45 protein-coding genes and 1 pseudogene (1 of these 46 only partly in view) are annotated in these 57,129 nt (G+C 73.3%); 29 read left to right on the top strand and 17 right to left on the bottom strand.

What is annotated here, in order from left to right:
• Both ABTY04_RS33805 and ABTY04_RS33800 read right to left on the bottom strand, forming a co-directional pair.
• Positions 1-478 carry the 5' portion of a class I SAM-dependent methyltransferase gene (locus tag ABTY04_RS33805; RefSeq protein ID WP_352217264.1) on the bottom strand. It extends 407 nt beyond the left edge of the window, so 478 of the gene's 885 nt are visible here — the first part of the coding sequence; it begins with the start codon at positions 476-478; the stop codon falls past the left edge of the window.
• A 106-nt stretch (positions 479-584) separates the two neighbouring features.
• Complete coding sequence (locus ABTY04_RS33800) at positions 585-1,517, bottom strand: LysR family transcriptional regulator (RefSeq protein WP_352217263.1); 933 nt, start codon at positions 1,515-1,517, stop codon at positions 585-587.
• Positions 1,518-1,728: 211 nt separating this feature from the next.
• On the opposite strand from ABTY04_RS33800, the gene ABTY04_RS33795 reads away from it, so the two are divergent.
• The 3 genes from ABTY04_RS33795 (at position 1,729) to ABTY04_RS33785 (ending at position 7,130) form a co-directional block, all read left to right on the top strand.
• Positions 1,729-3,156, top strand: a complete 1,428-nt coding sequence (locus ABTY04_RS33795) for an MFS transporter (protein WP_502996772.1) — start codon at positions 1,729-1,731, stop codon at positions 3,154-3,156.
• A 91-nt stretch (positions 3,157-3,247) separates the two neighbouring features.
• Entirely contained in the window at positions 3,248-5,395 is a 2,148-nt protein-coding gene (locus tag ABTY04_RS33790) for a SpoIIE family protein phosphatase (protein WP_502996771.1), read from the top strand.
• Positions 5,396-5,723: 328 nt separating this feature from the next.
• Positions 5,724-7,130: an APC family permease gene (locus tag ABTY04_RS33785; protein WP_352217261.1), complete on the top strand. Its 1,407-nt coding sequence runs from the start codon at positions 5,724-5,726 to the stop codon at positions 7,128-7,130.
• Between the two features lie 36 nt (positions 7,131-7,166).
• Here the strand turns inward: ABTY04_RS33785 and ABTY04_RS33780 are convergent, their stop codons facing one another.
• A complete protein-coding gene (locus tag ABTY04_RS33780; protein WP_352217260.1) occupies positions 7,167-8,207 on the bottom strand; it encodes a zinc-dependent alcohol dehydrogenase family protein in 1,041 nt (346 codons plus the stop codon).
• Positions 8,208-8,343: 136 nt separating this feature from the next.
• Between ABTY04_RS33780 and ABTY04_RS33775 the strand changes: the two genes are divergently transcribed.
• On the top strand, positions 8,344-9,147 hold the full coding sequence (locus ABTY04_RS33775; protein ID WP_352217259.1) for a helix-turn-helix domain-containing protein: 804 nt from the start codon (positions 8,344-8,346) through the stop codon (positions 9,145-9,147).
• 50 nt (positions 9,148-9,197) lie between these two features.
• On the opposite strand, the gene ABTY04_RS33770 is transcribed toward ABTY04_RS33775, so the two are convergent.
• Together ABTY04_RS33770 and ABTY04_RS33765 are read right to left on the bottom strand one after the other, a co-directional pair.
• Positions 9,198-11,006, bottom strand: coding sequence for a glycoside hydrolase family 15 protein (locus ABTY04_RS33770; protein ID WP_352217258.1), 1,809 nt, complete (start codon positions 11,004-11,006; stop codon positions 9,198-9,200).
• Positions 11,007-11,076: 70 nt separating this feature from the next.
• Complete coding sequence (locus ABTY04_RS33765; protein ID WP_352217257.1) at positions 11,077-11,634, bottom strand: DoxX family protein; 558 nt, start codon at positions 11,632-11,634, stop codon at positions 11,077-11,079.
• Between the two features lie 117 nt (positions 11,635-11,751).
• Here ABTY04_RS33765 and ABTY04_RS33760 point away from each other — a divergent pair, with 117 nt between their 5' ends.
• The 3 genes from ABTY04_RS33760 to ABTY04_RS33750 all read left to right on the top strand — a co-directional run bounded on the left by ABTY04_RS33760 (position 11,752) and on the right by ABTY04_RS33750 (position 14,026).
• Positions 11,752-12,216: a MarR family winged helix-turn-helix transcriptional regulator gene (locus ABTY04_RS33760; protein WP_352217256.1), complete on the top strand. Its 465-nt coding sequence runs from the start codon at positions 11,752-11,754 to the stop codon at positions 12,214-12,216.
• 26 nt (positions 12,217-12,242) lie between these two features.
• On the top strand, positions 12,243-12,548 hold the full coding sequence (locus ABTY04_RS33755) for a YkvA family protein (RefSeq protein WP_352217255.1): 306 nt from the start codon (positions 12,243-12,245) through the stop codon (positions 12,546-12,548).
• A 209-nt stretch (positions 12,549-12,757) separates the two neighbouring features.
• On the top strand, positions 12,758-14,026 hold the full coding sequence (locus ABTY04_RS33750; protein WP_352217254.1) for an SUKH-4 family immunity protein: 1,269 nt from the start codon (positions 12,758-12,760) through the stop codon (positions 14,024-14,026).
• Positions 14,027-14,103: 77 nt separating this feature from the next.
• Here the strand turns inward: ABTY04_RS33750 and ABTY04_RS33745 are convergent, their stop codons facing one another.
• Positions 14,104-14,739 carry an alpha-ketoglutarate-dependent dioxygenase AlkB gene (locus ABTY04_RS33745; RefSeq protein WP_352217253.1) on the bottom strand — a complete coding sequence of 212 codons (636 nt, stop codon included), beginning with the start codon at positions 14,737-14,739 and terminating at the stop codon, positions 14,104-14,106.
• A gap of 359 nt (positions 14,740-15,098) precedes the next feature.
• Here ABTY04_RS33745 and ABTY04_RS33740 point away from each other — a divergent pair, with 359 nt between their 5' ends.
• The gene (locus ABTY04_RS33740) at positions 15,099-17,063 is read left to right on the top strand and encodes an APC family permease (protein ID WP_352217252.1); all 1,965 of its coding nucleotides are present in this window, start codon (positions 15,099-15,101) and stop codon (positions 17,061-17,063) included.
• 34 nt (positions 17,064-17,097) lie between these two features.
• On the opposite strand, the gene ABTY04_RS33735 is transcribed toward ABTY04_RS33740, so the two are convergent.
• Positions 17,098-18,012, bottom strand: a complete 915-nt coding sequence (locus tag ABTY04_RS33735; protein WP_352217251.1) for an aldose 1-epimerase family protein — start codon at positions 18,010-18,012, stop codon at positions 17,098-17,100.
• A 239-nt stretch (positions 18,013-18,251) separates the two neighbouring features.
• On the opposite strand from ABTY04_RS33735, the gene ABTY04_RS33730 reads away from it, so the two are divergent.
• The 4 genes from ABTY04_RS33730 to ABTY04_RS33715 are packed head-to-tail and all read left to right on the top strand — an operon-like array spanning position 18,252 to position 22,258.
• Positions 18,252-19,091: an SDR family oxidoreductase gene (locus ABTY04_RS33730; RefSeq protein WP_352217250.1), complete on the top strand. Its 840-nt coding sequence runs from the start codon at positions 18,252-18,254 to the stop codon at positions 19,089-19,091.
• 45 nt (positions 19,092-19,136) lie between these two features.
• Positions 19,137-20,606 carry a cytochrome ubiquinol oxidase subunit I gene (locus tag ABTY04_RS33725; RefSeq protein ID WP_352217249.1) on the top strand — a complete coding sequence of 490 codons (1,470 nt, stop codon included), beginning with the start codon at positions 19,137-19,139 and terminating at the stop codon, positions 20,604-20,606.
• Entirely contained in the window at positions 20,603-21,661 is a 1,059-nt protein-coding gene (locus ABTY04_RS33720; RefSeq protein WP_352217248.1) for a cytochrome d ubiquinol oxidase subunit II, read from the top strand. The genes ABTY04_RS33725 and ABTY04_RS33720 overlap by 4 nt, the downstream gene beginning before the upstream one ends.
• A 57-nt stretch (positions 21,662-21,718) precedes the next feature.
• Complete coding sequence (locus ABTY04_RS33715; RefSeq protein WP_352217247.1) at positions 21,719-22,258, top strand: gluconokinase; 540 nt, start codon at positions 21,719-21,721, stop codon at positions 22,256-22,258.
• Positions 22,259-22,262: 4 nt separating this feature from the next.
• Here ABTY04_RS33715 and ABTY04_RS33710 read toward each other — a convergent pair whose 3' ends face one another.
• Entirely contained in the window at positions 22,263-24,008 is a 1,746-nt protein-coding gene (locus ABTY04_RS33710; RefSeq protein WP_352217269.1) for a cation:proton antiporter, read from the bottom strand.
• A gap of 14 nt (positions 24,009-24,022) precedes the next feature.
• Positions 24,023-24,976, bottom strand: a complete 954-nt coding sequence (locus ABTY04_RS33705; protein WP_352217246.1) for a DUF389 domain-containing protein — start codon at positions 24,974-24,976, stop codon at positions 24,023-24,025.
• Positions 24,977-25,131: 155 nt separating this feature from the next.
• Here ABTY04_RS33705 and ABTY04_RS33700 point away from each other — a divergent pair, with 155 nt between their 5' ends.
• The 6 genes from ABTY04_RS33700 to ABTY04_RS33675 all read left to right on the top strand — a co-directional run bounded on the left by ABTY04_RS33700 (position 25,132) and on the right by ABTY04_RS33675 (position 31,856).
• On the top strand, positions 25,132-26,070 hold the full coding sequence (locus ABTY04_RS33700; protein WP_352217245.1) for a cyclase family protein: 939 nt from the start codon (positions 25,132-25,134) through the stop codon (positions 26,068-26,070).
• 156 nt (positions 26,071-26,226) lie between these two features.
• The gene (locus ABTY04_RS33695; protein ID WP_352217244.1) at positions 26,227-27,807 is read left to right on the top strand and encodes a GMC oxidoreductase; all 1,581 of its coding nucleotides are present in this window, start codon (positions 26,227-26,229) and stop codon (positions 27,805-27,807) included.
• A 47-nt stretch (positions 27,808-27,854) separates the two neighbouring features.
• The gene (locus ABTY04_RS33690) at positions 27,855-29,675 is read left to right on the top strand and encodes a glycoside hydrolase family 15 protein (RefSeq protein ID WP_352217243.1); all 1,821 of its coding nucleotides are present in this window, start codon (positions 27,855-27,857) and stop codon (positions 29,673-29,675) included.
• 127 nt (positions 29,676-29,802) lie between these two features.
• Positions 29,803-30,807, top strand: coding sequence for a dihydroxyacetone kinase subunit DhaK (dhaK, locus tag ABTY04_RS33685; protein WP_352217242.1), 1,005 nt, complete (start codon positions 29,803-29,805; stop codon positions 30,805-30,807).
• Between the two features lie 36 nt (positions 30,808-30,843).
• Positions 30,844-31,455, top strand: coding sequence for a dihydroxyacetone kinase subunit DhaL (gene dhaL / locus ABTY04_RS33680; protein ID WP_352217241.1), 612 nt, complete (start codon positions 30,844-30,846; stop codon positions 31,453-31,455).
• Positions 31,452-31,856, top strand: coding sequence for a PTS-dependent dihydroxyacetone kinase phosphotransferase subunit DhaM (locus ABTY04_RS33675; protein ID WP_352217240.1), 405 nt, complete (start codon positions 31,452-31,454; stop codon positions 31,854-31,856). Before dhaL ends, ABTY04_RS33675 begins: the two co-directional genes overlap by 4 nt.
• Positions 31,857-31,913: 57 nt before the next feature.
• On the opposite strand, the gene ABTY04_RS33670 is transcribed toward ABTY04_RS33675, so the two are convergent.
• On the bottom strand, positions 31,914-32,309 hold the full coding sequence (locus ABTY04_RS33670) for an RNA-binding S4 domain-containing protein (protein ID WP_352217239.1): 396 nt from the start codon (positions 32,307-32,309) through the stop codon (positions 31,914-31,916).
• A 134-nt stretch (positions 32,310-32,443) separates the two neighbouring features.
• Here ABTY04_RS33670 and ABTY04_RS33665 point away from each other — a divergent pair, with 134 nt between their 5' ends.
• From ABTY04_RS33665 to ABTY04_RS33655, 3 genes are all read left to right on the top strand, one after another.
• Complete coding sequence (locus ABTY04_RS33665) at positions 32,444-32,839, top strand: TOBE domain-containing protein (RefSeq protein WP_053788555.1); 396 nt, start codon at positions 32,444-32,446, stop codon at positions 32,837-32,839.
• A gap of 109 nt (positions 32,840-32,948) precedes the next feature.
• The gene (gene modA, locus ABTY04_RS33660) at positions 32,949-33,764 is read left to right on the top strand and encodes a molybdate ABC transporter substrate-binding protein (RefSeq protein WP_352217238.1); all 816 of its coding nucleotides are present in this window, start codon (positions 32,949-32,951) and stop codon (positions 33,762-33,764) included.
• Between the two features lie 119 nt (positions 33,765-33,883).
• Complete coding sequence (locus ABTY04_RS33655; RefSeq protein ID WP_352217237.1) at positions 33,884-35,842, top strand: ABC transporter permease; 1,959 nt, start codon at positions 33,884-33,886, stop codon at positions 35,840-35,842.
• Here the strand turns inward: ABTY04_RS33655 and ABTY04_RS33650 are convergent.
• Entirely contained in the window at positions 35,839-38,883 is a 3,045-nt protein-coding gene (locus tag ABTY04_RS33650; protein WP_352217236.1) for a phosphodiester glycosidase family protein, read from the bottom strand. The two genes, ABTY04_RS33655 and ABTY04_RS33650, sit on opposite strands and share 4 nt — an antisense overlap.
• A gap of 213 nt (positions 38,884-39,096) precedes the next feature.
• Here ABTY04_RS33650 and ABTY04_RS33645 point away from each other — a divergent pair, with 213 nt between their 5' ends.
• Positions 39,097-39,924, top strand: a complete 828-nt coding sequence (locus ABTY04_RS33645) for a DUF4328 domain-containing protein (protein ID WP_352217235.1) — start codon at positions 39,097-39,099, stop codon at positions 39,922-39,924.
• A 15-nt stretch (positions 39,925-39,939) separates the two neighbouring features.
• On the opposite strand, the gene ABTY04_RS33640 is transcribed toward ABTY04_RS33645, so the two are convergent.
• Together ABTY04_RS33640 and ABTY04_RS33635 are read right to left on the bottom strand one after the other, a co-directional pair.
• The gene (locus ABTY04_RS33640) at positions 39,940-42,009 is read right to left on the bottom strand and encodes a SpoIIE family protein phosphatase (RefSeq protein WP_352217234.1); all 2,070 of its coding nucleotides are present in this window, start codon (positions 42,007-42,009) and stop codon (positions 39,940-39,942) included.
• A 98-nt stretch (positions 42,010-42,107) separates the two neighbouring features.
• Positions 42,108-43,415 carry a DUF6777 domain-containing protein gene (locus ABTY04_RS33635; protein ID WP_352217233.1) on the bottom strand — a complete coding sequence of 436 codons (1,308 nt, stop codon included), beginning with the start codon at positions 43,413-43,415 and terminating at the stop codon, positions 42,108-42,110.
• Between the two features lie 188 nt (positions 43,416-43,603).
• Between ABTY04_RS33635 and ABTY04_RS33630 the strand changes: the two genes are divergently transcribed.
• Entirely contained in the window at positions 43,604-44,893 is a 1,290-nt protein-coding gene (locus ABTY04_RS33630) for a streptophobe family protein (protein WP_352217232.1), read from the top strand.
• A gap of 255 nt (positions 44,894-45,148) precedes the next feature.
• On the opposite strand, the pseudogene ABTY04_RS33625 reads toward ABTY04_RS33630, so the two are convergent.
• The 3 genes and pseudogenes from ABTY04_RS33625 to ABTY04_RS33615 all read right to left on the bottom strand — a co-directional run.
• Positions 45,149-45,586, bottom strand: a pseudogene (locus ABTY04_RS33625) (protein kinase domain-containing protein); the annotation flags it as partial.
• Positions 45,586-46,299, bottom strand: coding sequence for a hypothetical protein (locus ABTY04_RS33620; protein ID WP_352217231.1), 714 nt, complete (start codon positions 46,297-46,299; stop codon positions 45,586-45,588). The pseudogene ABTY04_RS33625 and the gene ABTY04_RS33620, both read right to left, overlap by 1 nt.
• Positions 46,300-46,305: 6 nt before the next feature.
• Positions 46,306-48,666, bottom strand: a complete 2,361-nt coding sequence (locus ABTY04_RS33615) for an ABC transporter ATP-binding protein/permease (protein WP_352217230.1) — start codon at positions 48,664-48,666, stop codon at positions 46,306-46,308.
• 161 nt (positions 48,667-48,827) lie between these two features.
• Between ABTY04_RS33615 and ABTY04_RS33610 the strand changes: the two genes are divergently transcribed.
• From ABTY04_RS33610 to ABTY04_RS33590, 5 genes are all read left to right on the top strand, one after another.
• Positions 48,828-49,847 (top strand): cation diffusion facilitator family transporter, encoded by a 1,020-nt coding sequence (locus ABTY04_RS33610; protein ID WP_352217229.1) that lies wholly within the window; start codon positions 48,828-48,830, stop codon positions 49,845-49,847.
• A 56-nt stretch (positions 49,848-49,903) separates the two neighbouring features.
• A complete protein-coding gene (locus ABTY04_RS33605; protein WP_352217228.1) occupies positions 49,904-50,392 on the top strand; it encodes an NUDIX hydrolase in 489 nt (162 codons plus the stop codon).
• Positions 50,393-50,440: 48 nt separating this feature from the next.
• Positions 50,441-51,697: a Tm-1-like ATP-binding domain-containing protein gene (locus tag ABTY04_RS33600; protein WP_352217227.1), complete on the top strand. Its 1,257-nt coding sequence runs from the start codon at positions 50,441-50,443 to the stop codon at positions 51,695-51,697.
• A 119-nt stretch (positions 51,698-51,816) separates the two neighbouring features.
• Positions 51,817-53,424 carry a serine/threonine-protein kinase gene (locus ABTY04_RS33595; RefSeq protein WP_352217226.1) on the top strand — a complete coding sequence of 536 codons (1,608 nt, stop codon included), beginning with the start codon at positions 51,817-51,819 and terminating at the stop codon, positions 53,422-53,424.
• Positions 53,421-53,996: a hypothetical protein gene (locus ABTY04_RS33590; RefSeq protein WP_352217225.1), complete on the top strand. Its 576-nt coding sequence runs from the start codon at positions 53,421-53,423 to the stop codon at positions 53,994-53,996. The genes ABTY04_RS33595 and ABTY04_RS33590 overlap by 4 nt, the downstream gene beginning before the upstream one ends.
• Before the next feature lie 109 nt (positions 53,997-54,105).
• Here the strand turns inward: ABTY04_RS33590 and ABTY04_RS33585 are convergent, their stop codons facing one another.
• Positions 54,106-55,395 (bottom strand): ATP-binding protein, encoded by a 1,290-nt coding sequence (locus ABTY04_RS33585; RefSeq protein ID WP_352217224.1) that lies wholly within the window; start codon positions 55,393-55,395, stop codon positions 54,106-54,108.
• A gap of 159 nt (positions 55,396-55,554) precedes the next feature.
• Between ABTY04_RS33585 and ABTY04_RS33580 the strand changes: the two genes are divergently transcribed.
• Positions 55,555-57,018, top strand: coding sequence for a glycosyltransferase family protein (locus ABTY04_RS33580; RefSeq protein ID WP_352217223.1), 1,464 nt, complete (start codon positions 55,555-55,557; stop codon positions 57,016-57,018).
• Positions 57,019-57,129 lie beyond the last annotated feature (111 nt).

Below are 57,129 nucleotides of genomic sequence, written 5' to 3'. Positions count from 1 at the left end.
TGGCCAGGTCGAAGGGGCCCATCTGCGGCAGCCTGGCCGCGTCGGCGACCACGTACTCGATGGACGCGGCATCGGCGGACGGGGCTTTGCCGGTGTCCGCCTCGTCGGCGGCCGCCCCGGTGGTCCCGGTGGCTGACCCCGCGCCGGAGCCTGCCGTGCCCGCCCCACGTGCCGCGCCCGCCGAGCGGTCCGCGCCGTCCGCGCCGTCCGCGCCGTCCGCGCCGGTCACCCCGTGCGCGCGGGCCAGCCGGATCACCTCCTCGGAGCTGTCCACCCCGACGGCCCGCCGGGCCCCGCCACGGGCCAGCAGTCGTGTGTTGTAGCCGTATCCGCAGGCCAGGTCGAGGGTGTCGAGTCCGTGCACCCCGCCGAGCGCGTCGAGCGCCCCGAGCAGGGTGTGGGTGTCGGCCGCCGAGAAGGCCGGCGTGGTCTTCGACTCCACGAAGCGCTCGCCGATGCTGTCGTACTGGAACCGCATGCTCAGCCTTCCGTGGCGGGGTGGGACGCGTCCGTATGGTGCCCCGGAGCGTGGCTCGGCAGGACGCGTGCGGCATCCGGTCCCCCGGACGGGGGAGGCGTTCGGGTCAGTCCGTACGGCGTACGGGGCGACTGGCGCCCGCGGGGAGCAGTTCGCGGGCGCAGCCGCGCAGCCAGGCGTGGGCCGGGTCGGCGTCGTGGCGCGGGTGCCAGGCGATGCCGAAGGGCAGGGTCGGCAGGTCGAGCGGCACCTCGAAGGCCTCCAGACCCAGCTCGGCGGCGAGCGGCCCGGCCGACGAGGCGATCAGGCCGACGAGGTCGCTCTCGCGCAGGACGAACAGGGAGGCGGGGTAGGAGCCGACGCTGCCCACCACCCGCCGGGACAGGCCCTGTTCGGCGAGGGCCGCGTCCACCGGCCCCTCCAGCCGGCCGCGCCGGGAGACGATGAGGTGCTCGGCGGCGGCGAACCGGCGCGGGGTGATCCGGCCGCGCAGCAGCGGGTGGCCGGCCCGTGCGACGCCCAGCATGTGCTCGTCGAAGAGGTGCTCGACGCGCACTTCGGGGGAAGGGCTGTCCACGACGCCGAGTTCGAGGTCGGCGACACCTTCGCGCAGTGCCGGGACGTCGACGTGGCTCTCCGACAGGAAGCGCAGCCGTACGCCGGGGGCTTCCCTGGCCACCCGGGAGAACAGGGTGGCCCCGCTGGTGGCGACGAAGGCGTCGTGCGCCAGCACGGTGAAGGTGCGGGTGAGGGTGGGCAGGTCGACCTGTCCTCCGGTCAGGAAGAGTGCCCGGGCCCGTTCCACGACGGCCCGGACCTCGCCGTGGACGGCGAGGGCGTGCGGGGTCGGCACCATGGTCCGTCCGGCGCGTACCAGCAAGGGATCGCCGAGGGCCTTGCGGATCCGGCCGAGGGTCCGGCTCATGGCGGGCTCGGACAGGTGCAGTCGGGCGGCCGCGCGGGACACGCTCGACTCCTCCAGGAGCACGTCCAGGGCGACGAGGAGGTTGAGGTCCAGTCCGGATTGCGTCACACGCATTCATCCCTTGCAAAGCTTGCACTGGAAAGCAGGTCATGCCGACTCTACGGTGAGGGACGGGGGATGACCGGCCGGCCTCCTCTCCCCCACACCCCTTCACCGTCACCGACTCCGAGGAGGAGCCGTGCTCCGCCATGCCCACGAGCAGAACGCCGCGGAACCCGCCGCCGCACCGGGCGCCGCAGATCCGGCCGCACCGGCGCCCGCCGGCCTGACCCGGCCCGTGCTGCTCGTCCTGTGTGCCTGCGTGCTCGTCGCGCAGGCCATGGTCGCCGCCGTCAACCTGCTGATCCCGCAGCTCGCCGCGTCCGAACTGCACCCGACCCAGGGCGGGCTGGTGTGGGCGGTCGACGCCTACGTCATCGTCTTCGCCGCACTGCTGATCCCGGCCGGCGCGCTCGGCGACCGGTACGGGCGCAAGGGCGCCCTGCTGGCCGGGCTCGGGCTCTTCGCCGCGGGCGCGGCGGTCAGCGCGCTGGCCGCGACCCCGGCGGTGCTCATCGCCGGCCGCGGCCTGTGCGGGGCCGGTGCGGCCCTGATCATGCCCGCCACCATGTCCGTCCTGGTCCACCTGAGCCCGCCCGAGCGCCGCGGCCAGGCGCTGGCGACCTGGACGCTGGCCGCCGGCCTCGGGGGCCTGGCGGGCAACGTCGGGGGCGGCCTGGCCGGGGAGTACCTGACCTGGCGGGCCCTGTTCTGGGCGGTCGTCCCGCTCGGCGCGCTGCTCGCGCTCACCATCGCCCGTACGGTCCCCCGCACCCCGGCCCGGTCCGACGCCTCCGTCGACCCCTTGGGCGCGCTACTGCTCGCCGGGACGCTCCTCGCGGTCGTCTACGGGATCATCGAGGGGCCCTCGTACGGCTGGACCTCGTCGGCGGTGCTGACCGCCTTCGGCGCCGGCATCGCCCTGCTCGCCGTCTTCACCGGCCATGCGCTGCGTGCGGCCCGCCCGCTGCTGGACCCGCGGATCTTCGCCTCGCGCAGGCTGCGCGCCGGGGCGCTCGGCATCGGCGCCGCCTTCTTCGCGCTCTTCTCCCTCTTCTTCGTCAACGCCCAGTACCTCCAGTACGCGAAGGGCTTCTCGCCCGCCCGGACGGGGCTGGCGATCATCCCGCTCACCGTCGGCATGGCCCTCGTGCCGAAGCTGGGCGCCCGGCTGGCGGAGCGGACCGGTCCGCGCCTCCCGGTCGGCGCCGGGCTGGGCCTGATCGGGGCCGGGCTGCTGCTGGTCTCCACCGCCGACGCGCACACCCCGTACGCCGTGTACGCCTGCTACCTGCTGGTGCTGTCGGTCGGGACGGGCCTGTGCGCGCCTTCGCTGACCCTGACCGTGGTCGCGGAGCTGCCCGCGCACCAGGCGGGGCTGGGGTCCGGGCTGAACACCGCGGCCCGGGAGATCGGCGCCGCGCTGGGGGTGGCGGTGACGGGCACGGTGCTGGCCTCCCGGTTCCAGGGCGATCCGCGGGATCCGGCGCAGGTCGGTGCCTTCACGGACGCGATGGGTGCCGCGCTCGCCACGGTGGCCGCGGTGCTGGTGCTGGCGGCGGTCGCGGTGGTGGTCGGCTACCGGGGCGCCGGGGGCGCGGCCGGGACGCGGGCCACGGCGGCCGGAAAGCGGCGCGCTGACGCCGCGCGCTGACGCCGGAACGCCGGAACGCCGGAACCACCGGACTCCGAAAGCGCCGGACGCTGGGATGCAGCGTCCGGCGTTTTGGGCGCATGCTGACTGTGTGACGGCGAGAGCGGACAGCGGCCCCGCCGGCGACGCCACGGCCCGGGTACTCGCACGGGCCTCCGTCGATGCGGTGCAGGCCGTCGGCGGGTTTGCGGGTGGGGTGTACCTGCGCTCCGGCGCCGAAGGACCGCTGCTGCTGGCCGTGGTCACGGGGCTGCCCGGACGGCTGTTCCGCCCGTGGTGGCGGATGCACGTGAACCGCCCGTACCCGGTCGCCGAGGCCTACCGCTCCGGACAGTCGGTGCACCTGCCCGACGCGGAGGCGGCCATGCAGCGCTTCCCGCAGATGATGGCCGGGCTGCCGTTCCCGTTCGGCTCGCTGTACGAACCCGTCATCACCGGTACGGAGCGGTTCGGGGTGCTGTTCGTCCTGCGCCCCGCGACCCCGGGGGCCGCGGTCGGCGCCGCCGACCGGGAGCGGCTGCGCGTCGCCGCGGACGGGCTGGCCGAGGCACTCGCCGCGCTCACGACGGCCGGGGATCCGGTGCTCTGGAAGGGCGATCCGGTGTGCGTACCGCCGCCGGCCACGGCGCAGGGCGCGCGCGAGGCCGTGGAGCGGCTCACGCTGGCGCTGCTCTCCGTGGACCGGGAGGGCAGGATCCGGTACGTCAACCATGCCGCCGCGGGCCTGCTGGGGCTGGGCGCGGCGGAGCTGCGCGGTCGGGTGGTGTGGGAGGCGGTGCCCTGGCTCGGGCAGCCCGCGTACGAGGAGCACTTCCGCGGTGTGTTCATGTCCGGGGAGCCGATGCGCTTCCAGGCCCGGCGCGGCCGGCAGCCGCACCGGGACTGGGTGACGGTGGACCTGTACCCGGGCCCGGACGGGGTGACCGTGACGATCGGCGCGGCCGAGCCGCCCGCCTACGCGCCCGGGGCGGTGGTCCGGCCGGGCACGGGCCCGGGGTCGCCGGCCGACCGGGCCTCGGCGCTGTACCGGCCGGTGGCCCTCGCGATCGCGCTGACGGAGGCGGTCACGGCCCGCCAGGTGTCGGCGGTGGTCACCCAGGAGCTGCTGCCCGCATTCGGCGGCCGCCAGCTGGCGATCTACCTGCTCAACGAGCGGCATCTGCATCTGGCGTGGGAGACGGGGTTCCCGCAGGGCTTCCTGGACCGGTTCGACGGGGTGGCGCTCGATGTCCGGCTGCCGGGCGTGGAGACGCTGACCACGGGCCGGCCGATGTTCTTCGAGTCGATGGAGCGCCTGGCCGCCGCCTATCCGGGAATCCCGCTGGACGCCCACATAGGGGCCCGCGCGTTCCTGCCGCTGATCGCGTCGGGCCGGCCGGTGGGCTCGTGCATCCTCGGCTTCGACGTGGCGCGCGGGTTCAGCCCGGAGGAGCGCACGGTGCTGACCGCGCTGGCCGGGCTGATCGCGCAGGCCCTGGAGCGGGCGCAGCGCTACGACTCCGAGGCGGCGATGGCCCGCGGGCTGCAGGCGGCGCTGTTGCCGCACCGGCTGCCAGTGCGGCAGCACGTGGACACGGTGGGCCGCTATCTGCCCGGCACGCAGGGCATGGACGTGGGCGGCGACTGGTACGACGTCGTCGAGACGACCGACTGCCTGCTGGCCCTGGTGATCGGGGACGTCCAGGGGCACGGGGTGGCGGCGGCCGCGACGATGGGCCAACTGCGCAGCGCGGTCCGCGCCTTCGCCATCGCCGGCAGTTCGCCGGACGAGGTGGTGGCGGGCACCAACCGGCTGCTGATCGACCTCGACCCCGGCCAGTTCGCCAGCTGCTGCTACGTGCTGCTCGATCCGGTGTCGGGCCGGGCGCGGGCCGTCCGGGCCGGGCACCCGCAGCCGCTGCTGCGCCACGCTGACGGGCGGGCCGAGGTGCTCGACCTGCCGGGCGGGGTGGTCCTCGGCATCGACGCCGGCGCGACGTATCCGGTGACGCAGCTGAGGCTGGCGGAGGGCTCGGTGCTCGCCCTGTACACGGACGGGCTGGTCGAGGAGGCGGGCGCGGACATCGACGTCGGGGTGGAGCGGCTGCGGGCGGCGCTGGCTGCGGCCCCGCCGTCGCCGCTGACGGAGATGGCCGACCGGCTGGTCGGCGAGGCGGGTGATTCCGCGGACCGGCCGGACGACATCGCCCTGCTGCTGGCCGCGCGGACGAAGGGCCCGGCGGCCGTTTCGAGCGCATAGCTCCGAGGGGCCTTGGGCGTCCACTCCTTGGGCAGGTGGTGTCGTCCCGGGCACATGTCGGCAAAGCGGAAGAAAATTTGCCCGCGCTGCGCTGCGGTTCCCGCACCCCGACTCTGTGCAGCGTTTACGCGGTCTTAACACTTCCGCGAGGCTGCCGCAGCGTGTCGGAACGATGGAATCCGCAGGAGAACTGCTATTGACCTGCGGATCTCGCAGGGATTCGATGTCGGCCCGGGAGCCACTGAACCACCCTGCTCACCACCGCCTCGGAGGCGATACCGCTCCCGCACCTCAGTTCACCGCACCAGCCGATCGGAATCCCGCACCGATGTCTGAAACGATCAGTGCCCCTCAGGCCCTCGCCCCCGCCACCGGGCCCGTCCCCCAGAAGCTCAAGCGTTCCATCGGCGTCGTCGGCGGCACACTGCTGACGCTCTCGTGCGTGACGCCCGCTTCGACCCTGTTCGTGGTCGTGCCCGACCTGTTCGCCAGCCTCGGCACGTGGACCGCCCTCACGATCGCCATCGGCTCGCTGCTCTGCATCGGCGTCGCGTTCTGCTATTCGGAGCTCGGCACCCTGATCCCCAGCGCCGGCGGCGAGTACGCGATGGTGTCGACCCTGTCGGGCCGGCTGGCCGGCTGGCTGGTGTTCGTGCTCTCACTGCTGGTCGTGATGATCGTGCCGCCCGTGATCGCCATGGGCACGGCCGACTACCTCGCGCCGATCGTGCACATACCGGCCCCTGTGGCAGGCGGCGGCGTGATGCTCCTCGCCACCCTCGCCGGCCTCCTCGACCTGCGGGCCAACGCCTGGATCACCGGCATCTTCCTGGTGCTGGAGGTCGTGGCCGCCGCTCTGGTCGCCGTACTCGGCTTCGCGCACAGCGAGCGGGGCACCGATGCGCTGGTGCACGGCACGGTCGCGGCCGAGGGCGGCGGCACGTCCACGGTGACCGCGATGATGGTCGTCTCCGGGCTCGCCATCGCCCTGTTCATCACCCAGGGCTTCTCGACCGCCGTCTACCTGTCGGAGGAGCTGGAGAACCCGCGGCGCAACGTCGCCCGCACGGTGCTCGCCACCCTCGCGATCTCCACGGCCGTCATCCTGATCCCGGTCATCGCGATCACCGTCGGCGCTCCCGACCTCTCCGCGCTGACCGAGGGCGACCTCGGCGGCATGGTCACCGCCTGGTCGAACTCGGCGGTCGGCACCTTCGTCAGCCTCTGCGTCGCCCTCGCCATCATCAACGCCGGCATCGTCATGGTGATCCAGAACTCCCGCGTGCTCTTCGCCTCCGCCCGTGACAAGGCGTGGCCCGATCCGGTCAACCACGCGCTGTCCAAGCTCGGCCGCTTCGGTTCCCCGTGGGTGGCCACGCTCCTCGTCGGCGTCCCGGGTGCGGCGCTGTGCTTCGTCAACCTCGACACCCTGTACGGGGTCACCGGCGTCTCGGTGACCGGCATGTACCTGCTGGTCGCGGTGGCCGCGCTGTTCGCCCGGCGCGGGGCGCACCGCGACGTGGCCGCCTGGCGGATGCCGCTGTGGCCGGCGGTGCCGATCGCGCTGATCGCCGTCCTCGCGTACATCCTGACCCAGCAGGAGACCCAGTACCTGCTGTGGACCGGCGGGATCACCGCCGTGGCCACGCTCTACTGGGTGCTGTACCTGCGGCCGCGGCAGGACTCCCGCTGGCTGGTCAGCATCCCGGAGGACGCCGAGTCCGCCACTGTCTGACCCCGTCACGCGACGGGACCGGCGGGGCCGGCGGGTTCACTTCCCGCCGGCCCCGCCGATGCTGATGACGACCTTGCCGAAGGGCCCGGCCGTCGCGTACTCGCGGTAGGCGGTCCTGGCCTCCTCGAAGGGGTGGACGCGGTCGATGACCGGGCGCAGCCCGTGGGCGGCCACCGCCCGGTTCATGTCCTCGAACTGCGTGCGGCTGCCCACGAACACCCGGCGGATCGTGGCGAGACTCGATGCGTACGCCGCGTGCGAGATCTCGATGCCGGCCTTGGCGGCGCTGCCGGTGATCAGCAGGGCGATCTGCCCGTACAGGGCGCTCGCCCGCACCGACTGCTCGATGGTCTCGGGGCCGCCCGTCTCCACCACCAGGTCGGCGCCGAGGCCGCCGGTGTGCTCCCGGACCTCCCGGCTCCAGTCGGGGTTCTGCCGGTAGTCGACGACCTCGTCGGCGCCGAGTGCCTTGAGCCGGTCCGCCTTGGCGGCGCTGGAGGTGGTCGACACGACGCGGCATCCCAGCAGCTTCGCGAACTGCACGGCGAAGAGGGAGACCGGGCCGGTGCCGAGGGTCAGTACGGTCTGGCCGGGCCGCAGTGGCTCGCCGCCGGTCAGCGCGTGCCAGGCGGTGACCCCGGCGCAGGGCAGAGCGGCCGCCTCCTCCCAGGTCAGGTGGTCCGGGACACGGACCGCCCACTGCTCGTCGAGGGCGGCGTACTCGGTGAGCATCCCGTCGAGGGTGCAGCCGGGCTGGTCGAAGGCGTCCGGGGTGATCCGGCCGGAGCGCCAGCGCGGGAAGTACGCGCAGGACACGCGGTCACCGACCGCGAACCGGGTCACCGCCTCCCCGACGGCGACCACCTCGCCGGCGCCGTCGCTGAGCGGGACCACGCCGGGTGCGGCGGGCAGCGGGTAGCGCTGGTCGAGGATGAGCAGGTCCCGCTTGTTGAGGGAGGCGGCCCGGACGGCGACGACGATGCCGGTGGGGCCGGCCGGCTCCGGCCGGGGTCCGGCCACGTCGCGCAGCGCGATTCCCTCGATGCCGCCGAATGCCTCCAGGTGGTACGAGCGCATCCCGTCCTCCGGGTCTGTCGTGTCGGTGCCGTGGCGTGCCGCCGCGGTCGGTGCCCAGACTCCGGGGCCGGGGACACGCCCGGCAATTCCCTCCAGGGAATCGCCGGGTCCGGCCGGCGGCGGCTAGAAAGGGCACATGGCCACTGCACCCACCCCGTTCGCCCGTGAGGTCCGCCGGCGGCGGGCGCTGCGCCGGATGAGCCAGCTCGAACTGGCCACCTTGGCCGGGACCACCCAGCGCCACCTCAGCTTCATCGAGAGCGGCCGCTCGTCGCCGGGGCGGGCGATGGTGGTCCGGCTGTCCGAGTCTCTCGGGCTGACGCTGCGAGAGCGCAACTCGATGCTGCTCAGCGCCGGTTACGCGCCGGCGTACGCCGAGTCGCCGCGTGAGGGCGCCTCGATCGAGCCGGCCATGGAGGCCCTGCGGTCCATCCTGACCGGTCATCTGCCGTACCCGGCGGTGGTCGCCGGTCCGCGGGGCGAACTCGTCCTGGCGAACGCCGCGTTCGGCGTGCTGGCCGAAGGCGCGGCCGCGCATCTGCTCGCGCCGCCGGTGAACGTGCTGCGGCTGGCGCTGCACCCCGAGGGTATGGCGCCGCGCGTGGTGAACCTCGCGGCATGGGGTCGGCACATCACGGAGGGCCTGCGGGCCCGTGCCACGGCCCATCCGGACGCCGAACTCGAAGCACTCATCGCCGAGTTGACGGGATACCTGCCTCCGAGCCCGCCTCCGGGACCGGACCACCTGGGCTTCGCGGTCCCGCTGAGGCTGCGTACGGCCGGCGGCGAGCTGCGGCTGCTGACGACGCTGACGTCGTTCGCCACGGCCGTGGACGTCACCCTGGCCGAGCTGCACCTGGAGGCCTTCCTCCCGGCCGATGCCGCCACCGCCGACCTGCTGCGCCGCCGCGCGGAGGCGGCCCCGGCGGCCCCCGCCTGACCCTCCGCGCCGAGCCCGGGCGGCGGGGGCTCCGCCCGGACCCGCACGGGTCAGTTCGCCGGCGGGGACGGGGTGGGGGTGCAGCCCAGGGTGACGGCGGTGTTCACCAGGCCGACGTGGCTGAACGCCTGCGGGAAGTTGCCGAGCTGACGGCGCGCCACCGGGTCGTACTCCTCCGCGAGCAGTCCCACGTCGTTGCGTACGGCCAGCAGCCGCTCGAACAGCTCCCGCGCCTCCTTCTCCCGGCCGGTCATGTGCAAGGCGTCGGCCAGCCAGAACGAGCAGGCCAGGAAGGCCCCCTCGGCACCCGGCAGGCCGTCCACCGACGGGCCCTCGGTGCTGTAGCGGCGGACCAGGCCGCTGCTGCCGAGCTCCGCCCGCACTGCGTCCACGGTGCCGATCACGCGCGGGTCGTCGGGCGGCAGGAACCCCACCCGGGGGATGAGCAGGGTGGCCGCGTCCAGCTCGCGGGAGCCGTAGTACTGGGTGAAGGTGCCCCGCTCGGGGTCGTAGCCGTTCTCGCACACGTCCCGGTGGACCTCGTCCCGCATGGTCCGCCACCGCTCCAGGCCGACGTGCTGCGAGGGGTCGCGTTCCAGGGTGCGCACGGCCCGGTCGGCGGCGACCCACGCCATCACCTTGGAGTGCACGAAGTGGCGGCGCGGCCCGCGCACCTCCCACAGTCCCTCGTCGGGGCGCTGCCAGTTGCGCTCCAGGAAGTCGAGGAGCGCCAGCTGGATCTGCCAGGCGTGCTTCTCCGCGGGCAGTCCGGCCGACCTGGCCAGGTGCAGGGAGTCGAGGACCTCCCCGTACACGTCGAGCTGGAGCTGGTCCACGGCCGCGTTGCCGACCCGGACCGGTGCGGAGGAGGCGTAGCCGCGCAGCCACGGCAGGTCGAATTCGGGGATCCGCCGCTCGCCGCCGATCCCGTACATGATCTGCAGGTCGGCGGGGTCGCCGGCGATCGCGCGCAGCAGCCACTCGCGCCAGGCGCGGGCCTCGTCGAGGAAGCCGGTCGAGAGGAGGGAGCCGAGGGTGAGGGTGGAGTCGCGCAGCCAGCAGTAGCGGTAGTCCCAGTTGCGGACACCGCCCAGCTCCTCGGGGAGGGAGGTCGTGGCGGCGGCCGCGATGCCGCCGGTCGGGGCGTACGTGAGGGCTTTGAGGGTGATCAGGGAGCGGGTGACCGCCTCCCGGTAGGGGCCCTCGTAGCAGCATTGCGCGGTCCAGTCGCTCCAGTCGGCGAGGCTCTGCTCCAGGGCCGCGTACGGGTCGACCAGATCGGGGCGCGGTTCGTGCGAGGCGTGCCAGGTCAGGACGAAGGCGACGCGCTCGCCCGCGGTGACGGTGAACTCGGAGCGGGTGCTGTTGGCCTCGCCCCAGGTGTGCACGTGGGGTTCGCTGCGGAACCAGGCCGAGTCGGGTCCGGCGACGGCGACCCGGTGGCCGTCGGAGCGCCGGACCCAGGGGACGACGTGTCCGTAGTCGAACCGCAGTCGCAGGGTGCTGCGTACGGTGACCTCTCCTGCGAGTCCTTCGACGATGCGCATCACATCGGGTGCGACGTCGCGCTGCGGCATGAAGTCGGTGACCTTGACCGAGCCGCCGTCGGGAGTGTCCCAGTACGACTCAAGGATCAGCGAGCCGTCGACGTAGGCGCGGCGGGTGCACTGCTCTCCCCCTTCGGCCCCGGCCGGGGCGATGCGCCAGTGGCCGTTCTCCTCGTCGCCCAGGAGCGCCGCGAAGCAGGCGGGCGAGTCGAAGCGCGGCAGGCACAGCCAGTCGATGGACCCGTCGCGGCCGACGAGCCCGCTGGTCATGAGGTCGCCGATGAGTGCGTAGTCTTCGATGGGTTGTGTCATTTGTGCGCTGTTCCCCCGAATGCCCGGGTCCAATCAGCGTAGGCCCCGGGCACCTGCTTGCGCGCGCCGGTCAGCCGCGCACGAGGAGCACCGCGCCTGCGGTTGCCACGCCGAGGGCGACGGCGAGGGCGCCGTGGGCCAGGCGGTGACCGCGCAGGACGGGCAGGAAGCGGTCGACGGCGTACCGGCCGGGGCCGGTGAGGGCCAGGGCGGCGGCGGCCACGGTCAGGAGCAGCTCGTACTCGATGCCCTTCGGGGCGAAGAACGACCCGGCACCGTGGACGGCGATCGCGTTGATCATGGTGCCGACGACGGCGGCCCCGGCGAGCGGGGTGAGCAGTCCGAGGGCGAGGCCGAGGCCGCCGAGGATCTCGGTCAGGCCGGCGACGACGGCCATGGCGTCGCCCGCAGGGTAGCCGCTGGCGGTGAAGAACTGGCCGGTGCCGCTGATGCCGCCGCCGCCGAACCAGCCGAGGAGCTTCTGGGCGCCGTGGCCGGCCATGGTGAGCCCGAGGACGATGCGCAGGAGCAGCAGGCCGGCGTCCTGGGCGGAGGTGGAGAGGGCGGGCGGGACGGCCGGTCCGGGGGCGGCCTGCGGCTTCGTCGCGGTGACGGAGGGGCTGGTCATGGGGGGGGATCCTTCCGGTCGGGCGGTCCGGGCGGGGACGGAGTAGTTCAAATTCGAACCGCCAAACCCGACCTTAACCAGTGATTCAAATTGGAACAACCCGTGTAGGCTGGGGGCATGGCTGAAACGAGATGGCTGGACGAGCACGAGATGCGCGCCTGGAGCGGCTTCCTGGCCGCGTCCGCCCTGGTGAACCGCCGCCTCGACCAGCAGCTCAAGGACGACTCCGGCCTTTCGCACCCGCAGTACGAGATCCTCGTGCGCCTCGCCGCGGCCCCGGACCGCGAGCTGCGGATGACGGAACTGGCCAATGGCCTGATCAATTCGAAGAGCGGGCTGACCTACCAGGTCACCCAGCTGGAGAAGGCGGGCCTGGTCCGCCGCCGCAGCTGCCCCTCCGATGTGCGCGGGATCTTCGCCGTCCTCACCGACGCCGGCCGCGCCCGCCTGGAGGAGGCCGCGCCCGGGCACGTCGCGACGGTCAGGGAGGCGCTGATCGACGTCCTGACCCCCGAGCAGCTCGAAGCACTCGCGGACGGGCTGGGCGAGGTCAGCCGCCGGCTGCGCGAGCAGGGCGGATAACGGGCGGAACGGGGTATAAGGGTGTCATGGACGGAAGGGTCTGGCTGACGGTCGCCGGGGTCGTCGCCCTCGGTCTGGCGATCGCGGTCGGCGTTCTCCTCGTACGGGTCTTCGCGGCGCGGCGCCTCCTGCTCGACGCGGGGATCCCGCTGCGCGACAAGGCGCTCTTCTGGGGCGCGGTGATCTACACGGTCTCGCCCGTGGACCTGATCCCCGACCCGGTGTACCTCGACGACATCGGCATACTGCTGCTGGCGCTGCGCTCCCTGCACGCGGCGGCCGCAGCGGTGCGGTCCGGCGCGGGCACCGCCAAGGAGCCGGGCACCGCGTAGCCGTACAGGCGTGCAGCCGTACAGCCGCGCTGTGGGCACCGGCCGGTCGACTCACACACCACCGGCCCCCGCCCACCGCTCGCCCTCCGGGCCGTGACCGCCGGACTCCGGCCGTTCGCCGAGCGGCAGGCCTTCTCCCCGGACACGGCCGGGGAGGTTAACAGGCCCTGGACCGGCGGCTGTCACTGCCCGCTGGCACCATGTCCCGCATGCATCGCGAAGATCTCGACGCCCTGTTCTCCTCCCCCGCCGCCGTGTTGGAGGCCGGGCCCGCGCACGTACGGGAGTGGCCCGGCCCGGATGCCGGCGGCGGGACCGGCCGTGAGGTCTTCGCCCAGGCGGAGGCCGTGTTCGGGCAAGCGGAGGTGTCACGGGCGGAGTTCGGCTCCTGGCTGCACTTCGCTGCGAAGGTGCTGGGGCACGACGCGTACGCCGAGCAGGTCGCCGCGGCCGAGCCCGGCATGCCGTGGCGGACCGTATGGGCCTGGTGGCGGCCGGTCGGCGCCTTCCGCGCCGAGCCGAACCTCAGCGGGGACGCCTGCGCCGAGGTCTACGACGGGCCGGACGGCCGGAGCCTGCTGAAGGTCTGGTCGCTGTGGACCCAGGAGCGCTGGTTCGACCTCGCCACCGGCGAGCCGTGCCCGGCGCCCGCCGATGGCGGGTTCACCGAGCGCGCGGAGGAACCCGCCGAGGACGAACCGTTCCTCTTCGACCCGGACGAGGACGCCTGGGCCCTGGCCTGCCCCGGCACCTGGGAGGAGCCCGTGCCGCTCGGCAGGGGCCGCTTCCTGCTCACCGAGGCGCGCGGGATCCTGGTGGTGGAGCGCAACGAGGCGGCGGTGGCGGCCGGTTGGCCCACCGGCGGCGCCGACAACACCTCGTGGAGCGAGGCCGCGTGCGAGCCGTGGTTCGCGGGCCCGACGGCCGGCGAGGCGCCGCTGGACGCGGCCCGCCTGGAGGCGGTGTTCGGCGCCGACTGGACGGTCCGGGTGCCGGATGCGCAGCTGCCCGCGGCGCTGACCCACCGCCCCACCCGGGAGCTGATCACCACGGCGGGCCTGCCGCGCCACTGGGCGGCAGGCGTGGCCTCGTTCGAGCTCGCCTGGACCGAGGCGGGCCCCCGGGACGCGGAGCCCGGCCCCGGAGGCCTGCTGCACCTGGGGACGTTCGACCTGGGCTACGAAGACGACGGGCAGGTACTCCTCCACCCCCGGACGGGCGCGGTCTCGATCATCCGCGACGGCGAGGGGCCGTTCCCCCTCGCCCGCGACACGGAGACGTTCGTCCGCCTCCTCGAAGCCGTGCGCCGCTTCATGGGAGCCTGCTGGGACTCGTACCCGGGCGAGACCGGCCGCGGTTCCTTCCTCGCCGAGGTGGCGGAGCTGGAGCCGGACATCGTGGAGTCCGACGAGCCCGGCGCCGAGGTCTGGGAGCACCTGTTCGCGTCCATCACCGAGCTCAGCGTCTGGGGCTACTGACGGGGGGAACCGCCGTCCGGTGTGCGGCCCCGCGGCCGCGGCCGGGCCGCGGGCGGGACCGCCGGTCCGGCCGCTGCTCAGCGGACCCCGCGCGGGCGGTACTGGATGCTGATGCGCGGGCCGACGGCACGGCCGGACTTGGGTACCGCGTGCTCCATGGTGCGCTGGCAGGAACCGCCCATCACGACGAGGTCGCCGTGCCCCAGCGGCAGGCGCAGCAGGGTGGGGCCGCCTTCGCGGGGGCGCAGGACGAGATCGCGGGGGTCGCCGACCGAGAGGATCGCGACCATGGTGTCCTCGGTGGCGGACCGGCCGATGCGGTCCCCGTGCCAGGCGACGCTGTCGCGGCCGTCGCGGTAGAGGCAGAGCCCGGCGGTGGCGAACGGTTCTCCGAGTTCGGCGGCGTAGTGCCGGGACAGTGTCCCGCGGACCTCGGCGAGCGCCGGGTGCGGCAGGGGCTCGCCCTCGTCGTAGAAGGCGAGCAGGCGGGGTACGTCGACCTCGCGCTCGTACATCCGGCGGCGCTCAGCCCGCCACGGCACGTCCGCGGCCAGCCGCTCGAACAGGGTGTCGGCGCCCGAGAGCCAGCCGGGCAGGTGGTCGACCCAGGCGCCGGAGCCGAGCCGGGTGCGGCACAGGTCCGCGAGCGGGCCGAAGCCGATCTCGTCGCCCTGGTCGAAGAGGGAGCCCTGGAGGCCGGGGATCGTACGCACCGGTCCATCATAACGCGCCACTCGAACATTCGATCGATTCAGTGGCCGCGTGCACCCTCCCGCCCCGGAGAGGGCGTCAAGGTATCGCTAGGGAGGCGTTAAGGAGCCGTCAAGAACGGCGGCTGCCGCAGACCCGGAGCCCAGCCCGCCCGGACGCACGATGCGACGCGTTTGCGCAGGTGGGATGCGGGTTCGGGGCACATGCACACCCCTCCGTCCAACCGGAGCAATCTCCCGCGCGGCCCGGTCGGGGGCCCGTCAGGATGGAGAGGCGCGCGTGCACGAATGATCGGGTTCCGTACGCTTGCCCAGCCGTCGCACCGATGGCCGGATCCAAGCTGTACGAAGGAGCACCCGCGATGGCCACCCCGACCCAGCCGAGCCGCCTGAGGGCATGGCTCCTGGAAGGCCTGACCGACCAGACGAAGCACCGGCCGGGCCATCGGCCCCAGGAGCCGGGCGAGGGCGCGGCGGCCGAGCCCGCCGACCACGGACGGCCGTGGTGGCGGGTGATGTGCCTGACCGGTCTCGACTACTTCTCGACCCTCGGCTACCAGCCGGGCATCGCCGCGCTCGCGGCCGGCCTGCTGTCTCCGCTGGCGACGATCGTCCTGGTGGTGCTGACGTTGCTGGGGGCGCTGCCCGTCTACCGGCGGGTTGCGGAGGAGAGCCCGCACGGCGAGGGCTCGATCGCGATGCTGGAGCGGCTGCTGTCGTTCTGGAAGGGCAAGCTGTTCGTCCTGACCCTGCTGGGCTTCGCGGCGACCGACTTCCTGATCACCATCACCCTGTCGGCGGCCGACGCGACCGCCCACCTGGTGGAGAACCCGCATCTGACGAGCACGCTGAACGGCCACCAGGTACTGATCACCCTGATCATGATCGCCCTGCTCGGCGGGGTGTTCCTCAAGGGGTTCAGCGAGGCCATCGGGGTGGCCGTGGTCCTGGTCTTCTCGTACCTCGCGCTCAACGTGGTCGTCATCGGGAACGGCCTGTGGCAGGTCGCGAGTGAGCCGCAGGTCATCGGCGACTGGAAGCAGGCGCTGATCGCCGAACACGGCAACCCGTTCATGATGATCGCCATCGCGCTCGTGGTCTTCCCCAAACTGGCGCTCGGCCTGTCCGGGTTCGAGACCGGCGTCGCGGTCATGCCGCACGTCCAGGGCTCCCCCGACGACACGGAGGACAAGCCCGCGGGCCGGATCCGGGGCACGAAGAAGCTGCTCACCGCGGCTGCCGTGATCATGAGCATCTTCCTGATCACCAGCAGCTTCGTCACCACGCTGCTGATCCCGCCCGCCGCGTTCCAGCCGGGCGGCGAGGCCAACGGCCGCGCCCTCGCGTACCTGGCCCACGAACACCTCGGCTCCGCGTTCGGCACGGTCTACGACATCTCGACCATCCTGATCCTGTGGTTCGCGGGCGCCTCCGCGATGGCCGGCCTGCTCAACCTGATGCCGCGCTACCTGCCCCGCTACGGCATGGCCCCCCACTGGGCCCGCGCCCTACGCCCGATGGTCATCGTGTTCACCCTCATCGCGTTCCTCGTCACCTGGCTCTTCGACGCCGACGTCGACGCCCAGGGCGGCGCCTACGCCACCGGTGTCCTCGTCCTGATCACCTCGGCGGCCGTCGCCGTGACCATCGCGGCCCGCCGGGCCGGCGAGCGCGGCTGGGCCATCGGCTTCGGCGTCATCTCCGCGGTCTTCGTCTACACCACCGCCGTGAACGTCGCCGAGCGCCCGGACGGCGTGAAGATCGGCGCCTGCTTCATCGCCGGCATCATGGCCCTCTCCCTCCTCTCCCGCCTCGCCCGCGTCTTCGAACTGCGCGTCACCCATGTGGAACTCGACGACATGGCCCAGCGCTTCATCCGCGACACCGCCAACCGCACCATCCGCTTCATCGCCAACGAGCCCGACAACCGGGACCTTGAGGAGTACCGGCAGAAGAAGGCACAGATCCGCGCGGACAACGACATCCCGTCCGAGGACGACGTCATGTTCGTCGAGGTGACCGTCCTGGACGCGTCCGAGTTCGAATCCGGGCTGTGGGTACGGGGCGAGGTCCTGCACGACCGGTACCGCGTCCTGACCCTGGAGAGCTCCAGCATCCCCAACGCCCTCGCCGCACTGCTGCTCCACGTACGGGACGAAACCGGCCAGCGCCCCCACATCTACTTCGAGTGGACCGAGGGCAACCCGATGGCCAACTTCCTCCGTTTCTTCCTCTTCGGACAGGGCGAAGTCGCTCCCGTCACGCGCGAGGTCATCCGCGAGGCAGAGCCCGACCGCGGCCGCCGCCCCCACGTCCACGCCGGCTGACGTCCACGGCGACGGCGGTGCACCGCGTCGGCCGCTACCCGGCCCAGGGCGCGAGCCCCCACTGCAGCGTGTGCCGGTCCCCCGGTTCGAGCCGCACGCGCGCGGTGTCGCAGCGGAAGGCGTCGGGGCCGCAGCTCATCGGCTCCACGGCGACGCTCCGGCGCCGGTGCGGCTCGGACAGGGTGTCCCCGGTGAACACCTGCACGAAGTCCGCACCCTCACCGAGCCACAGATCGGTGCCGTACGCGCCGGACGGCTCGGCAAGACGTACGACGGCACGCCCGTCCGCCTCCCGCCGCAGGTCCGTGAAGGCCGTGTCCAGCCGCTGCGCGCCTATGGGCCTCGGCGCGCCGAAGTCGTGGGACGTCCCCGACACCGGCTCGGTCGCGACGGGCAGGCCGCGGTCGTCGGTGCGCAGCCAGGTCCGGGCGGGGACGGTCAGCAGCATGCCGTCGACCGTGCCGGGTCCCACGGCGAGATACGGGTGCTGACCGACTCCGTACGGTGCAGGGGTGTCGCCGGCGTTCCGTGCGGTCAGCGTGACCGTCAGGCCGTGGCGGTCGAGTGCGTACTCCGCCCGCGCCACCAGGTGGAAGGGGTAGCCGGGTTGCGGCCAGAGCGTGGCCGCCAGCACCACGCGGTGCTCCGCCTTCTCCACCGCCTGCCATGACGTCCAGCGCAGCAGACCGTGGATGGCGTTGGCGTGTTCGATCTCGTTGACGGGCAGCTGCTGTTCCTGCCCCTGCCACCGGTACCGGCCGTCTCCGATCCGGTTGGGCCACGGCAGGAGGAGCTGCCCCCGTCCGTCCTCGATCGGGTCGTCGGCCTCGAAACCGTCGACGACCGGGCGATCGGCGACCGCGTAGTGGCGCAGGGCACCGCCCAACTCCACGACGACTGCGGTCTGTGGACCACAGGTCAGCCGGAACTGGGCACCCGTCCGATGCATGGCCGCCATCCTCGCCGGTGACGCTCGGGGTTCGGGGATCCCGCACACCGGGTGCCTCCATTGCATCACCGTGCGCACGGCGTCGCACCTCGGCGGAGCCGGGCCGCCGTTGAGCCGTTCGGCTCCGCAGAGCACTCCAACGGGTCAGTGGCAGTCGTGCCACCGGCCCGTGGCAGTGCCGCAATGCTCTCTTTGTGGCGCGGATTTCATGTCCCCGTCAGCACACAGGGAGAGAATCAGTGGAAGCCAGCGGCACCGACCGTGGAACGCTCCTTGCTGCTCAGGTCCTCAAGGGGCAGAAGGCCCTGGTGACCGGGGCGAACTCCGGCATCGGCAAGGCCACCGCGATCGGCCTCGGACGGGCGGGCGCGGACGTGGTCGTGAACTACGTCGCCGGGAAGGACGCCGCCGATGAGGTGGTGCGGGAGATCGAGGGCTTCGGCGTCCGCGCCTACGCGCACGAGGCCGACGTGTCGAAGGAGGAGCAGGTCGTCGACATGGTCGCCCGGATGGTCCAGGAGTTCGGGACCATCGACGTCATGGTGGCCAACGCCGGGCTCCAGAGGGACGCCCCGGTCACCGACATGACCATGGACCAGTGGCGCCTGGTGATGGACGTCAACCTCACCGGTCAGTTCCTGTGCGCGCGCGAAGCGGCCAAGGAATTCCTGCGTCGCGGCGTCGTCCCGGAGGTGTCCCGCTCTGCGGGGAAGATCATTTGTATGAGCTCGGTGCACCAGATCATCCCCTGGGCCGGGCACGTGAACTACGCCTCCTCGAAGGGCGGCGTACAGATGCTCATGACCACGCTCGCGCAGGAGCTCGCCCCCCACCGGATCCGGGTGAACGCCGTCGCCCCGGGTGCGATCCGCACGCCCATCAACCGCAGCGCCTGGGACACCCCCGAGGCCGAGGCCGACCTGCTGCGCCTCATCCCGTACCGCCGCGTCGGCGACCCCGAGGACATCGCGAACGCGGTGACCCTCCTCGCCTCCGACCTGCTCGACTACGTCGTGGGGACGACCATCTACGTGGACGGAGGCATGACCCTGTTTCCCGGGTTCGCCACCGGTGGCTGAGATCCGCAGTCCTTCAGCCGTCCGGAACGAACCACCGAGGCTCACATGAACAGCGCGATCGCGATCATGGCGGACACCCCTCCGCAGCTGCTCCCTGCCCGCGGGCTCATGGCCTTCACCCTGGCCTCCCACATCCTGCTCGTGCCCTTCGGAGTGGCCCTGCCCGCCATCACCCTCCTGATGCACCACCGCGGGCTGCGCAAGGGCGACCCGGTCGCCCTGCTGCTCGCGCGGCGCTGGTCGGCGGTCATGGCCGTGCAGTTCGCCATCGGCATCGTCACCGGTACCGTGCTCTCCTTCGAGTTCGGCCTGCTGTGGCCGGGCATGATGGGCCGGTGGGGCGATGTCTTCGGCCTGGGATTCGGCGTCGAGGCGTGGGCGTTCTTCCTCGAAGCGATCCTCATCGCCATCTACCTCTACGGCTGGCGAAGGCTGAAGCCGTGGACGCACTTCTGGCTGGGTCTGCCCCTGCCGCTGACGGCGCTGCTGGGGGCGTTCGGCATCATCGCCGCGAACTCCTGGATGAACACGCCGCGCGGGTTCTCGCTCGACGCGGACGGCAACCCCGTGGACGTCAACGTGCGGAAGGCGATCTTCACGCCGATGTTCGGCCCCGAATACTGGCACTTCGTGGCAGGTGTCATCCTCACGGCGGGTTATGTCGTGGCCGGGGTGTACGCGGTCGGCTGGCTGCGCGGCCGGCGTGACCACTACCACCGGCTCGGCTTCACGGTGCCGTTCACCGTCGCCGCGATCCTCACGCCCCTGCAGTTCATGCTCGGGGACTCCATCGCACGCTCCGTCTTCCACAAGCAGCCGGTGAAGTTCGCCGCCACCGAGATCGTGTGGAAGACCGACACCCACGTACCGGAGTACCTGTTCGGGCGACTGCATCCCGGCGGGTCGATCTCCGGTGGGATCAAGATCCCCCAACTGGACTCGATCCTCGCCGGATTCAGCCCGGACACCCAGGTGACGGGCCTGTCGTCGGTTCCCGCGAGCGACCGCCCGACGGCGACCCAGGCCACGATCGCCCACTGGGCGTTCGACATCATGGTGACGATCGGAAGCCTGCTCGTCCTGCTCGCGCTCTGGTACGGCTGGTGCTGGCTGCGCCGTCGCGACCTGCCGCGCTCGCCGTGGTTCTTCCGGTGCGCCGCCGTGGCCGGGGCAGCCTGTCTGGTGACGGTGGAATGCGGCTGGATCACGACCGAGGTGGGGCGCCAGCCCTGGATCGTCTACCAGAACATGCGGGTGTCCGAAGCCGTCACGGACACCCGGGCCGCGTCGCTGTGGTCGATGTTCGCAATCGTCGCCGTGGTCTACGCGCTGGTCTTCGCCACCTTCCTGGCCGTCCTGCTCAGGATGCGCACCCATTGGCGTGCCGCCGACGAACGACTGGTCGAAGCCCACGCCGCCGCCCCGGAAGGCGACACGCCCTACGGGCCCCGCCCGACGACCGCCGCGGCCGCATCCGACCACGGCACCGGACGCGGCAACGGAGGAGGGAAATGATCCAGGACGTCGTGGCCTGGGTGCTGCTGGCCGCGGTGGCCGCCTACGCGTGCGCCGGCGGCACCGACTACGGAGCCGGGTTCTGGGATCTGTTCGCGGGCGGAGCCGAACGGGGCAAGCGACCCCGGTGGCTGATCGACCACGCCATGGAGCCGGTCTGGGAGGCCAACAACGTCTGGCTCATCTTCGTCCTGGTGATCACGTGGACGGGCTTTCCGGTCCTGTTCCAGACGGTCTTCACGGCCATGTGGCTCCCCCTGGCGCTCGCGGCCGTCGGGCTCGTCCTGCGCGGTGCAGGCTTCGCCCTCCGCAAACCCATGACACGCCTCTCGCGGCGCAGGATCTACGGCGCCTTCTTCGCCGTGTCGTCACTCCTGACACCCTTCTTCCTCGGAGCGGTGATCGGCGGCCTGGCCACGGGCCGGGTCGCTCCGGGGACGGAGGCGTCCGCCGACGCGTGGTCCAACGGGACCTCCGTGCTCGTCGGGCTGCTCACCGTCGCCGCGACCGCCTTCCTCGGCGCGGTGTTCCTCACCGCCGACGCCCGCCGTTTCGACGCCCCCGACCTCGTCCGCTACTTCCGGCTGCGGGCCTGGTGCAGCCTCGGGGCCATCGCCGTCCTGGCGGTCGTCGGCCTCGCCGTCACCCACGACGACGCGCCCTACGTCCACGACGGCCTCACCAGCGGCATCGGCCTGGCCGTCATCCTGATGGCCGTCGTCAGCGCCGTGGCCACCGCCGGACTGCTGTACCGCACGGCCACGGGCTGGGCGAGGATCACGGCGGCCGGCAGCGTCGCCCTCGTCGTGCTCGCCTGGGGGCTGGCCCAGCGGCCGTACCTCATCCCCACCTCACTGACCGTGGACCAGGCGGCGGGAGCGTCGACGACGCTGCGCTGGCTGGTCCTGGTCACGGTCATCGCGATCGTGCTCGTCGGACCGCCGCTGGTCCTGCTCTACCGGCTGGACACCAAGGGCGCCCTCCAGCCTCTCGCCGAGAACGACCTGCGGCGGAGCGCCGCCGACCGGAATCCGGGCGGCGCCCCGCCCTCCTGACCGGGTTCCGGCGGACGGATGCGCTCTTCGGGGCCGATGCGGAAAAGCGGGTGATTCATGACGGAGCCCGGCCACGAACCGTTGATCGTGGTGGTACTGGGCGTGTCGGGCGCCGGGAAGAGCACCGTCGGCAAGGCCCTGGCCGAGGGACTCGCGGTGCCGTTCCTGGAGGGCGACGACCTCCAGCCCGCCGCGAACATCGCCAAGATGGCCGCCGGGCACTCCCTGGACGACGCGGACCGCGGACCGTGGCTGCGTACGCTCACGGACCGGATCCGGCAGTCCTCCCGGTCCGGGCGGCGGCTGGTCGTCGCCTGCTCGGCCCTCAAGCGCGCGTATCGCGACGAACTCCGCGGGGCCGCCCCGGGCGTCTGGTGCCTGTACCTGGCGCTGGACCGCGACACCGCCCGGGCCCGGGTCTCCCGGCGGACCGGCCACTTCATGCCGGTCCGACTGGTCGACTCGCAGTTCGAGACGCTGGAACCGCTGGAACCGGACGAGCCCGGCACGACCGTCGACGCCACCGGCGACCCCGGGGCCACCGTGGCCCGGGCGCGTCACGCCGTTGCGGGCCTCGGCAGCGAACCGCCCGGCTGAGGCATCAGCCGCCCAGGAGCACGGCGATGTCTCCGGACTGCGGCGTCGGACCTCCGGTCCGGGTCACAGGCAGCAGTGTGCCGTCCGGACGCACCACGAACAGCAGATGCTGTCCCGCGGGGACGGGCCCGTCGAGACGGCGCGTGACGAGGCGGGCGCCCCGGTCGTAGCGGCGGGACAGCTCGGCTCCGGTCAGCGCGGAATCGAAGAGCACGCTGCCCCCGGTGTACGGGGCGACGACGCCCTGGGTGTCCGTGGCCGGCCCGAGGCGGTACACCGGGCCCTCGACGCTGTCCTGGAGGTTCATGGAGGCCAGGGCGTTGAAGTCGCTCTCGTCGGTGAGGAGCAGGACGCCGGTGAGCCCCTCCAGCTCGGCACCCGAGCCGGTGGCCGCGGCGAACAGCTCCCCGGGGGCGAGTTCGAGCCCGGCCGCCCTGATCCGGTCCCGCTGCGCGTCGTGCCCGGCCCACATGACGATCTCCAGTCCGGCCGACCGCAGGGCCAGACCCAGGTCGACCACCCAGGGATCACCACCGACGAGCAGGGGCCTGGAGCGCGACGGGCGCACGACGCCCAGCCGTCTCGCCACCGGCACGGCGGTGAGCCCGTACAGCGTGACGGTCACCACGATCACCACGAACGTGGCGGGAAGGATCTTCGAGGCGCCGCCCACGCCGTCCTCGGCCAGGGTGGCCGAGAACGTCGAGGCGGTGGCCGCGGCCACGATGCCGCGTGGCGCCATCCACCCCAGGAACCCCCGCTCCCCGCGGCTCAGATCCGTACCGAGCGACGCGACGGCCGCCACGAGCGGGCGGGTCACCAGGACCAGGACGGCGACGAGACCGAGCGTCGGCAGCACCACGTGCCGCAGCGATCGGGGGCTGACGGTGGCCGAGATGGAGATGAACAGGAGGCCGATGACCAGATGCACCAGGGTCTCGAAGAAGGGATTGCGGGCGCCCGTACCGGAGCCCGGCAGGTTCGCCACCGCCAGCCCCATCAGGACGGCGGCGATCAGGCCCGTGTCGTCCCGGATCACATTGCAGGCCGCCGCCACACCGATCACCGCGGCCAGCTGGACCGTCGTGCCCAGCACCTCCCCCGGCCGCAGCCTGCGCAGCAGCATGAGCACCACGGTCCCCACGATGCCGCCGGCCACGCCCACCGCGGCACTGGTGGTGAACTCCACCAGTTCGGCGCCGAGGCCACTGCTGTTCCCGGCGACCACGCCATGGAAGACCAGAGCCCCCAGGATGGCTCCCACCGGGTCGATGAGCGTGCCCTCCCAGATGAGGATGCGCTGCAGCCGTTCCGTGGGACGTACGAAGTTGAGCAGCGGTCCGACGACCGTGGGTCCGGACACGATCAGGATGGCCCCGAGCATCACGGCCGCACCGCCCGACATCCCCAGCAGAACGCCTGCGAGCAGCGCCGCCGACACCGCGGTGAGCAGCCCGCCGAACCAGATCAGCCGCACCACGACCCGGCGGGTGTGCTCCCTGAACCGCTTCAGGTCCAGGCCGAGCCCGGCGTCGTAGAGGATCAGCGCAACGGCCAGCGAGACCAGCGGGGAGAAGGTGGCCCCCAGCAGCTTCTCGGGGTTCACGTCATCGGTCAGCGCGCCGGCGGTGAATCCGGCCGGCAGCAGGACGATCAGCGCGGGGATGCGCAGCCGGCTTGCCAGCAACTGGGAGCCCACGGCCAGGACGACGATCAGTCCGAGGCCCGTGAACACCTGGTCCTGCGACAGGGCGGCGGCTGTGTTCACGGCCCGCTCCGCCGGTTGCGGTGCGCACTGACGCGCCGCCACATCGCCCGCTGGACCTTGAGCGTCCCGGTTCCGACGAGGATCAGTACGACGATGTTGAGCAGCAGCTGGAGCAGGGATCCCAAGGCCTCGTCCCAGCTGGCGAACGCGCACGAGACCTCGATGTCGGCCGCCGCCGGAATGGTGGTCACCGAGATGAAGACGCCGAGCAGTGCACTGGTGCGGGCCTCTGTCAGCGAGACGATGCCGACGACCGCGGCGAGCACGGCCACCACCACCGAGAAGAAATTGGGTGTGTTGATCAGGTTCGACACCGGCCTGATCCCGAGGTCGAAGGCCTCCGGCTGGAGGTCGAATGCGCGGACGAACAGGCCGAACAGCAAGGTGGCGGCCACGGCCAGGCCAAAGCCCGCGCACAGCGCCGCAAGGCCCTGCCGGATGGGCGGCCGGGAACCGTGGTCGATGCCCAGGGCGACGCTGGTGACGGCCGCGTACTCCGGACCGACCACCATGGCCGCGACGATGAGGATCTGCGAGTTGGTGATGATGCCGACCGCACCGATGACACCGGCGATGACCATGAAGAGGTAGAAGCTCGGGGGGTACCGCCCCTCGGCCCGGATCCGGGCCTCCACCCGCTCCCATACGGGCACGCGCAGCCGGGACCCGAGCACTTCGGCCCCGGCTCTGGCCGCGTGGTCGGAGAAGGCCGTATCGACCGGGTCGAGGGCGATGGACCCCCGGCGTTCGAGTCCGAGGTCCCGCAGCCCGCGCAGCACCTCGTTGGCGACGCCGGTGAGGACGTCGCACACGATGGCGTCGCCGTCGGGGTTCCGTACGCTGCCGGGCTGCACGGAGAGGTTCAGGACGCACGGCTGGGCGCTCAACAGGGCCAGGACACGACCCGTGAGGTCCGGCGGGCTCACGGCCCGGACGTGCAGCATGTCCAACCGGATCTCCGCGTGTGAGAGGGAGGCGCACGGGTGCGCCGGGCCCGGACAGGCCGCTCGTCCATTAACGCGGCGGCCCCGGGGCCCGGCAAATCGGATGCGGCGGGGTCTCCGCTCGGCGCGCGCGGGCAGCGGGTGTGCCGGATGGTGAGGACATGGGTACACCCGAGCCCGACGGGATGAGCGAGGCCGACTTCCGGTCGCTCTATCGTGATCTGCGCCGTACGGCCCCCGGTGGTGCCGCACCCCTGGGGGCGCTGGCCACCCTCACCCCCGCACGGACGCTGGCTGCCGTCCGCGAAGTCCGCTCCGGCCGCACGGTCTCGCTCGCCGCGCCGGTGAACACCCGCCAGGGGCCGGACAACGCCGAACCGGCAGAGCACCGGCTCACCGCGCCCGTCGGCGGCGTCCCGGACCCGGGCGGCCTGCAGTTCGCCCGGGACCGCATCGCCATGAACATCCACGGCGACGTCGACAGCCACATCGACGCGCTCTGCCACGTCATCTACGAGGGCACCCTGCACGGCGGCATGCCCGCGGCGGACGTCCTCTCCCCGCACGGAGCCGGGGCCCTGTCCATCGACCTGGCCCGCGACGGCATCGTGGGCCGGGGAGTGCTCCTGGACATCCCGCGCCTGCACGGCACCCCCTGGCTCGAACCGGGATCACATGTGACGGCCGAGGACCTTGCCGCCGCCGAAGCACGGCAGGGGCTGCGGGTCGGCCGGGGCGACATCCTGCTCGTACGCGTCGGGCACCGGCGGCGGCGTGAGGAGCTCGGCGCCTGGGACTCGGCCGGCGCGCGGGCCGGACTCCACCCGACCGCCCTGCGCTTCCTGGCCGACCGCCAGGTGGCGGCCCTCGGCAGTGACGGCAACAACGACACGGCTCCCAGCGCCGCGCAGAGCGTCGCGTTCCCCGTGCACGTACTCGCCATCCACGCGATGGGCCTGCACCTGCTCGACTATCTGCAGTTCGAGGACCTGGCCCCGCTCTGCGAACAGGAGGGGCGCTGGTCGTTCCTCTGCGTGATCGCGCCACTACGGCTGCCCGCGGCGACCGGTTCTCCCGTCAATCCCCTGGCGATCCTGTGACCGGAATCCCCTGGCGATCCTGTGACCGGCCGGTGGTCCCGGCGTTCCGGCCGGGCCGATTCGCCGGGCATCCCAGCCGGAGCTACGTTGTAAATGCTGAACGGACCCCAACTCACCTGACAGGAGCAGATCCATGCTCCGGGGAGGGTCGCAGGCATGACCGAGGCACGGCAGTACGACGTCATCATCATCGGCACGGGTGCCGGCGGCGGCACACTCGCCCACCGCCTGGCACCCACCGGTAAACGGATCCTCCTTCTCGAACGCGGTGACTACCTGCCGCGCGAACGGGACAACTGGGACTCGACAGAGGTGTTCGTCAAAGGGAAGTACCGCGCACCGGAGTTCTGGTACGACAAGCACGGAGACCGGTTCCCGCCCGAGGTGAACTACTACGTCGGCGGGAACACCAAGTTCTACGGCGCCGCCCTCTTCCGTATGCGCCCCGAGGACTTCGGCGAACTCCGCCACCATGACGGTGTCTCTCCCGCCTGGCCGCTGAACTACGGCGACCTGGAGCCGTACTACACGCAGGCCGAGCATCTCTACCTCGTCCACGGCCGGCACGGCGAGGACCCCACCGAGGGTCCGGCCGGCGCCCAGTACGCCTATCCGCCCGTGCAGCACGAGCCGCGCATCCAGCAGTTGAGCGACGATCTGGAGAAACAGGGCCTGCACCCCTTCCACCTCCCGATCGGGGTGAACCTCGTCCAGGACGACCAGGGGCGGGCGACGCGCGGGAGCGCCTGCATCCGCTGCGACCGCGTCGACGGCTTCCCCTGCCTGGTCGGAGCGAAGTCGGACGCCCAGGTCATCTGTGTGGACCCGGCCCTGGAGCACGCCAACGTCGAACTGGTCACCCATGCCGACGTGCGCCGGCTGGAGACGGACAGCACGGGGCGCAGCGTGACCTCGGTCGTCGCGGAACTGGGGGACGGCTCGACCGTCCGGTTCGCCGGGGACATCGTGGTGGTGGCCTGCGGGGCCGTCAACTCCGCTGTCCTGCTGCTGCGTTCGGCCGACGACAGGCACCCCGGGGGCCTGGCGAACAGCTCGGACGTGGTCGGCCGGCACTACATGCGGCACAACAACCTGGCCCTGATGGCGGTGTCGCACGAGCCGAACGACACCAGGTTCCAGAAGACCCTGGCGCTGCACGACTGGTACCTGGGCTCCGACGACTGGGACTACCCCCTCGGCGGCATCCAGATGCTCGGCAAGTCCGACTCCGAGCAGATCCACGGCGAGGCACCCCGCTGGGCCGGCGCCATCACCCCGGACATGCCCTTCGAGGTGCTCGCCCATCACGCGGTCGACTTCTGGCTGTGCGGTGAGGACCTGCCGGACCCGGACAACCGTGTCACCCTCGACGGAGACGGCGGGATCCACCTCGCCCTCGACGAGAAGAACAACACCGCCGGGCTGAAGCGGCTGCGGCACAAACTGCAGGGCATGCTCGGCCACCTGGGCATGCACGAGCACCATCTGCTGCCGCACAGCATCTACCTGCACAAGGGCATGCCCATAGGCGCCACGGCGCATCAGGCCGGCACCGTCCGCTTCGGCCGCGACCCGCAGAGTTCCGCTCTCGACGTCAACTGCAAGGCACACGACCTCGACAACCTCTACGTCGTCGACACGAGCTTCTTCCCGAGCATCGGCGCGGTCAACCCCTCACTGACGGCCATCGCCAACGCCCTGCGCGTCGGGGACCACCTCGCGGAGCGACTGCACTGACCGGGAACGGATCGGATCACCGCTGAGGCGCCCCGAGGAGGAGAAACATGGACCGCTACCCGCCCATCGCCGACCACGGACTCGTGGGCGACCTGCAGACCGCAGCTCTGGTGTCGTCCAAGGGAGTGGTCGACTGGTTCGCAGCGCCACGGTTCGACTCCCCCAGCATCTTCGCCGCGCTGCTCGACCACGACGGGGGCGGACACTTCCTGCTCGCACCGGAACAGGCCGAAGGGGCATGGAAGCAGCTCTACTATCCGGACACCGCGGTCGTGGTGACCCGTTTCATGTCCCCCGACGGGGTCGGCGAGACCGTCGACTTCATGCCGGTCCACAAGGGCCTCACGGCATCCGACCGGCACACCCTGGTGCGTGTGATCCGCGCGGTGCGCGGCACGGTGCGCTTCTCCCTCGAATGCCGCCCCCGCTTCGACTACGCGCGGGCAGTCCACCGACTCGACCTGACAGAGGGCGAGGCGACCTTCCGGGCACCCGGGACGACCGCGTTCCTGCAGACCACCTTTCCGCTCGAACGGGACGGCCAGGACGTCCGGGCCTCGATCACGCTCAAGGCGGGTGAGGCGCAGGCGGCGGTGTTCACCACCGGCGGGGAGGACAGCGCGGCGCCGCCGCCGCCGAACGCCGACACGATCACCGAGGAACTCTGGGAGCAGATCGACTACTGGCAGAAGTGGGTGCGCACATCGCGCTACCACGGCCGCTGGGCGGAGATGGTGTACCGCTCGGCCATCACGCTCAAACTCCTCACCTACGCTCCCTCGGGCGCGCCGGTCGCCGCCGCCACCATGGGTCTTCCCGAGCAGGTGGGCGGCGAGCGCAACTGGGACTACCGCTACACCTGGGTACGGGACGGATCCCTGTCGGTGCGGGCCCTGCTCGACCTCGGCTTCGTGGAGGAGGCGACCCGCTTCACCCACTGGCTCGGCGACCGCCTGCGCGCCCACGAGGGTCCCGATGGGGAGCCCCTGCAGATCATGTACCGGGTCGACGGTGACCCTCACCTGACCGAGGAGATCCTCGCGCACTTGGAGGGCTACCGGGGTTCGTACCCCGTGCGGGCCGGAAACGCGGCGATGGACCAGTTGCAACTCGACATCTACGGAGAGGCGCTGTACGCCCTGTCCGAGGGCCAGGCGGTCGCCGTGCAGGCCGACTACCAGAGCTGGAAGGCCCTCGCCCGGACCCTGGACTGGCTCGCCGGCTCCTGGGACCGGCCCGACGAAGGCATCTGGGAGACCCGGGGCGGCCGGCAGGACTTCACCTACAGCCGCGTGATGTGCTGGGCCGCCTTCGACCGCGCTCTCAAGATCGCCGCCGAATTCAGCCGGCCGGCCGACACCGCCCTGTGGACCAAGGCTCGCAACGACATCCTCGAACAGGTCATGGAGCGCGGCTGGAGCGACAAGGAGCAGTCCTTGGTCCAGCATTACGGCAGCCAGGTCCTGGACGCCTCGCTGCTGCTGGTTCCCCGCGTCGGATTCCTCGCGCCGAGGAGCACGAGCTGGCTGTCCACTCTCGACGCCATGGACCGCGTCCTGGTGTCCGACAGCCTCGTCTACCGCTACGACCCCGCAGCCTCCCCGGACGGACTCCGCGGCTCGGAAGGGACGTTCAGCCTCTGCACGTTCCTCTACGTCGATGCCCTCGCCCGCGCCGGACGGCTGCCGAAGGCCCGCTACACCTTCGAGAAGATGCACACGTACGCCAACCACGTCGGTCTGTTCGCCGAGGAGATCGGCCCCAGCGGCGAACAACTCGGCAACTTCCCGCAGGCCTTCACCCATCTGTCCCTGATCATGGCCGCGACCACCCTGAACGACGCGCTGGACGCCGCCCTCCAGCGCTGAGGAAATCGCGGCAACTGCTGCCCGGGCAGGGGCACGTCGCCCTGGCCGCGGGCAGCAGGCTGCTCTACCGTCACATCGGGCCCATCCGCCCGGAGGCTCACTGGTTGACCCGGTCAGGAGACACCACATGCGCATGCTGATCAACAGTCCGGAGACCGTCGTCGCCGATGCGCTGCGGGGCATGGCGGCCGCCCATCCCGAGCTGGACGTCGATGTCGAACGGCGGGTCGTCGTACGGCGCGACGCGCGGGCCGGGGGCAGGGCCGGAGTGGTGTCCGGGGGCGGATCCGGGCACGAGCCGCTGCACGCCGGGTTCGTGGGGCACGGGATGCTGTCCGCCGCGTGCCCCGGGGAGGTGTTCACCTCGCCGGTGCCCGACCAGGTGCTGCGGGCGGCCGCGGCCGTGGACTCCGGGCAGGGGGTGCTGTTCGTCGTCAAGAACTACACCGGGGACGTGCTGAACTTCGAGATGGCCGCCGAACTCGCCGAGGAGGACGGCCTGCGCATCGAGCGGGTACTCGTCAACGACGACGTCGCCGTCACGGACAGCCTCTACACGGCGGGGCGGCGCGGCACCGGGGCGACGCTGTTCGTCGAGAAGATCGCCGGCGCCGCCGCCGAGGAAGGCGCCCCGCTGGAGCGGATCGCGGCGCTCGCCCGGCAGGTCAACGCCTCCTCGCGCAGCTTCGGGGTGGCGCTCAGCGCGTGCACGACACCGGCGAAGGGCAGTCCGACGTTCGACCTGCCCGACGGGGAGCTGGAGCTGGGGATCGGCATCCACGGCGAGCCGGGCCGCGAACGGCGCGCCATGATGCCGGCCCGGGAGATCGCGGACATCGCGGTGGGCGCCGTACTGGAGGAGCTGGCGCAGGCGGCTCCGGCGGACGGGCCGGTGCTGGCGCTGGTCAACGGTATGGGGGCGACGCCGCTGCTGGAGTTGTACGGGTTCCACGCGGAGGTGGCCCGGGTGCTGGCGGAGCGCGGTGTGCCGGTGGCGCGGACGCTCGTCGGAAACTATGTCACCTCCCTGGACATGGCCGGGTGTTCGGTGACCCTGTGCCGCGCGGACGAGGAGCTGCTGCGGCTGTGGGACGCGCCCGTCCAGACGGCGGCCCTGCGCTGGGGCCGCTGACCGCGATGTGCAACTGCATGAGGCGAGGAGACGGAATTGCGTGACGCAGTTTTCTTCCGGCGCTGGATGACGGCCGCCGGGGTCTTGGTGGAGCGCGAGGCGGACCGGCTGACCGAACTCGACTCCGCGATCGGGGACGCCGACCACGGGAGCAACCTGCTGCGCGGCTTCTCCGCGGTACGGGAGGCCTTGGCGGCCGACCCGGCCACGACCCCGGGTGCGGTGCTGCTCCTGGCGGGCCGGACCCTGATCTCGACGGTCGGCGGAGCGTCGGGCCCGCTGTACGGGACGCTGCTGCGGCGCACGGGCAAGGGTCTCGGGGAGGCCGCCGGGGTCTCCGACGACGAGCTGCGCAAGGCCCTGTACGCGGGGGTGGGCGCGGTGGCCCAGCTGGGCGGCGCGGCGCCGGGCGACAAGACGATGCTGGACGCGCTGGTGCCGGGGGTGGCGGCGCTGAGCACCTCGTACCGGGCGGCCGCGGACAGCGCGGAGAAGGGGGCTCGGGCGACGGTTCCGATGCTGGCCCGCAAGGGCCGTGCGAGCTACCTGGGCGAGCGGAGCATCGGGCACCAGGACCCGGGGGCGACCTCGGCGGCCCTGCTGCTGGCAGCTCTCGCGGACGTGGCGGACACGGAGGACGGGCGATGAGCACGCCGGTGGTCGGGATCGTCCTGGTGTCGCACAGCGCGGTGGTCGCGGAGTCGGTGGCCGACCTGGCACGCGGCCTGGCGGCGGGCGGCCCGGTCGTCCCGGTGGCCGCGGCGGGCGGCACCGCGGACGGCGGCCTGGGCACGAGCGCGGAGCGCATCGTGGCGGCGGCGCACCTGGTGGACCGGGGGGCGGGGGTCGCGCTGCTGGCGGACCTGGGCAGCTCGGTGCTCACCGTGAAGTCGCTGCTGGTGGAGGACGAGCTCCCGCCGGGGGCCCGGCTGCTGGACGCGCCGTTCCTGGAGGGCGCGGTGGCCGCAGTGGTGGCGGCCTCCGCCGGCGCCCCGCTGGATGCGGTGACCGCGGCGGCCGAGGAGGCCTACACCTACCGCAAGTCCTGACCCCCGGGCCGCACCCCTGCGACCCCACCGGCCGCAGCCGGGCCCGGCCGGGTGCGGTCAGCGGCCGCGGAGGGACTCGATCTCGCGGCGGTCGCGCTTCGTCGGGCGGCCCGTCCCGCGGTCACGGACGCCGACCACCTCGGCCTCGATGCGCGTCGGCGCCGGCGGGCTGTTGTCGACGAAGCATTCCGCGGCCACCGGCGCACCCACCCGCTTCGTCACCGGCCGCTTGACCACGACGATGCGCTCGCGCCCCGCGTGGAAGAGCCGCACCTCGTCCCCGGCCCGCACGACCTGCGCCGGCTTCGCGCGCTCACCGTTGACCTTCACATGGCCCGCCCGGCAGGCGGTCGCCGCGACCGAGCGGGTCTTCGTCAGGCGGACCGACCAGATCCAGGCGTCCACCCGCGCAGTTCCCGTTCCCGCACCCGTTCCCGTTGCTTCATCTGCCATGCCAAGACTTTAGCGAGACGGCCCGCCGGAACCGGAATACTTTTTGGCAGATTCGCCAACGGGAATGGCATCTGCCATGTAGATCATCCCAATGGAATTGCAAATGCCGGACCGGTGCCCCTACCTTGTCGCACATGCAGTCCTACACCATCGGACAGGCGGCGCGCCTGCTGGGCGTCAGCCCGGACACCGCCCGCCGCTGGGCCGACGCCGGCCGGGTCGCGACCCATCGCGACGAGGCCGGCCGGCGACTGATCGACGGCCGCGACCTGGCCGCCTTCTCCGTGGAGGTGGGACAGGGCGCCCACACCGAGGACGACGAGCCGTACACCTCGGCCCGCAACGCCTTCCCCGGCATCGTCACCGCCGTCAAGCTCGGCGACGTGGCCGCCCAGGTCGAGATCCAGGCAGGTCCCCACCGCCTGGTCTCCCTGCTCACCCGTGAGGCCGTCGAGGAGCTCGGACTGGAGGTCGGCATGCAGGCCACCGCCCGCGTGAAGTCCACCAGTGTGCACATCGACCGCACCTGACCGTCCAGCACCAGCACACGTCCCCACCCGCTCCGCCCGTCACCGGCGCGGGTCACCACCGTGCGGAACCGGCACCCCGGCCGCCGACCCGACCGAGGAGCACCAGCTCATGTCCCCGATCCTGAACCGCCGCAGCGCCGTTGCCGCCGCGCTGACCGCCGCCCTCCTCGTGCCCGCGCTGTCCGCCTGCGGCAGCAGCGACAAGAAGGACGCCGACACCGGGGCTTCGGCCTCCGCCCCGGCCCCCGCCGAGGCCAAGGCCGCGAACCTCACCGTCCTCGCCGCCTCCTCCCTCACCGACGTCTTCAAGACCGCGGGCGCCGCGTACGAGAAGGCCCACCCCGGTACGAAGATCACCTTCTCCTTCGCCGGTTCCCAGGAGCTCGCCGCCCAGGTGAAGCAGGGCTCCCCGGCCGACGCGCTGGTCACCGCCGACACCAAGACCATGGACGGTCTGAAGGCCGAGACCAACGACGCGTCGGTCATCGCCAGGAACCGCCTGGTCATCGCAACCGGCAAGGGCAACCCGTTCAAGGTCGACGAGCTGAAGGACCTGGCCGACAGCAAGATCAAGGTCGTGCTCGCCGCGCCCGAGGTCCCGGTCGGCCGCTACAGCAAGCAGATCCTCGACGCCCAGAAGATCGAGGTGAAGCCCGTCTCGCAGGAGCCCAACGTGCGCGCCGTGCTGAGCAAGGTCGAGCTCGGCGAAGCCGACGCCGGCCTCGTCTACAAGACCGACTCCGCCAAGTCCGGCGACAAGGTCGTCACCGTGGACATCCCGGACGAGCAGAACGCCGTGGCCTCCTACCCGGCCGCCACGCTCAAGCAGTCCAAGAACGCCGACGCCGCCGCCGCGTTCGTGGCCTGGCTGAACAGCCCCGAGGCGCAGAAGATCCTCCAGGACGCGGGCTTCCAGAAGGCATAACCGGCGCAGCAGCCGGAAGGTTCGAGAGGGACTGCCTGGTCCGGGGGGAACAGGCAGTCCCTCTCGGCGTGTCCCCCGCCACATCCCCGTCCTCCTTTACGCTTCAGCCAGGAATCCACATGAGCAGACACCGCACCCGCACCCGGCCCCCCGTGACCCTGGCGCTCCCCGCGCTGCTCGCCATCGCCTTCCTGCTGATGCCGCTCATCGGCATCCTCGGCCGCACCCAGTGGGGCGAGGTCGGCGCCCACCTCACCAGCCCCGGCGTGGTCGAGGCACTGCGCCTGTCGCTGTACGTGTCCCTGTGGGCCCTCGGCCTCTCGCTGCTCCTCGGCGTGCCGCTCGCCTGGCTGTTGGCCCGCGTCCCCTTCAAGGGCAAGGCCTTCGTCCGCTCCCTGGTACTGCTGCCGATGGTGCTGCCGCCGACCGTCGGCGGTGTGGCGCTGCTGCTGGGCTTCGGCCGCCGCGGGCTGCTCGGACCCTGGCTCGAAGGCACGTTCGGCATCACGCTGCCCTTCCACACGTCAGGCGCCGTCGTCGCGGCCACCTTCGTCGCCATGCCGTTCCTCGTCATCAGCCTCGAAGGCGCGCTCGGCGGCCTCAAGCAGAGCTACGAGGAGACCGCCGCCTCCCTCGGCGCCCCGCCGGTCCGGGTGTTCTTCACCGTGACCCTGCCCATGGTGGCGCCCGGCCTGATCGCCGGCGCCGCGCTCACCTGGGCCCGCGCGCTCGGCGAATTCGGCGCGACGATCACCTTCGCGGGCAATCTGCCCGGCACCACCCAGACCCTGCCGCTCCAGGTCTACCTGCTGCTCCAGGACAACCCGGAAGCCGCCACGTCCGTCTCCCTGCTGCTGCTCCTGATCGCCATGGCCGTACTGATCGCCCTGCGCGGCCGCTGGACCGGCACCCCGGTCGCGGCCGGGCCCGACGAGGCACCGGGGACGAGGCAGGAGGCTGCGGGCGCGGCTGCCGAACCCGAGCGGACGCCGCCCGCCCCCGTCCCGGCCGGCCTGCCCGCCGCCGCTCTCCAGGACGGCGGCCACTGGCCCCTGCACGCCGCCGTCACCGGTTTCAACGAGCTCACCCTCGACGCCGATCCCGGCACCACCATCGCCGTCGTCGGCGAGAACGGCGCCGGCAAGACCACCCTGCTGCGCGCCCTCCTGGGCCTCACCCCGCGCGCCCACGCCGAACTCCGCCTCGGCGACACCGACGTCACGGCCCTGCCCCCGCACGAGCGGCACGTGGCCTGGGTCCCCCAGGACGGCGCCCTCTTCCCCCACCTGACCGCGCTGGCCAACACCGCGTACGGACTGCGCGCCCGCGGGGTGCCGCGCGCCGAGGCCCGTCACGAGGCGCAGCTGTGGCTCGACCGGCTCGGCGTCGGCCACTTCGCCCACCGCAAACCCGCCCAGCTGTCCGGCGGCCAGGCCCAGCGGGTCGCCCTGGCCCGCGCCCTCGCCGCCCGGCCGCGCCTGCTCCTCCTCGACGAACCGCTCGCCGCCCTCGACCAGACCACCCGGGCCCGCGTCCGGCACACCCTGCGCACCCACCTGGCCGGCTTCGGCGGTGTCTGCCTCATCGTCACGCACGACCCCGTCGAGGCCGTCTCCCTCGCCGACCGGGTCCTCGTACTCGCCGGCGGGCGCACCCTCCAGGACGCCCCGCCCGCCGACGTCACCCGCCATCCCCGTTCCCCGTGGGTCGCCCGCATGCTCGGCCGCAACGCCTGGTCCGGCACGGCGTCGGCCGACGGCCTCGTACTCGCCTCCGGGGGCCGGCTGGTGGCGGCGGACCCGCTGCCCGAGGGGTCCCGGGCGCTGGCGATCATCGGCCCCGAGGCGGTGGCCGTGCACCGCGACCGCCCGGGCGGCAGCCCCCGCAACGTCTGGCAGGGCTCCGTACGGGAGATCACCGCGGTCGGCAGCCGGCTGCGCGTGCTGGTCGGCTCGGCCGAGGCCCCCGACCTGGTCGCGGAGATCACCCCGGAGGCTGCGGCCGAGCTGGGCCTGGTCGACGGCTCGAAGGTGTGGACCAGCGTGAAAGCGACCGAGGTCACGCTCGTACAGCTCTAGGGAACGTGCCGGACGGCGAGCCAGTCCCCGGAGGCGAAGGCGTCGACGCCGACCACGGTCCGGCCGGTGCGCGGGGCCTCGACGGACAGGACGCCTTCGCAACGGCCCGCCGCGAAGCCCAGGGCGCCGATGGTGATCACGGCGGCGCGTTTGCCGGTGGTACGCCGGAACTCGGCGAGCAGGTGCGCCGTCAGGGCCGTTTCCTTGCGGTCCACGGTGTCCGGCGCATACGCCCGTACGACGGCCAGCGCCCCCGTGCCCGGCTCCCGGGCGGCGGCTTCCAGACCCTTGCGCAGGGCCCGCATCCGGTACAGACCGCCGCCGTCCAGGGTGCGCCGGGTGGTGTCGAGCGGCAGGAACCGTACCCCGCGGTGCACGGACCCCGGTCCGCCGGCGCCGGTCAGCACGGGGTCGGCCCCGGCGTCCCCGGCCTGCCCGATGGCGAACCGCCAGGGCCGCGCCCGGACCCCGGCCTCGGTGGCCACGATCGGATCCCGGACCACCGGCTCGGCGGCGGGGCCGGTGGGCGGGGTGCGGGCGCCGAGCGTGTCGAGCACCAGCCGTCCGGGGCGGGTCCCGCCGGCCGCCGAGAGCCGGGTCACGGTGAGCGGCCGCTGCGCGGTGGCGGGGAGCGCGAGCGAGATCTCCCGCCAGCCGGTCCAGTCCACGGCGGGCCCGCGCACCGTGACGGCGGCCCCGTCGGCGTCGGTCAGCTCCACCGCGGGCCGCGCCCCGGAACCGTCGCCGCCGACCCAGAGCGTGAGCGAGCGGGCGAGCTCCGGGACGGGGAGGGCCCGGGGCGGGGCGGCGCTCCGGTCGACCGCCGCCCCGGGCAGGTCCAGGGCGAGCCCCGGCCCGGGGTGCCCGCCGACGACCGGAGAGGCACCGGTGCCGGTCCAGGCCGCGCCGTCGGCCAGATCGGCAAGGGGAAGGGTCACCAACCCGACACCCAAGGCGATTTCGGCGCTCACGCCGACGGTGCCGGGGCCGGCGGCGCCGGCGATGGCGGGGGCAGCCGCACCGGAGGCGCCCGGGGCGGTCACGCCGACGGTGGCCCGGGCATTCGCACCGGCAGGGACCGGAACGGCCGCACCGGAGGCGGCCCGGGCCACCAGGGCAGCCGCGTCGGCCGGAGCGGGCACACCAGACGCGGCCCGGGCAGTCACGCCGGACGCGGCCCAGGCATCCACACTGGCAAGGACCGGAACAGCCGCGCCAGATGCAGCCCGAACGGCCGCACCGGAGACGGCCCGGGCCACCAGGGCAGCCGCGTCGGCCAGGGCGGGCACACCAGACGCGGCCCGGGCAGTCGCGCCGGAGGCGGCCCAAGCGGCGGTCGCGCCGGCGGGGCGGACTGTGGCGCGTAGGCGGCCGGTGGCGTGCGGCACGAGGGCGGTGACGGTGAAGCCCCCTCGGCCGTCCTCGGCGACGCTCCACCGGGACCGGTCGAACTCCAGGGCCACGTCCCGGGGTTCCACGACGGCGGCCGCGCCTTGGGCGTCGTACCCGATCAGCCGGAAGCCCGCGCTCTCCCTCTGCTCCGCCAGCCCGATCCGGGCCTGTGTGGACCGGATCCGGGTCAGCGGGCCGAGGACCTCCAGCGGGAGGACGCCGTGCGCCGTCGTGCGCCAGGCGTGCACCGTCGCACGGCCGCGGCGCACGGCGTGGAACACCCCGGCGGAGTCGATCGTGCCGGCCCCGTCGGCGGACCACGCCGCCGCGCCCGCGGCCGGGCCCAGCAGAGCGTCGTGGCCGGTGGCCTCAAGGGTCCGGGTGAGTCCGGGAAAGACCCGGGTGAGGTCCTCGGTGGTGCCGCCGACCGGTTCGACCCGGTAGCCGGCGGTCCGGCCGGAGCCCGCCGGGGCCGTGAGGACGATGCCGTTGGGCACGGCCCGCGGCTGCCCGTCCGACGGGGAGTTCTCCAGCGCCAGGGCCGTAGCCCCGCTCAGCCCCGCGAGCAGGGTCGAGGAGCCGCCGCCGTCGAGGTTCAGGGCCTCGTACGCGCCGAGCCGGTGCATCAGCCGGCCCAGCGCGGTCAGGGTGAGGCCGCCGCTGTCCCGCTGGCGGCCGTCCACCGTGAGGATCCGCAGCCGGCGCCCGTCGCGCGAGAAGCCGACGGCCGTGCGCGGGGCGGCCGTGTTGTTCGGTTCGCCGTCGTGGTTCTGCGGGACGCCGGCGACCACGAGGGCCTCCCGGCCGCCGACGGCCGCCACCGGGACCGGCCCGGTGTCCGGGACGGCCCGGACGGCGACGGCCACCGGGTCTCCGGGGCGCAGGGCGGCGAGTTCGGCGGCCGCCGTGCCGTCGGCGGCGGCAGCCAGCAGGGTGGTGCCGGGTTCGGGGCGCTCCCGGCGGGCGGGGCCGCGTACCGGCGGGGCGGCTGCCGTGACCCGGCCGTCCCGGACCGCCACGGCCGTGCCCACGGCGGGCAGTTCCTTCCCCGGCCAGTCGGAGGTGTACGCGGAAAGGCCCTCGGCAGCCGGCCGGGCCGCGTTGTAGCCGGTCAGCGGGCGCACCGCCGCGCCGGGCAGGGTGACGCTGCCGTCGAGCCGGATGTGCTGGACCCGGCCGCTGCCGTCGGCGCCGAACCCGGCGGCCGGGGCCGCGGCGGGCCCGGGGGTCGCGGAGTGCAGCAGCCGGCCGCCGCCCAGGCCGGGGCCGAGCGGTGCACCCGTACCGCGGATGTCGAAGAAGTCGCCGTTCACGGCGGCGACTACGCGCCGTCCGGGCCCGGCGGGGTGGCGGGCGGCGGCCTCGGCGACGGTGGCCGGGCCGCGGCCGCCCAGGTACTCGGCGCGCAGGCCGCCGCTCCCGCCGAGGTCGACGAGGAGCTCGTCGATGCGCAGCCAGCGGTCGGACTCCAGCCGGTCGTACGACTCCAGCCGGATGCCGGGGGCGATCTGCCGCCCGGTACGGGCGGTCTCCATACCGTCGGAGTCGGCCCCGGCGGCCTGCGCCGAGGGGGCGGTGGCGCCGACGGGGCCGGCGAGGGCGACGGCAGCGGCGAGCAGTACGGGCAGCAGCGGACGGAGGCTCAGCACGCTGGCAGGATCGGCCACTGCGCGCCGCCCCGGGCGGCGCAGCGGTTAGTGCCCCGCGGTTCCAGCCATTCGCCCCGTCATGGGGGTCGCGTGCGGGCGCACTTAAGGATTTGGCCGCCGGATTGCGGGCTGGCATGGTTCGAGCGTGCCCGCCGCAGGTCAGCGGGCACCCGCACACCGATGTCGCATGTTCCCGTGGGGGGTACACACCGCATGTCCTTCAACGAGCCGCCGGGCCCGCCGACTCCGCAGCCGTACCCGGCGCAGGCGTACCCCGCTCAGCCGTACCCGGGTCCGCAGCCCTTCCCCGGTCCGCAGCCCGGTTACCCCGCCGGGCCGTACCCCGGCGTTCCGTACCCCGGACCGCGGCCCGCCGCGGACGTGCTGCGCTCGCCGCGCGGCCTGTCGGTCGCGGCCGCCGCGCTGCTGGCGGTCGCGGCCGCGGTCAACCTGTTCTCGGCCGGCATCAGCGTGTACGTCTTGTCGCTCATGCAGAGCGTGATCGCCGACCCGACGGGCGTCGGCGACGGCGCGCTCCACCGCGGGGACGTCCTGACCACCGTCGCCGGCGTCCTCCAGTTCCTGATCATGTTGGTGACGGCGGTCGTCTTCGTCATCTGGTTCCACTGCGTGCGCGTGAACGGCGAGATCTTCCATCCCACCGGGTTCTCGCAGACCCGGGGCTGGGCCGTCGGCAGCTGGTTCGTCCCGTTCGGCAACCTCGTCATGCCGTTCCGGATCGCCAAGCAGATCTGGATCGCCAGCACCCAGCTCGGGCCGGACGGCTCCTACCGCGAGGTCTCCCCCGCGCCCCTCAACGCCTGGTGGGTGATGTGGGTCGCCTCGCTGGCGCTCGACCGCCTCTTCAGCCTGCTGTACCAGCGGGCCGAGACTCCCGAGGCCCTGCGCACCGCCTCCGCCGTCGGGACCGTCACCGACCTGATCGCCGTCGCCGCCGCCGTCCTCGCCATCGTCTTCGTCCGCAGGCTGACGGCCATGCAGACGACCAAGGCGGCGCAGGGCCCCTACGCGGCGGTCTGACCCCCGCCCCGCGGCTCACGGCGCCGCAGCGTGCCCCGGGACGGTGAACTCGCACCACACGCACTTCCCGCTGCCCCGGGGCTCCACGCCCCACTCGTCCGCGAGCTGGTCCACGAGCAGCAGGCCGCGCCCCGACACCGCCCAGTCGCCCGCCTCGCGGCGGCGCGGCAGGGCGCTGCTGGAGTCCTCGACCTCGATCCGGATCCGGCCCTCGGAGGTCAGCCTGACGTTGACGTGGCCGCCGCCGTCGGTGTGGACGAGGACGTTGGTCATCAGCTCGTCCGCCGCCAGTTCGATCCCGTCGGAGCGCTCCCCGGCGCCCCATGCGGCCACCGCCGCACGGATCAGGTGGCGGGCCATCGCCGGGCCCTCGGGGTCGTCGGGGGTGAGCCGCAGGCGCAGCGGGCCGCCGCCGCGCGGCGCGGGGGTGCCGCGGCGGCGCAGCAGGAGCAGGGCCATGTCGTCCCCGACGCCCGCGTCCCCGACCAGGTCGCACAGGACGTCGGCGAGCTCCTCGACGTCCACCGGCCCGCTGCTGACCGCTTCCATGAGTTCGCGCATGCCGGCTTCGGGGGCGCCGTCCGGCCGTTCGAGCAGACCGTCCGTGCACAGCACCAGGGTGTCGCCGGGGTGGAGTTCGAAGCTGGTGACGGGGTACCCGGAGCCGGATCCCGACCGCTCGCGCGGTGGCAGGCCGAGCGGGAGTCCGCCGGCGACCTGGACCCGGTGGCAGCTGCCGTCGCCGCGTCGCACCACCGGGTCGAGGTGGCCGGCGCGGACCATCTGGAGCATGCCGGTGTTCAGGTCCACTTCTGCGTAGGTGCAGGTGGCGAAGCGTTCCGTCTCCAGCTCCCGCAGGAACGTCGAGGCCCGTGCCATGGCCGTTCCGGGCGTGTGTCCCTCGGCGACGTAGGCCCGCAGGACGATCCTCAGCTGGCCCATGACAGCCACCGCGTCCGTGTCGTGCCCCTCCACGTCCCCGATCATCACCCCGACGCGGCCCCCGTCGAGCGGGATCACGTCGTACCAGTCGCCGCCGATGTCCCGCCCCATCCGGGCGGACCGGTACCGTACGGCGATCAGCGCGCCGGGCACCGCCGGGATCCGGCGCGGCAGCATGGCCCGCTGGAGGCCCTCGGCGAGGTCGTGCTCCTGCTCGAAGAGCATCGCCCGCTGGAGGCTCTGCGCGATGCCGCTGCCGAGTGCGACGAGCAGGTTCCGCTCCTCGGCGGTGAAGTCTCCGTCCCGCTTGTACAGCAGCCCGAGTGCGCCGATGGCCCGGCCCTGGGCGATCAGCGGCAGGTAGACCCCGCTGCGCACGGACAGCGGCTCGATGTACGGCCAGAGTTCCGGGTAGTTCTGCTGGAACACCTCCCGCGAGGCGATGAAGACCGGCCGGAGGGTCCGTACGGCCTCGCTCATCGGGAACCCGGCGTTGATGCGGGTGTACTCAATCTCCGGGACGTACGAGCCGAGCTGCCCCTCCGCCACGAGGTGGATCCGGCCGCCATCGACGACGCCCAGCATCACGCTGACCGCGCCGAGGTGGCCGAGGGCCTCGGGGTCCTTGAGGACGTCGGTCACGTCGTTGACGGTGCGGGCGTGGGCCAGGATCGCGCTGGTCCGCTCGACGACGCCGGTCATCCGGCGCCGCCCCTCGGCCTGCTCCCCGCCGGCGCCGGGCTCGCCCGGGTCGTGGGCGGCGTCGCGCAGGATCCCGATGATCCGGTACGGGCGGCCGGTCGCGTCGCGCAGGATGTGGCCCTGGATGTGGGTCCAGGCCGGGGTTCCGTCGCGGCGCCGGGTCCGGACGTACGCCCCGTAATGGCTCCGGCCGTCCTTGATGGCCTGTGCAACGCGGGCATCGAGCCGGACCTCTTCGCCGGGCGTCACCCGTGCCCGCAGTCCGTCGGGCGTGCCGTTGAACTCTTCCGGGCGCAGGTCGATGACCTGGAGGGCGGTGGGATCCAGATACATCTGCCCGCTGTCGAGGTCCCAGTCGAAGGTGCCCATGCGATTGAGCGCGAGGCTCATGTCCGGCTGTGCGGGCCAGTCGACCTCGGGGCTCGCTCCCCTTTCGGCCATGCAGCCAGGGTCTCACCGTTCCCGGACGCGTGCCGCACAAGCGGTGGCGACGGTCCCGGCACGGCACCCGCCCGGCCGCACCGGGGCCCGCCGGCCGCCTAGCGGGTGCCGTTTCCGGTGCCCGCCTCCGCCCCGGTGTCCGCGTCCGCCGCGGCGGTCGGCGGCGGCGCGGTCGCCGGGACCGGTGTGATCCCGGAGGGGGACGCCAGGCCGTGGGCCGACGGTGCGGCGGCCCTCGAAGGGGGCTGCGACGGCGGTGCTGACGGAGGCGCGGACGGCTGTGCCGAAGGAGGCGCGGTCGCAGGCGCCGACGGCTGCGCGGACCGCGTCGTGGCCGGCGGCCCGGACGGAAGGTGCGACTCGGTCGGACGTGCCGGGCGCGCGGGAGAGGTCTCGGGGGCCGGGGGCGTGGGCGTGACCGGCACGGACGGGACCACGGGCGGCGGCACGGGCTTGTCGTGCTTGCCGTGGTGGTCGCCCCGGTCCCGCTCGAACCAGCGCCGGTCGTGCTGGTCGTAGATCACGAACTTGTCGACCACCGTCGTCGCCGGCTCGATGACCACCACCTTCGCCGGCTGGTACGAGCTCCACGGCTGCCCGTGCCGCTTCGGGCCGGCCTTCAGCGGGACCGGGGGGCCGAGCGGGTTGCCGCACGCGCACCTGACCCGCGGCACCCCCCGGTCGTCGATCATCACGGCGGTCCCGGCCTGGAGGACCGCCTGGTAGGCGGTGGCTTTGCCGTCGCGGTAGCCGTGGTTGGTGACCCGGGTGTCCATGCGGAGTTGCACCGGGGTGAGCGAGCGAAGGTACACGGGTACGGCCGACGGCCGGATGCCGAGCGCCGAGGCGAAGGCGGCGTTCTTGGCGGGCTCGGCGGACAGCAGCCGGATCTGCTGCTCGACGTGGCAGCTCGCCGTCTCCCGGGTACCTCCGTAGAGGCCCGGCGCCGAACCGCTGACGCTGCGCGTGCCGGTGGTGGCGGCGGGCGTCGCGCTCCGCGGTGGCGGCGGGCTCTCGGGCGGGGGCGTGGCCTCGTTCACCGCGGTGGACTCGGTGAACGGGGCCGGTCCGGTTGCGGAGGCCGGCTGCAGGAACACCTCGCCGCGCGCGGCGGGAGAGCCGCTCGGCCGGGTCAGCACCACGGCCAGGACCACGGCGGCGGCCACCGCGACGAGCGCGGTGGCCAGCCGGGGCCCGGACCGCCACCAGGGTCCCTTGGCCGGTGGTCCGGGCGGTCCCGGCGGAGTGCCTCCGGGCGGAGCGGGCGGAGCGGGCGGCGGTGGACCCTGCCGCCCGCCCGAGAGGGGGCCGGACGGAGGACCGGTGGGGCGCTCCGCCGGCGGCTGCGAGGACTGCGTCGGCCGCTGCGGCTCCCGGCCGCCGGGGCCGGAGGGTTGCGTGGTCACGGGCTCTTCTTCCCGGGCGGAGGAGTTCCGGTCCCCTGTCGGCGTTCCGCAGCGCATCCCCCATCTCCTGGAGGGAAATATGCGGAGTGTCAGTATTTCTCGGGTTTCATGGGTTTCATGGGTTGTGCGGACCATTGTGTGTGCCGTTCAGGTGGTGGCCGCAAGCGGAGCGTGCCTACGGTGGCAGCGTGAGCAGTGCGTCGTCACCGCACCAGGTGTCCGGGGGCTCCGCGAGGGCATGGCGGGACGCCCTCGTTGCCGTCGTGGCGGGCTTCGCGGTGATGACCGCGGTCGCCGCGGCGGGTCTGGCCTGCGCGGGAGCGACCGCTCTGCCGGGCGGCGCGTTCCCCCGGGTGGTCGCTGCGGTCGTCGTGATGGCGGTCGGCGGATCGGTCGAGGTGACCGGCGGGGCCGGCTTCCTCGCCGAGGCCGACGCGAGCCTGTCCGTACTCCCCCTCTCGGTGAGCCTGGCCGGGGCCCTGACGGCCGGCTCCCTCTTCCTGCGGCCCCTGCACAACCGGGCGGTGGCCCGGCCCCGGGAGCTCCTGGCCCATGCCGTCCCGTTGGTCCTGCTGTGGCTGCTCGCCCTCACCGGCGCCGGGCTCCTCGCCCGCCAGTCCTTCGGCATCGCCACCGGCGACTCCCCGGTCGCCGACCTCGCCGAACTCCTCGACTCCTCCCCGACGGTCGGCTTCCGGGCCGCCCTGCCCGCGACCCTCTTCTTCGGACTGCTCTGGGTCCTGGGCCTGTTGCTGATCGCCCTGCTCATCTCGCGCCGTGCGCCGCTCCCGGCCCGGCTGGTCCGCTTCCACGCGGCGGTACGGCCCGCCGCGTTCGCCACCGTGGCCCTGCTCCTCGCGTACGTGGCTCTCGGCGTCGGCGTCGGTCTCGTAGTGGCCGCCACGCACGGCCATGCGGACCGGACCTTCGCCGTGATCCTGCTCGGCCTGCCGAACCTGGTCTGGCTCGCGCTCGTCCTGGGTCTCGGCGGAGCCTGGGACGGCAAGGTCGAGGGGCCGTTCGGGCTGCCGGTGCCGCAGCTGCTGGACGAGGTGCTGCGCGGGCACGACCCGTCCCGGGTCGACGTGGCCACCCTCGCCCGGCACGACTCCCGGGCCTGGTGGCTGGTGGCCGTGGCCGCCGTGCTGCTGCTCGCCACCGGCTTCCTGGCGGCCGTACGCTCCCCCGCCGGCGTCCGGGCCTGGCAGCACGCGCTCCACCTGGGCGTGTCCCTCGCCCTCGCCACGCTGGCGGTGTGCCTGGTGGCCGGTGTGCAGGCCCGGTTCGGTCTGTCCCTGCTGGGCATCGGCGACGTCGGCGGGCTCGGCGGCGTGGTGGAGTTGCGCCCGGTGCTGTGGCGCAACGTGGGCCTCGCCCTGGTCTGGGGTGCGCTCGCGGGCTTCCTCGGCGCGCTGCTGGCCCGCCCGGTCCACCGCAGCGGCCTCGTCGAGAAGCCGTCTGCGCTCACCAACGGATGACGCCCCCCTGCCCGTCGGCTGCACCACCGAGCGGATCCGCGCCCTCTCGGGAGACGCCACCGCCACCGTCAGGCCTGACCCGCGCCGCTCCCCCTCGGCCGGAACACCGGCAGCGCCCAGCCCGGCGGCTGCGGCGCGGGGCCCGGGGCGGGGGGCCCGTCCACGGCCGAGGGCTCCGTCGGCGGATGCCGGCGTGCCGGGGCGGCGGACGGCGCGGCGGCTTCCGCCCCGGCCCGGCGCAGGGCCGCCGTGAAGTTTCACGTCCCGGTGCACCAGGTCGTGGTCGTGCGCCGCGTCGAGTGCCGAGGCCACCTGGCCCGCGATCCGGGCCGCGGTCTCCACCGGCAGCGGCCCGGTGCGGTCGAGCAGGGCGCGCAGGTCCTGCCCCGGGACGTAGCGCATCGCTATGTACAGCAGTCCGTCGGTCTCGCCCGCCTCGAAGACGGGCACGATGTGCGGGTGGTCGATGGCCGCGGCGACCTTCGACTCGTGGGCGAAGCGCTGCCGGAAGACGTCGTTGCGGGCGAGTTCCGGGGCCAGCAGTTTCAGCGCGACCGGCCGGTCCAGCCGCAGGTCCCGCGCGAGGTAGACGACCGCCATGCCGCCGCGGCCGATCTCGCTCTCCACCCGGTATCCGGCGATCTGCTTGCCCCGCAGGTCGGACGGCCGCCCGCCGGGGGACTCGGCGGCCATCACCGCCCTCCTCTCCCGGGGCTCTCGGGAGGTGTCACGACCCGCGTCGGTTCGTGACCGGTGTCCCGCCCGGCCGGCGGGGGCTGCGCCGTGTCCGCCGGTACGCCGGTCCCGGCGCCACGGTCCGCCCCGCCGCCCGGCGCCTGCGGCGGCGATGGCGGCTCCGGCTGCTCCGGCCGCTCCGGCCGCCGGGGCTGCTCGGGCGCGGCCGGGTCCCCGGGCCCCTCGCCGACCGCGTACGTCACCAGGCGGGTCCCGTCGCCGTACATCCAGCGCCCGGTCGCCTCGTCGTACAGCCAGACGGACTCCCCGTCGACCACGATGCCGGCCCGCACTCCCCGGGTGGCCTGCCGGAAGACCTCGGCGTCGACGTGCCCGGAGGCGAGTTCCGCGGCGGCCCTGCGGTAGCCCTCCAGGGCCTCGGCGGCGCGTGCGAGCAGCGGCAGCGGGTCCTCGGCGTGCGTCAGGGGCCGACCGCCGGTCGGCGGGGACTGGGGGACGGCGACCAGGAGCCTGCCGTCCACCCAGGCGGACCACCCGTTCGCGCACAGGACCTCCCCCCACTCCCCGCGCCGGGACAGCAGCTGAACGGGCAGGAAGGGGTCCAGGGCCGAGGTCGGCCGGGACACGTCGGGCCCCTCCCAGGCGGGCATCCCGTCCCGGGGGACCACATGGGTGGGGTGGAAGTCGCCGGGCCCGGCGGGGCTGGTCATCGGCGCCTACTTCCGCATGATCGCGGGTTCGTGGCGGCGCAGCAGCCGCAGGACCAGCACCCCGAACAGGACGGACAGCGCCACCAGCATGCCGAGGTCCAGCAGCCACACCCCGGCGCTGTGCGCGAAGAGCGGGTCGTCGGTGAGCTTCCCGGGCACGATCGCGCCGAGGTCGATGGTGGCGGCCATGGCGCCGAGCGCCCACCGGGACGGCACCAGCCAGGCCAGTTGTCCGATCACCGGTACGCCGTCCAGCTGGAGCAGGGCTCCGCAGAAGACCACCTGGACGATGGCGAGGAGGACCAGCAGGGGCATGGTGACCTCCTCCTTCCTGACCAGGGCGGAGACCAGCAGGCCGAGCATCATGGCGGTGAAGGACAGCAGGGCGACGGCGATGGTGATTTCGACGAGGGGCGGCAGGAGGACCCCCTTGCCGTCGGGGGCGTTGGTGTCCACCCCGTACAGGGCGACCAGCGTCAGCACCACCGCCTGGGCGACGGTGACGGCGCCGAGCACCAGCACCTTGGACATCAGGTAGGCGGATCTGGACAGCCCGACGGCCCGTTCCCGCTGGTAGATGACGCGTTCCTTGACGAGCTCCCGTACGGCGTTGGCGGCGCCGGTCAGCACGCCGCCGACGCACAGGATGAGCAGCGCGTTGATCGCGGTCTCCTGGGTGAGGGTGCTGCCGGCCAGGGCCCGGGCCATGGCGCCCATGACGAACGGCAGCGCGATCATGATGGCGAGGAAGGTGCGGTCCGCGCTGAGCGCCGCGGCGTAGCGGCGCATCAGGGTGGAGAGCTGGGAGCCCCAGCTCTGGGCCTTGGGCGGCGGGGCGGCGAAGCCGGCCGCCTGGGACCGGTCCCCGTCGAGCCGGGGCTGCCGCGCGGCGTTCTGCACGTACGTCCGGTGCTGCGGGGAACTGCGGTACTCCTGCGCCCAGTCGCGGCCCTGCTGGTTCTCGAAGGCTTCGAAGGCCTCGGGCCACTGGGCGAACCCGAAGAACCCGAGGGTCTCCTCGGGCGGCCCGAAGTAGGCGGTGCGCCCGCCGGGGGCGAGGACCAGCAGCCGGTCGCAGACGTCGAGGCTGAGCACGCTGTGGGTGACGACGATGACGGTGCGGCCGTCGTCGGCGAGGCCGCGCAGCATGTGCATCACGGAGCGGTCCATGCCGGGGTCGAGGCCGGAGGTGGGCTCGTCCAGGAAGAGCAGGGAGGGCTTGGTCAGCAGTTCCAGAGCGACGGAGACGCGTTTGCGCTGGCCGCCGGAGAGGCTGTGGATGGGCTGGTCGGCGCGCTGCCCGAGTCCGAGTTCGCCGATCACCTCGTCGACGCGGGCCTGGCGTTCGGCGCGCGCGGTGTCCTGCGGGAAGCGCAGTTCCGCGGCGTAGGAGAGGGCGCGGCGGACGGTGAGCTGGGCGTGCAGGATGTCGTCCTGCGGGACCAGGCCGATGCGGCTGCGCAGCTCGGCGTAGTCGCGGTAGAGGTCGCGGCCGTCGTAGAGGACGGTGCCGTGGTCGGCGGGGCGCAGTCCGGTGAGGGCGCCGAGGAGGGTGGACTTGCCTGCTCCGCTGGGGCCGACGACGGCGAGCAGGCACTTGGCGCCGACGGGGAAGGACACGTGGTCGAGGAGGGTCTTGCGGCCGTGGTCGACGGCGACGGCGAGGTCTTGGACGTCGAGGGAGACCTCGCCGGTGTCGACGTATTCCTGGAGCTGGTCGCCGACGAGGCACAGGACGGTGTGGCCGATGCCGATGATGTCCCCCTCGGTGACGGGGGCGCGGTCGGTGCGGGTGCCGTTGAGGAAGGTGCCGTTGTGGCTGCCGAGGTCGGCGATCTCGTACGTGCCGTCGGCGAGGGCGTGCAGCTCGGCGTGCCGGCGGGAGACGACGAGGTCGTCGATGACGAGGTCGTTGCCGGGAGCGCGGCCGATGCGCACGGCGGTCCGGGAGGGCAGCGGGCGCACGGCGGTGGGCCGGCGGAAGGTGCCGGTCAGGGACGGGTGGGACACCGAGGACGGCCGGGCGCCGGGCGGCGTCCCGACCGGGGCGGGGCCGACGAACAGGGCGCGCGGGCCGTCGGCGGCGCTGCCGAAGCGCAGTTCGCTGCCGGCGCCGACGCTCCATTCGTGGATGCGGTGGCCGTCGGCCCAGGTGCCGTTGGTGCTGTCCTCGTCCTCCACGGTCCAGTGGTCGCCTTCGGGGCGCAGGATCGCGTGGTGCCAGGAGACGCGGGCGTCGTCGAGGCAGATCTCGCAGAGGGGGTCCCGGCCGACGTGGTACGTCCGGCCCGGGACCATCGCGGTGGAGCCCGTGGCGGTCTGCAGGACGAGCTCGGGCGCGGTCGGCACACCGGGGCGCTGGACCATGAACAGATTTTCCCACGATCCGACGAGCTCGGCAGGAATCGAAATCACCGCAGGTCAGCAGCCTCTTATGGGTAATGACAACGGTCCCCGTTGCAGCCTTTGCCCATTGCGTCACGGTGCGCTTCACTTCACGCGTCGGAACCGAACACACGGGGGACGCCATGAGTGGGCACGACCACGCGCACGACGACCACGACCACGGCCACGGCGGCGGCCACGGCGGTCACAGCCACGGAGTCTCCGCGGATGCCGACCGGCGCTGGCTGGCCATCGCACTCGGCCTGATCGGCGCCTTCATGGCGGTCGAGGTGGCCGTCGGCATCGTGGCCCAGTCCCTGGCGCTGATCTCCGACGCCGCCCACATGCTCACCGACGCCGTCTCGATCGTCCTCGCCCTGATCGCGATGCGGCTCGCGGCCCGCCCGGCGCGCGGCGGGTTCACGTACGGCCTCAAGCGCGCGGAGATACTCTCCGCCCAGGCCAACGGGCTCACCCTGCTCCTGCTCGCGGCCTGGCTGGCCTACGAGGCGGTGCGGCGGCTGCTCGATCCGCCGCCGGTGGCGGGCGGCCTCGTCCTGGTGACGGCGCTCGCGGGCATCGTGGTGAACGTGGCCGCCGCGTGGTGCATCTCCAGGGCGAACCGCTCCTCGCTCGCCGTCGAGGGCGCCTACCAGCACATCCTGAACGACCTGTTCGCCTTCATCGGCACCGCCGTCGCCGGTCTGATCGTCCTCACCACGGGTTTCGTGCAGGCCGACGCGATCGCCACGCTCGTCGTCGTGGTGCTGATGGTCAAGGCGGGCTACGGGCTGGTGCGCGAGTCCGGCCGGATCTTCCTGGAGGCCGCCCCCGCGCACATGGACCCGGACGCGGTGGGCGACCGGCTCGTCGGACACCCGCCCGTCACCGAGGTGCACGACCTGCACATCTGGACCATCACCTCGGGGCAGGCGGCGCTGTCCGCGCACGTCCTGGTCGAACCGGCCGGCGACTGCCACGCCGTACGCCGCGACCTGGAGCGGCTGCTGGAGAAGGAGTACGGGATCACGCACACCACCCTCCAGGTGGACCACGTGCAGGAGACCCTGCTCACGGTCGGCCGCCCGGGCGAGGACCCGGCCGACCCGCACTGCGCCGATGCGCACGGCCCGGTGCACCGGCAGGGCCCGCACGACCACTGACGGCCGCTCGGCACACGGCGCACTGACCGGCCGGTCCACGGGGCATACATGCCCGCATGACGCAGAAGCGCAGTGCCGGACTGCTCCTGTTCCGCACGCCCGCCGGGTCCGCCGCCCCGGCGGGCGACGGCATCGAGGTGCTGCTCGGCCACATGGGCGGCCCGTTCTGGGAGCACAAGGACGACGGGGCGTGGGCCATCCCCAAGGGCGAGTACGAAGCCGACGAGACCCCGGTCGACGCGGCGCGCCGGGAGTTCACCGAGGAGATCGGCCTGCCGCCGCCAGAGGGCCCGTACCTCCCGCTGGGCGAGCGGCGGATCCCGGGCGGCAAGCAGGTGACGATCTGGGCCGTGCGGGCGGATCTCGATCCGGCGCTGATGGTGCCCGGGACCTTCACGATGGAGTGGCCTGCGCACTCGGGGCGGACGCAGGAGTTCCCCGAGCTGGACCGGGTGGCCTGGTTCACTCCCCCGATGGCCAGAACCAAGATGATCCCCTCTCAGATCCCCTTCCTGGACGCACTGTTGGGGCTTCTGGCAGGTTGACCCGACCTTGACTTGCCAGCAAACCCCCGCTGCATGGACATTGCACACATGACGAACGTCGTGCTGGTGGGAACCCTGGACACCAAGGGTGTCGAGTACGGCTGGCTGCGCGAGAGGCTGCTGCGCACCGGCGTCGAAGTGATCATGATCGACACAGGAATCATGGGAGATCCCCGGGTGCCCGCGGACATACCGCGCGAAACGGTCGCCCGGGCCGCGGGAACGGAACTGTCCGAACTGCGCACGGCCGCCGACCGGGGCGCGGCCGTGACCACGATGGCCGAGGGCGCGGAAGCGACGCTGTTGCGCCTGCACGCCGAGGGCCGGCTGCACGCGGTGCTCGCCATAGGCGGCAGCGGCGGCACCTCCATCGCCACTCGGGCGATGCGCGCACTGCCGCTGGGCGTGCCGAAGCTGATGGTCTCGTCCATGGCGTCCGGGGACGTGGCCCCGTACGTCGGATCCTCGGACATCACGATGATGTACAGCGTGGTGGACATCGCGGGGATCAACAGTATCTCCGCGCCGGTCATGGCGAACGCGGTGGAAGCGGCCGCGGGCATGGCCAAGGCCTTCGATCGGACCTCCATGGAACTGCACCGCCCGGCCCGCCTCGGCGCCGGATCCCGCCCGCTGATCGCGGCGAGCATGGCGGGCGTGACCACCGCCGGCGTGGACGCCGCCCGCGAACGGCTGACCGAACTCGGCTACGAGGTGCTGGTCTTCCACGTCAGTGGCACCGGCGGCCGTACCTTGGAGACCCTGGCCGGCCAGGGCATCTTCGCCGGCGTCCTCGACCTCACGCTCAGCGAGCTCGCCGACGACCTGTGCGGCGGCATCCTCACCGCCGGTCCCGACCGGCTCAGTGCGGCCGGCCGGGCCGGGATCCCGCAGGTGGTGAGCCTCGGGGCGCTGGACATGGTGAAGTTCGGCCCGCTGGAGACCCTGCCGGAACGGGCCCGCTACCGGCGGGTCCACGTGCACAACCCGTCCATCACGGTGATCCGTACGACCCGCTCCGAGTGCGCGGAGCTCGGCCGCCGGGTCGCCGGCAAACTCCGCGCGGCGACCGGCCCCACGGCCGTGTGCGTCCCGCTCCGCGGACTGTCCACGCTCGGCGCGCCGGGCGGCACCTACCATGACCCGGACGCGGACGGGGCCCTGTTCTCGGCGCTGCGCGAGGGACTGCGGGGCAGCGCCGCCCGGCTGTACGACTACGACACCCACATCAACGACCCGGCCTTCGGGCAGGCGGCGGCCGATCGGCTGCACGCCATGATCGGCGCGGCGCGGGCCGCTGCCTGACCGCCGCGCGAGACGCCCGGCAGGGTTGGGAACCGGCCGTGGCGGAAACCGTGTCCCTTGGTGTGGCCGCCCGGAACGACCGGGCCCGGGACCGGTGACGCCACGGACGGGGGCAGACGATGAACAGCGTGTGGACGGTGCCCGGCTATGCCCAGGTCCGCGAGCTCGGCTCGGGCGGCAGCGGGCGCGTGGTCCTCGCCGTCCACGAGGCCACGGGCACGCCGGTCGCGGTGAAGTACCTCAGCGACCGGCTGCGCGAGGACCCGGCGTTCGTCGGGGAGTTCCGGGCCGAGGCCCGGCTGCTCGGCGGACTGGACACGCCGTACGTGGTCCGCTTGTACGAGTACGTGGAGGCGCCCGGCGGAGCCGCCATCGTGATGGAACTGGTCGACGGGATCTCCCTGCGCGCCCTGCTGAAGCAGGCCGGGCAGGCCGATCCCGAGGCCGCGCTGGTGGTGCTGAAGGGCTCGCTGCTGGGCCTGGCCGCGGCGCACCGGGCGGGCGTCGTCCACCGCGACTACAAACCCGAGAACGTACTGGTCGCGGCGGACGGCTCCTCGAAGCTGGTCGACTTCGGCATCGCGGCCCGCCGCGGTACGACGCCCGGGGTGGCCGGCACCCCGGCGTACATGGCCCCCGAGCAGTGGCAGGGCCGGCCGGCCTCGCCCGCCGCCGACGTGTACGCGGCGACGGCGACGTTCTTCGAGTGCCTGACCGGCCGCAAGCCGTTCGCCGGGGAGAACTTCGCGGAGCTCGCGGTCCAGCACACAGAGGCGCCGGTCCCGGAGACCGAGGCCCCGGAGCCGGTGCGCCCGCTGATCCGGCGGGGTCTGGCCAAGGCCCCGGAGCAGCGTCCGGAGAACGCCGAGGCGTTCGTGGCGGAGCTGGAGGGCGTGGCGCTCGCCGCGTACGGGCCGGACTGGGAGGAGCGCGGGCAGCGCAAGCTCGCGGCGCTGGCCGCGCTCCTGCCGCTGCTGTTCCCCTCGGCGGGCGCCCCGGCCGCGGGGACCACGGCGGTGGCGACGACCACGCTCCCGAGTCCCTCGGGCTGGGCTCCCGGCCGGCGCGGCCTGATCGCGGCCGGCGCGGCCCTGGTCCTGGGCGTGCTGACGGCGCTCACCTACAGCGCGGCCGGCGGGGAGCCCGGCGGGGCCGCCGCGCTGAACGCGTTCGCGACGTCGAGTGCGAGCCCCGGCGGCAGCACGGGCCCGACACCGGCTCCGGGCCCGAGCGTGTCGGCCACGCCCTCGCCGTCCCCCTCCCCCTCCCTGTCCCCGTCCGCATCCGCGTCGCCGCCGCCTTCGCCCACCCCGAGCCCGAGCCACTCGCCCGTGGTGACGCCCACCTACACCGCGCCGACGACGAAGCCGCCCACCACGCCGCCGCCTTCGCCCAGGCCCACGGTGGTCGTCGGCGCGGTGTCGGTCACCCTTCGAGAGACGGGGCCCTCCCTCGGCCAGGCGACCGTCAGCGTCGAGGCGAAGGGCACCGCTCCCGTGACGGTGGTGCTCGAATGGTTCACCGGTGACGCGGAGGGCAAGCTGGGCGCACCCGACGGCTCCCCGGACACCCTCACGTACCTGCCGGGCGCCGCGGCGCCGCTCGTCAAGGCGCACACCTTCTCCGGGCGCGGCTGCTACTGGGGAGTGCGGGCCACCACCAAGCCCGCCGCGGGCAACGGTTCCCCGACCGACCAGATCTTCATCAGGCGGTGCACGATCTCATGAGCGACGACTACAGCGCCACCGTCCTCGGCAGCCACTGGTTCAGCGGGCCGCCGCAGCCTCAGCAGGCCGTGCCCGACCGGATCGAGGGGTCCGTCCTGCGGTTCGGGCCCGGGGTGACGGCCGCCATGCCGGCGCCGTTCCCCGTGGTCGCACAGCCGGTGCAGCCCCGTCGGCGCGGGGAGTGGCGCCGCTACACCCTGGCCGCCGTGGTCCTGATCGCGGTGCTCGCCTACCTGGCCTGGCAGCGGTACGGCCCGGCCCTCGACGTGCGGGACGTGACGGTCGCCGCCGCCGACCCGCAGGGTCCGGGCTGCAATTCCACCGCCGACGTGGTGGCCGTCGTACGGACCAACGGCCGGCCGGGAACCCTGACGTACCGCTGGATCCGCTCCGACGGCACGCAGTCGGAGCAGCTCACCGAGCGGGTGCCGAGCGGGCGCAAGGAGGCCCGTCTGCACCTGCTGTGGACCTTCCAGGGCCGGGGCACGTACGCCGCCGAGGCCAGGATCCAGCTGGTCTCGCCCGCGCAGCGCACCGCGACGACCCGGTTCACGTACCGCTGCGCCCGCTGACGCGGGTCCGGGGCGGCGGCCCCGGGGCGCCGGGTCCGTACGGGCGGCCCGCAGCCGCTTCCGGGAAGAGGGTGCGGGCCGCCGCGCCGACCTGTCCGTGGCAGGCCGGTCAGAAGCGGGCGTGGGCGGTGATGTCCGCCTCGAACTCGCCCGTCATCGCAGGGGTCACCGTCGGGCGGCACTGTGCGACCGCCGCCAGGTAGTCCTGCGTGGAGGCACCGGGCTGGGCCGCCGCCGCGCCGCGCGCGCCCACCGCCTCCAGGTCCCGCTCGAACGACACCTGCGCCGCGATGCGCGCCGCGTGCTCGATGTCGGCCGGGGTGAACAGCTCGCTCGCCGCCACCAGGGCCGCCACGTCCACGTCCGTCCGGCCCGCCGTGTGGCGGGACCAGATCGCGGCCCGGGCACCGGCGTCCGGGGTGCCGATCGGGATCAGATAGTCGAAGCGCCCGGGCCGCAGGAATGCCGGGTCCAGGGAGCGGATCGAGTTGGTGGCACACACCAGCAGCCGCTCGTCGCCCTCCCGGAATCCGGGGATCAGCTTGAGGAGCTCGTTGGTCACCCCGTGGATCCCGCCGGGCTGCGCGGGCTCGGTGCGCACGGGCGCGATCTCCTCGACCTCGTCGATGAAGACGAGGACCCGCTCCAGCTCGGCGATCCGGGCGAACGCGTCGCGCAGTGCGGCGGCCAGGTTCCCCTCGTCGGCGAGGCGGGAGGGCAGCAGTTCCACGAAGGGCCAGCCGAGCCGGGAGGCGATGGCGCGGGCGAAGGTGGTCTTGCCGGTACCGGGCGGGCCGAAGAGGGTGATGGCGCGCGGCGGGCGCACGCCGTGCTCGGCGGCCCGCTCGGGCTCGGCGAGCGGCAGCACCACGCGCCGCTCTATGAGGTCCTTCTCGTGCTCCATGCCGGCGACCTTGGTCCACAGGTCGTTGGGGAGGAAGCGGCCGCCGAGGTCGTCGAGGAGGCCGGCCGCCGGTCCATGCAGCGGCTCGGTCTTCTCGAAATAGGCGACGGCGGGCTGGCGCGTGTAGCCGGCGTTGAGCAGGCCCTCGCCGAGCAGGTCCTCCTCGGGCAGGACGTACGCGATCCGGCCGACGCGGGCGGCGATCAGCCGCCGCTCCAGCTCGACGAGGAGGGCGCTGGCCAGGCCCCGGCCGCGCCAGCCGGCGGCGATCGCGATCCGCATCACCCAGGCCCGCTCACCGGTGACGCAGGCGAGGGCCGCGCCGATCGGGACGCCCTGGTGGACGGCGACCACGCACGGCTGCCGGTCGGTGAGGGCGCTGATGCATTCGGCGAGCGAGAAGACGGACTCCTGGCCGAGTTCGGCCGTGGTGTCGATCAGATGGACCACAGCGGCGAGATCGCTCTCGCGGTAGTCGTGGATGAGCCAGTTCACCGGGTACCGCCCCTCGTTCGTGCTCCTGCGGCGAGGCTAGGGGCGGCCTGGCCCGGCGATCACGCTCCGCGGTGCACAACAGCCGGTCCGGAACCGTCCGCCGCGTCCATAGACTGGTGCTCTCCGCCCGAGCAGCGCACCGAGGACCCGATCCGTTTCATGACTTCCGACATATCCGCCGAGAGTCCGGCCGCCGGACGGCGGTCCGCCGTGTGGCTGGTCCCGGTCCTGTGGACGCTGCTCCTCGGGCTGTGGGGGCTCTCGCGGCAGGACAGCGTGTGGCGGGACGAGGCGGCGACCTGGCAGGTGGCCGGGCGGTCGGTGCGCGAGATATGGGACATGCTCGGCAACGTCGACGCCGTGCACGGGCTGTACTACCTGCTGATGCACGGGCTCTTCGGGCTGTTCGGGGCGAGTACGGCCACGCTGCGGCTGCCGTCGGTGCTGGCGGTGGCGGTCGCGGCGGCCTGCGTGGCCGTGATCGGGCGGCGGCTGGCCGGATTCTGGGCGGGGCTGGGCGGCGGGCTGGCGCTGGGGCTGCTGCCGGCCGTGCAGTTCCACCTCCAGGAAGGCCGGCCGTACGCGCTGGTCGCGGCCGGTGCCGGGCTGTCGACCCTGCTGCTGGTGTCGCTGCTGTCCGCACCGGCCGGGCGGCGGGCCTGGCCGCGGTGGACGGCGTACGCGGCAGCGGTACTGGTGTGCGCACTGCTGAACTGGCTTTCGCTGCTGATCCTGCCCGCCCACGCGGCGACGCTGTGGTGGGTGCGCGCCGGGCGCGGCGTGTGGCTGCGCTGGGCGGCGTACGGGGCGTGCGCCGTCGCCGGGGCGCTGCCGCTGGTGCTGTTCAGCCGGAGCCAGTCCGACCAGGTGTCCTGGATACCGCCGCTGACCTGGCACATGATGATCGGTCCGGCGATCCTGCTGGCCGTCGGCGGCCTCGGTGCCGTGCTGGACCGGCCGCGCGTCGGGCGGCTGTCGGCGGCGGCGGTCGGGCTGCCGCTGCTGGCGGTGCCGCAGCTGGGCCTGATCGCGATCTCCCTGGTCCAGCCGCTGTTCCTGGACCGGTACGTGCTGTTCGGCATGCTGGGGCTGGCCCTGCTGGTCGGCGCGGCCCTGGGCGCGGCCGTACGGGCCGTCCGGCCCCGGTTCCCGAGGGCGGCGGGCCTGCTCGTACCGGGCGTGATCGCGATCGCGGTGGTGGCGATGCTGCCGGTGGAGATGACCAAGCGGGCTCCGGCCAGCCGCGTCGACGACGTGCTGGCGGTGGCCGGCGAGGTGGCCCGGCTGGGGCGTCCCGGGGACGCGGTGCTGTTCGTGCCGGCCGCCCGGCGGGACACGGCGCTGGTCTCCCCCGCGGCCTTCGCGGGGCTGTCGGACATCGCCCTGGAGCGGAGTCCGGTGGCCTCGGCCACCCTCAAGGGCGAGGAGGCGGACCCGGCGCGGATCCGGGCGGCGCTGCTCGCGCAGCGCCGGGTGCTGCTGGTGACGGACGCGGCGAAGGTGGCGAAGCCGCCGGGTGCGGCACGGGACGCAGCGAAGGCGGCGGTGTTGAAGGGGTACTTCCGGGTCGTGGAGGACCGCCAGGTCCGGGGCCGCCGGGTGACGGTGTACGAGCGCCGCTGAAGGGTGTTGCAGAAAGAGGTCAGACACCCCATGTCGTTCGGTGTCAAGCGGCATGGGGTTGGGCGTGGTGGGACCAGGCGGTCGCTTCGTCGTAGCGGGTGCGGGTTTTGA

It is taken from the genome of Streptomyces sp. NPDC097981, assembly GCF_040302565.1.
Classification (GTDB): Bacteria; Actinomycetota; Actinomycetes; order Streptomycetales; family Streptomycetaceae; genus Streptomyces.
The sequence above is the reverse complement of the archived record's forward strand: the minus strand, read 5'-3'. Positions and strand labels throughout refer to the sequence as shown.

Excerpts from the sequence above, each read along its gene's own strand:
- ABTY04_RS33670 (WP_352217239.1), bottom strand. The coding sequence starts at position 32,309 with ATGGCAGATGAAGCAACGGGAACGGGTGCGGGAACGGGAACTGCGCGG.
- ABTY04_RS33740 (WP_352217252.1), top strand. The coding sequence starts at position 15,099 with ATGGCCACCCCGACCCAGCCGAGCCGCCTGAGGGCATGGCTCCTGGAA.
- ABTY04_RS33770 (WP_352217258.1), bottom strand. The coding sequence starts at position 11,006 with ATGACACAACCCATCGAAGACTACGCACTCATCGGCGACCTCATGACC.
- ABTY04_RS33615 (WP_352217230.1), bottom strand. The coding sequence starts at position 48,666 with ATGGTCCAGCGCCCCGGTGTGCCGACCGCGCCCGAGCTCGTCCTGCAG.
- ABTY04_RS33605 (WP_352217228.1), top strand. The coding sequence starts at position 49,904 with ATGACGCAGAAGCGCAGTGCCGGACTGCTCCTGTTCCGCACGCCCGCC.
- dhaK (WP_352217242.1), top strand. The coding sequence starts at position 29,803 with ATGCGCATGCTGATCAACAGTCCGGAGACCGTCGTCGCCGATGCGCTG.
- ABTY04_RS33655 (WP_352217237.1), top strand. The coding sequence starts at position 33,884 with ATGAGCAGACACCGCACCCGCACCCGGCCCCCCGTGACCCTGGCGCTC.
- modA (WP_352217238.1), top strand. The coding sequence starts at position 32,949 with ATGTCCCCGATCCTGAACCGCCGCAGCGCCGTTGCCGCCGCGCTGACC.
- ABTY04_RS33785 (WP_352217261.1), top strand. The coding sequence starts at position 5,724 with ATGTCTGAAACGATCAGTGCCCCTCAGGCCCTCGCCCCCGCCACCGGG.
- ABTY04_RS33760 (WP_352217256.1), top strand. The coding sequence starts at position 11,752 with ATGGCTGAAACGAGATGGCTGGACGAGCACGAGATGCGCGCCTGGAGC.
- ABTY04_RS33600 (WP_352217227.1), top strand. The coding sequence starts at position 50,441 with ATGACGAACGTCGTGCTGGTGGGAACCCTGGACACCAAGGGTGTCGAG.
- ABTY04_RS33735 (WP_352217251.1), bottom strand. The coding sequence starts at position 18,012 with ATGCATCGGACGGGTGCCCAGTTCCGGCTGACCTGTGGTCCACAGACC.
- ABTY04_RS33675 (WP_352217240.1), top strand. The coding sequence starts at position 31,452 with ATGAGCACGCCGGTGGTCGGGATCGTCCTGGTGTCGCACAGCGCGGTG.
- ABTY04_RS33590 (WP_352217225.1), top strand. The coding sequence starts at position 53,421 with ATGAGCGACGACTACAGCGCCACCGTCCTCGGCAGCCACTGGTTCAGC.
- ABTY04_RS33700 (WP_352217245.1), top strand. The coding sequence starts at position 25,132 with ATGGGTACACCCGAGCCCGACGGGATGAGCGAGGCCGACTTCCGGTCG.
- ABTY04_RS33690 (WP_352217243.1), top strand. The coding sequence starts at position 27,855 with ATGGACCGCTACCCGCCCATCGCCGACCACGGACTCGTGGGCGACCTG.
- ABTY04_RS33610 (WP_352217229.1), top strand. The coding sequence starts at position 48,828 with ATGAGTGGGCACGACCACGCGCACGACGACCACGACCACGGCCACGGC.
- ABTY04_RS33620 (WP_352217231.1), bottom strand. The coding sequence starts at position 46,299 with ATGACCAGCCCCGCCGGGCCCGGCGACTTCCACCCCACCCATGTGGTC.
- ABTY04_RS33645 (WP_352217235.1), top strand. The coding sequence starts at position 39,097 with ATGTCCTTCAACGAGCCGCCGGGCCCGCCGACTCCGCAGCCGTACCCG.
- ABTY04_RS33595 (WP_352217226.1), top strand. The coding sequence starts at position 51,817 with ATGAACAGCGTGTGGACGGTGCCCGGCTATGCCCAGGTCCGCGAGCTC.
- ABTY04_RS33775 (WP_352217259.1), top strand. The coding sequence starts at position 8,344 with ATGGCCACTGCACCCACCCCGTTCGCCCGTGAGGTCCGCCGGCGGCGG.
- ABTY04_RS33725 (WP_352217249.1), top strand. The coding sequence starts at position 19,137 with ATGAACAGCGCGATCGCGATCATGGCGGACACCCCTCCGCAGCTGCTC.
- ABTY04_RS33715 (WP_352217247.1), top strand. The coding sequence starts at position 21,719 with ATGACGGAGCCCGGCCACGAACCGTTGATCGTGGTGGTACTGGGCGTG.
- ABTY04_RS33580 (WP_352217223.1), top strand. The coding sequence starts at position 55,555 with ATGACTTCCGACATATCCGCCGAGAGTCCGGCCGCCGGACGGCGGTCC.
- ABTY04_RS33750 (WP_352217254.1), top strand. The coding sequence starts at position 12,758 with ATGCATCGCGAAGATCTCGACGCCCTGTTCTCCTCCCCCGCCGCCGTG.
- ABTY04_RS33695 (WP_352217244.1), top strand. The coding sequence starts at position 26,227 with ATGACCGAGGCACGGCAGTACGACGTCATCATCATCGGCACGGGTGCC.
- ABTY04_RS33720 (WP_352217248.1), top strand. The coding sequence starts at position 20,603 with ATGATCCAGGACGTCGTGGCCTGGGTGCTGCTGGCCGCGGTGGCCGCC.
- ABTY04_RS33765 (WP_352217257.1), bottom strand. The coding sequence starts at position 11,634 with ATGACCAGCCCCTCCGTCACCGCGACGAAGCCGCAGGCCGCCCCCGGA.
- ABTY04_RS33665 (WP_053788555.1), top strand. The coding sequence starts at position 32,444 with ATGCAGTCCTACACCATCGGACAGGCGGCGCGCCTGCTGGGCGTCAGC.
- ABTY04_RS33800 (WP_352217263.1), bottom strand. The coding sequence starts at position 1,517 with ATGCGTGTGACGCAATCCGGACTGGACCTCAACCTCCTCGTCGCCCTG.
- ABTY04_RS33780 (WP_352217260.1), bottom strand. The coding sequence starts at position 8,207 with ATGCGCTCGTACCACCTGGAGGCATTCGGCGGCATCGAGGGAATCGCG.
- ABTY04_RS33640 (WP_352217234.1), bottom strand. The coding sequence starts at position 42,009 with ATGGCCGAAAGGGGAGCGAGCCCCGAGGTCGACTGGCCCGCACAGCCG.
- ABTY04_RS33755 (WP_352217255.1), top strand. The coding sequence starts at position 12,243 with ATGGACGGAAGGGTCTGGCTGACGGTCGCCGGGGTCGTCGCCCTCGGT.